The organism is Xanthomonas sp. F4, assembly GCF_011761895.1.
On record NZ_JAASQX010000001.1, the window covers coordinates 280,823 to 338,493 of the forward strand.

Genomic DNA, 57,671 nt, shown 5'->3' on the forward strand with positions numbered 1-57,671 from the left:
CCGCGCTGGGCTACTTCGCCTATGCGCCGGGCGCCTTCGCCAGCGCGCTGGGCGCGCAGTCCTGGGCCAGCGGCGCCAACAGCACCGCGGTCGGCTACTACAGCACCGCGCTGGCCGCCGACAGCGTGGCGCTGGGCGCCAACGCGGTGGCGCGCCGGGCCAATACGGTCTCGGTCGGTGATGCCGGCAGCGAGCGGCAGGTCGTCAACGTCGCCGCGGGCACGCAGTCCACCGATGCGGTCAACCTTGCGCAGCTGGATGCGGTGCGCGCCACCGCCGAAGACACCTCCAAGTTCTTCGCGCACGGCGGCGGCGCGGTCGGCGCCTATGCCGACGGCGAGGGCGCGCTGGCCGCCGGCGATGCGGCCAATGCCTACGGCAGCGGCGCGGCGGCGTTCGGTAGCGGCGCGGCAGCGATGGGCGACGACGCGGTGGCGCTGGGCAACGGCAGCAGCGCCAGTGGCACCGGCGGCACCGCGATCGGCGGCCGCGGCCAGGCCTACGACCAGTACAACCAGCCGATCGTCGATGCCGACGGCAAGCCGGTGCTGGTCGGCGCCAATGCGGGCGAGAACGCCACCGCACTCGGTGCGGGCGCGCAGGCCACCGGCAGCGTCGCCACCGCCACCGGCTACGGTGCGCAGGCCACCGGCGACCACAGTACCGCCGGCGGCTACAAGGCGCGCGCGACCGGCAACTACAGCCTGGCGCAGGGCGACAACGCCTGGGCCAGCGGCGAGGACGCCAGTGCGGTCGGCGCCTACGCCTGGGCCACTGCCGACGGCGCGTCGGCGTTCGGTGCCTCGGCCTGGGCCACCGGCGCCAATGCCTCGGCGTTCGGTACCGGTGCATGGGCCAGCGGCAGCGGCGCCACCTCGATCGGCTTCAACAGCTGGGCGCCGGGTCTGAGCGCCACCGCGGTCGGCCGCGGCGCCTTCGGTTACGGCAACTACAGCGTGGCGATGGGCTTCCAGGCGCTGGGCAATCAGGTCAACACCATCGCCATCGGCACCAACACCGTGGCCGATGCGGAAAGCGCGATCAGCCTCGGCGCCGGCAGCGAGGCCACCGCCGCCAATGCGGTGGCGCTGGGTGCCGGGGCGGTTGCCGACCGCGCCTACAGCGTGTCGGTGGGCAGTGCCGGGCAGGAACGGCAGATCACCAACGTCGCCGCTGGCACCGAAGCCACCGACGCGGTCAACGTCGCGCAGCTGGATGCGGTGAAGCAGGCGGCGGCGACGACCAGCAAGTACTTCCAGGCCAGCGGCAGCGCCGACAGCGATGCCGGTGCGCTGGTCGACGGCGACAACGCGCTGGCCGCCGGCGAGGCGGCCAACGCCACCGGCGACGGTGCCACCGCGCTCGGCGGCGGCGCCAATGCCGTGGCCGCCGGGGCGACCGCGATCGGCTTCAACGCCGTGTCCAGCGGCGTCGACGCGGTTGCGCTGGGCAACACCAGCCAGGCGTCGGGCGAGAACAGCATCGCCATCGGCAGCAACGCCCAGGCGAGTGAGATCGGCGCCACCGCCACCGGTGCCGGTGCGCAGGCCAGCGGCACCTACGCCACTGCCACCGGCAACGAAGCGGTGGCCTCGGACAACCAGGCCACGGCGACCGGCTTCCGCAGCACCGCCTCGGGCACCGGCGGCACCGCGCTGGGCGGCTACAGCGAGGCCACCGGCTACCTGTCCTCGGCACTGGGCTATGGCGCGCTGGCGTCCGGCAGCTACGGCACCGCGGTCGGCGTGTCCTCCACCGCCTCCGGCAGCGGCAGCGTGGCCGTGGGCGAGTACAGCGTGGCCTCCGGCGAGGAGAGCGTGGCGGTCGGCGGCACCTCGTTCTTCGGTCTGATCCCGGCCGAGGCCTCGGGCGCCAACAGCGCGGCGTTCGGCGCCGGCGCCGGCGCCACCGCGGACTTCAGCAGTGCGCTCGGCAGCCTCAGCTACGCCAGCGCCGACAGCGCCAGCGCGTTCGGCTACGGCGCGTACGCGTCCGGTGTCAACAGCGTGGCCCTGGGTGCGAACTCCGAGGCGGCGCGCGACAACACCGTCTCCGTTGGCAGCGCCGGCAAGGAGCGGCAGATCACCAGCGTCGCCGCCGGTACCGAGGCCACCGATGCGGTGAACGTCGCCCAGCTCGACGCGGTGAAGCAGTCCGCGGATGCCACCGGCAAGCAGTTCAAGGCCAGCGGCGGCAGCGATCCGGCCGACGATGTCGGCAGCTACGTGGAAGGCAATTACGCCACCGCCGCCGGCGAGGCCAGCAATGCCTACGGCACCGGCGCCTCGGCGTTCGGCAGCGGTGCGCTGGCCGGTGCCCGCTACGCCACCGCGTCCGGCTACAACGCCACGGCCACCGGCGAATCCAGCACCGCGATCGGCGGCTCGCTGTACTACACCGATGCGTCCGGCAACGTGCTGCTCGACGGCACCACCACCGCCAGCGCCGCCGGCGCCACCGCGCTGGGCGCGGGGGCGCAGGCCAGCGGCACGTTCAGCAGCGCCAGCGGCGCCGGTGCCATCGCCAGCGGACTGCAGGCCACCGCCGATGGCTACAAGGCTGCCGCCAGCAGCGACTACGGCACCGCGGTCGGTGCCTTCAGCGCCGCCAGCGGCACCCGCACCAGCGCGTTCGGCTACGGTGCGGCGGCGGCAGGCAACTACGCCTCGGCACTGGGGTGGGGCAGCACCGCGTCCGGTGCCTATGCGTCGGCGCTGGGCAATAGCGCCCGCGCCACCGGCGAAGATGCGACCGCGCTCGGTGCCTCGGCCTGGGCCACGGCGGCGCAGACCACCTCGGTCGGCCAGTTCGCCTGGGCCACGGCGCAAGGCGGCACCGCGATCGGCCAGAACGCCTTCGCCTTCGGCGGCACCAATGCCACGGCGCTTGGCATCAACGCGTCGGCCAGCGGCGCCGGCAGCGTCGCCCTGGGCTCGGGCGCGCGCACCAGCGAAGCCAACGTGGTGTCGGTGGGTGGCGGCAACGGGGTCAGCGCACCGGCGACGCGCCGCATCACCAATGTCGGTGCCGCGGTCAACGCCAACGATGCGGTGAACAAGGCGCAGCTGGACGCGGTGGCCACCGCCGCCGGCGACACCAGTGCGCGCTTCCAGAGTTCCGGCACCGCGGTGGCCAGCGCCAGTGGCGTGGACAGCACCGCGGCCGGTGCCGGCGCTATCGCCAGCGGCCTGCGCAGTTCCGCGCTGGGCGTGGGCAGCGTCGCCGCCGGCGCCGGTGCCACCGCCAACGGTGCCGGCAGCTCGGCGACCGGTGCGCGCAGCACCGCGATCGGCTTGCAGACCAATGCGATCGGCGAGAACGGCGTGGCGATGGGCTACAACAGCTTCGTCCGCAACAGCGGCAGCAACGGCGTCGCGCTCGGCGCCAATGCCGGCGTCTCGGCGGACAACGCAGTCGCGCTCGGCGCCGGCTCGCGCGTGTACGAGGCCGACACCGTGTCGCTGGGCAGCGGCAACGGCCGCGGCGGCCCGGCCACCCGGCGCATCGTCAACCTGACCGCCGGCAGCCTTGCCGCCGGCAGCACGGAGGCGATCAACGGCGGGCAGCTGTACCAGTCGCTGAGCAACATGGCCACGTTCCTGGGCGGCGGTGCCGGGCTCGGTGCGCAAGGCCTGTTCGTGGCGCCGACCTACGTGATCCAGGGTGCCAGCTACAACAACGTCGGCGCGGCGCTGGCAGCGCTGGATGGCAAGGTCAGCGAACTGGATGCGCGCAGCGGCGGCAGCGCCACCGCGGCACGCAGCGCACGCATGGTCGGTACCAGTGCGGTGGCCGTGCAGGCCGAGGCTGCGCCTGCGGCGTCGGCAGCGACGGCTGCCACTGCAGCAGCGGCGACGCCGGTGTCCGGAAGCATCGGCACCGCGCAGGTCGGCGAAAACGTGGCGGTGGCCTCCAGTGCCACGGCGGTGGGGACCGCCGCGCGCGCCAACGACGTCACCGGCACCGCCATCGGCGGCAGCGCCTACGCGCATGGTCCCAACGACACCGCGATCGGCAGCAATGCCAAGGTCAACGCCGACGGCAGCACCGCGGTGGGCGCCAACAGCCATATCGCGGCGGTGGCGACCAATGCGGTGGCGATGGGCGAGGGCGCCAGCGTCAGCGCGGCTTCGGGCACCGCCCTCGGCCAGGGCGCCAGCGCCACGGCGCAGGGTGCGGTCGCGTTGGGGCAGGGTTCGGTGGCCGATCGTGCGCAGACGGTCTCGATCGGCAGCGCCGGCAACGAGCGCCAGCTCGCCAACGTCGCCGCCGGCACCCAGGCTACCGATGCGGTCAACAAGAGCCAGCTCGACAACGGCGTGGCTACCGCCAAGTCGTACACCGATGCGCGCTTCGGCACCATGGCCGACAGCTTCGAGGTGCTGCGCGGCGACGTCGATGCGCGGTTGCGCGACCAGGACCGCCGCATCGACCGCCAGGGCGCGATGAGCGCGGCCATGCTCAACATGGCCACCAGCGCCGCCGGCATCCGCACCCAGAACCGGGTCGGCGCCGGCATCGGCTTCCAGAACGGCGAGTCGGCGCTGTCGGTGGGCTACCAGCGTGCCTTCAGTGATCGCGCCACCGTGACCATCGGCGGTGCGTTCAGCAGCGACGACAGCTCCATCGGCATCGGTGCCGGTTTCGGCTGGTGATCCATCGCGGACGGCGGCGCGTGCCGCCGTCCGCCACGCAATGGCCTGAGGGGGCAGACCACAGGACCTTGGCTGGGCCGGCCAACGGATTCGGTAGAGGGAGTTTTACGGCCGCAACTGTCGCCTGATCCACGAAACTTTGAAGAGGACGTCAACGTGATCGACAAGCAAAACCTTCGTATCAATGCCATCGCCGCCGCCATGCTGGCGATGTCACTGGGAGCCTCGAGCGCGATCGCGGCCAGCGCTTCGGCGCCGCTGCCGGTCAAGGAACCGGGCACGTCCGCGCCGGCCGATGCGGTGACCTCCAACCGCATCCTGGTGCGCTACAACGCCGGCACCGCCGCGGCCAGCGACCGCAGCGCCAAGCTGTCGACCGTGCAGTCGGCGGTGGGCCGCGCCAGCCTCGGCGGCGGCAACGGCATCTCGCGCGCGGCCGCGGCCAGCGTGCGCGCCGAGTACGTGCGCACCCTGGGCATCGGCGCGGACCTGATCCGCCTGACCGGCAAGCTGAGCAAGGCCGACCTGGACAAGGTGGTGGCGGAGATCGCCGCCGACCCGACGGTGAAGTACGCGCAGGTCGACGCCAAGCTGCGCCCGGTCGATGTGCTGCGGGCCGCCTCGCAGGTGCAGCCGCAGCTGGTGCCCAACGATCCGCTGTACGCGCAGTACCAGTGGCACTACAGCAACGCCACCGGTGGCATCAACCTGCCGGCCGCGTGGGATGTGTCCAAGGGCGACGGCGTGGTGGTCGCGGTGCTCGATACCGGCATCCTGCCGAACCACCCGGACGTGGCGGTGAACCTGCTGCAGGGCTACGACTTCATCTCCGACGCGGCGACCTCGCGGCGTCCGACCGACGCCCGCGTGCCGGGCGCGCTGGACTACGGCGACTGGGTGGAGAACGACAACGAGTGCTACGCCGGCTCGGTGGCCGAGGACAGCTCCTGGCACGGCAGCCACGTCGCCGGCACCGTCGCCGAAGCCACCAACAACGGCATCGGCATGGCCGGCGTGGCGCCCAACGCCACCGTGCTGCCGGTGCGCGTGCTCGGCAAGTGCGGCGGCTACACCTCCGACATCGCCGACGCCATCATCTGGGCCTCCGGCGGCACCGTGTCCGGCGTGCCGGCCAACCAGAACCCGGCCGAGGTCATCAACATGAGCCTGGGCGGCGGCGGCGCTTGCGACAGCGCCACCCAGGAGGCGATCAACGGTGCGGTGTCGCGCGGTACCACCGTGGTGGTGGCCGCCGGCAACAGCACCGCCAATGCCGCCAACTTCAGCCCGGCCAGCTGCGACAACGTGATCGCGGTCGGCGCCACCCGCATCACCGGCGGCATCACCTACTACTCCAACTACGGCGCCAAGGTGGACCTGTCCGGTCCGGGCGGCGGCGGCAGCGTCGACGGCAACCCGGGCGGCTACATCTGGCAGAACGGGTACAACGGTGCGACCACGCCCACCTCCGGCAGCTACACCTACATGGGCCTGGGCGGCACCTCGATGGCCTCGCCGCACGTGGCCGCGGTCGGTGCGCTGGTGCAGAGCGCGCTGATCGCCGCGGGCAAGGCACCGCTGACCCCGGCGGCGCTGGAGACCCTGCTCAAGCAGACCGCGCGTCCGTTCCCGGTGTCGATCCCGTCCAGCACCCCGATCGGCACCGGCATCGTCGACGCCAAGGCCGCCCTGGCCAAGGCGCTGGAAGAACCGTGCGATCCGGCCACCGAGCAGTGCGCGCCGCCGGCGACCGCGCTGACCAACAAGGTGGCGGTGGCGGGCCTCGCCGGTGCCGCGGGCAACGAGGTGCTGTACAGCTTCGAGGCCAAGGCCGGTGCGGTGCTGAGCTTCCTCACCTACGGCGGCAGCGGCAACGTGTCGCTGTATGTCAGCTTCGGCAAGGAGCCGGGTACCGGCAACGCCGACGCCAAGTCGACCCGTCCGGGCAACAACGAGACGGTGCGCTTCACTGCGCCGCAGGCCGGCACCTACTACATCAAGCTGGTCGGCGAGAGCGCCTACAACGGCGTGAGCCTGGTCGCGCGCCAGTAAGCGCACGCGGCGCAGGGAAGCGCCATGCGGTTCCAGGAAACCCGGCTGCGGCCGGGTTTCCTGCGTCTGGGGGGCAGCGCCGTGCGGCCTGCTCCGCGGTCGCCATGGTGCGCTACGCAATTTATCAGCATGTCCTGCCAGGATGTCAGGCCGATGACCGCGACGGGCCTGCCTGCACCCGCTTCCTGGCCGCCCGGTAGACAGCGGCAGGGGAGCGGGTCGGATTCGGCGTCGGGTCATGCCGAACTGCTAAAGTCGCACGGTCATCTGGGAGGGATCGCGTGAATGCGCTCGTGAAGGACACTGTCGTCGCCGTGGAGACGCCCGAAACCCGCATCATCGCGGCGTTGCTGGCCAAGGGCCGGCTCAAGGACGGCGACCTGGCGCGCGCGCGGCAGTTGCAGCGCGAATCCGGCGGCAGCCTGCTGGCGCTGCTGGCGCGCCTGGGCCTGGTCTCCGAGCGCGACCACGCCGAACTCAGCGCCGAGGTCCTGGGCCTGCCGCTGCTCGATGCCAAGCAATTGCCGGCCACCGCGCCGGAGAGCCTGCCCGAGGCGCAGCCGCTGTCGCTGCGCTTCCTCAAGCAGTTCCATGTGTGCCCGCTGGGCGAGCGCGACGGCGTGCTGGAACTGTGGATGGCCGATCCGCACGACGCCTATGCCGCCGACGCGGTGCGCCTGGCCACCGGCCTGCAGGTGCTGCCGCGGGTCGGCCTGCGCTCGGAGATCGACGACCTGATCGAGCGCTGGTTCGGCCAGGGCCGCAGCGCGATGGGCGCGATCGTGGAAACCGCCGACGGCGACAGCGTCGCCGCCGACGACATCGAACACCTGCGCGACCTGGCCTCCGAAGCGCCGGTGATCCGTCTGGTCAACCTGGTGATCCAGCGTGCGGTGGAACTGCGCGCCTCGGACATCCACATCGAACCGTTCGAGAGCCGGCTGAAGGTGCGCTACCGCGTCGACGGCGTGCTGATCGACGGCGAGAGCCCGCCGGCCAATCTGACCGCGGCGGTGATCAGCCGCGTCAAGATCATGGCCAAGCTCAACATCGCCGAGCGCCGCCTGCCGCAGGACGGCCGCATCATGCTGCGGGTGCAGGGCAAGGAACTGGACCTGCGCGTGAGCACCGTGCCCACTGCGCACGGCGAGAGTGTGGTGATGCGCCTGCTCGACCGCGAAACCGTGGTGTTCGACTTCCACCGGCTCGGCTTCACCGACGCGTTCCTGCCGCAGTTCCGCAAGGTGCTGGAGCAGCCGCACGGCATCCTGCTGGTCACCGGCCCCACCGGCTCGGGCAAGACCACCACGCTGTACACCGCGCTGAGCCAGCTCAACACCGCCGACGTCAAGATCATCACCGTCGAAGACCCGGTCGAATACCAGATCGAGGGCATCAACCAGATCCAGGCCAAGCCGCAGATCGGCCTGGATTTCTCGCATGCGCTGCGCAGCATCGTGCGCCAGGACCCGGACATCATCATGATCGGCGAAATGCGCGACCTGGAGACGGCGCGCATCGCCATCCAGTCCGCGCTGACCGGCCACCTGGTGCTGTCCACCCTGCACACCAACAACGCCGCCGGCGGCATCACCCGCCTGCTCGACATGGGCGTGGAGGACTACCTGCTGACCTCCACCATCAACGGCATCCTCGCCCAGCGCCTGGTGCGGCGGCTGGAGCCGACCCACGCCGAGCGCTACGCGGCCTCGCCGGAGGAGATCGAGAAGTTCGAACTGCGCCGGCTGCAGCCGGAAGGCGAGATCTTCCTGTACCGCCCGCGGCCCTCGGCGATCGCGCCGACCGGCTACGTCGGCCGCACCACGATCATGGAATTCCTGGTGATGAACGACGTGCTGCGGCGCGCGGTGATGCGTCACGCCGGCATGGGCGAGATCGAGCAGCTGGCGCGCGAGGCCGGCATGCGCACCATGTACGAGGACGGCCTGTCCAAGGCGCTCAGCGGCCAGACCACGATCGAGGAAGTGTTGCGCGTGACGGAGGAAACCTGATGTCGCTGCCGCGCAGGTCCGTCGCACCCGCATGCTCGTTCGGCGCGTCGCGTCGGCGCGCGCGCGATGCGGCATTGCTGTTTTCCGGGTCCCGGGTCCCGGGTCTCGGGTCCCGCGTCTGATGCCGCTCTATCGCTATAAGGCCCTGGACTCGCACGGCGAGGTCCTGGAAGGGCAGATGGAAGCCGCCAGCGAGGCGGAAGTGGCGCTGCGCCTGCAGGAGCAGGGGCACATGCCGATGCAGGCCCGGCTCGCCGCCGAGGGCGGCGGCACTTCGCTGCGCGGGCTGTTCCGGCCCAAGCCGTTCGACGGCGCGGCGCTGGTGCAGTTCACCCAGCAACTGGCGACCCTGCTCGGCGCCGGCCAGCCGCTGGACCGCGCGCTGTCGATCCTGCTCGAACTGCCCGAGGACGAACGTTCCAAGCGCACCGTCGGCGACATCCGCGACGCGGTGCGCGGCGGCGCGCCGCTGTCCACCGCGCTGGAGCGCCAGCACGGGCTGTTCTCGCGCCTGTACATCAACATGGTGCGCGCCGGCGAGGCCGGCGGCAGCCTGCACGACACCCTGCAGCGCCTGGCCGAGTACCTGGAGCGCAGCCGCGAACTGCGCGGACGGGTGATCAACGCGCTGATCTACCCGGCGATCCTGGTCAGCGTGGTCGGCTGCGCGCTGCTGTTCCTGCTCGGCTACGTGGTGCCGCAGTTCGCGCAGATGTACGAGAGCCTGGACGTGGCGCTGCCGTGGTTCACCCAGGCGGTGCTGAGCGTGGGCCTGTTCGTGCGCGACTGGTGGATCGTGCTGCTGGTGGTGCCCGGGGTGACCCTCCTGGCGGTGGACCGCAAGCGCCGCGACCCCGCATTCCGCGCCAGTTTCGACGCCTGGCTGCTGCGCCAGCGCTTCGTCGGCGTGCTGATTTCGCGACTGGAGACGGCGCGCCTGACCCGCACCCTCGGCACCCTGCTGCGCAACGGCGTGCCGCTGCTGGCGGCGCTTGGCATCTCCCGCAACGTGCTGTCGAACCTGGCGCTGACGGCGGATGTCGGCGCCGCCGCCGACGACGTCAAGAACGGCCACGGGCTGTCGGCGTCGCTGTCCAAGGGCAAGCGCTTCCCGCGCCTGGCGCTGCAGATGATCCAGGTCGGCGAGGAATCGGGCGCGCTCGACATCATGCTGCTGAAGACCGCCGATACCTTCGAGCAGGAGACCGCCCAGGCCATCGACCGCCTGCTGGCGGCGATGGTGCCGGCGATCACCCTGGTCCTGGCCTCGGTGGTCGGCCTGGTGATCATCTCCGTCCTCGTCCCCCTCTACGACCTCACCAATGCGATTGGGTGAGGCCATGCGCTTGCGAACCACCGGTTCGCGCATGGCCGAACGCCCGGCCATGGATGGCCGGGCCGGTCTATCCGGAGCCGGCAATGCGACGCCATGGACGGCAGCGGCCTTGCCTGGTGCGTCCGCGCGGCGCGCCATGGCGCATGTGGCGCCGAACGCCCGGCCAGGGATGGCCGGGCCGGTGGTTCCGGCGCCCGTGATGTTGCGCCATGGATGGCCGCGCGTGCGTCTGGCGCAGCGGCCGAATGAATCGAAGGAGGCCATGCGCTTGCGAACCACCGGTTCGCGCATGGCCGAACGCCCGGCCATGGATGGCCGGGCCGGTCTATCCGGAGCCGGCACTGCGACGCCATGGACGGCAGCGGCCTTGCCTGGTGCGTCCGCGCGGTGCGCCATGGTGCATGTGGCGCCGAACGCCCGGCCACGGCCGGGCCTCGGGCGGCCCTCGCGGACTGTGACGCCGCGCGTTTCCGGCCGGGAACCTTCCGCCGCCGTCCCTGTCCCATTGCCAGCGGCGCCGCGCATGCCGGCCGCGGTCGCGCGTGCGCGCGGCACGGATCCTCCGCCGCCAGGTGTGACGGCGTGCGTGACGCGCCGCTGTACCGCCGGCCGGCGCCGGCTGCCATCGTCACCGTGTTCGGCTACATAGGTCTTCCACCGCAAGGATCCATGCAATGCGCACTCTCCGCCGCTCCCTCACCCGTTCCCCGTCCGCCGCACGCCAGGCGGGCATGAGCCTGCTGGAAATCATCATCGTCATCGTGCTGATCGGCGCGGTGCTGACCCTGGTCGGCAGCCGCGTGCTCGGCGGTGCCGATCGCGGCAAGGCCAACCTGGCCAAGTCGCAGATCCAGACCATGGCCGGCAAGATCGACAACTACCAGCTCGATACCGGCAAGCTGCCGTCCAAGCTCGACGACCTGGTCACCGCGCCGGGCGGCGTCAGCGGCTGGCTCGGCCCGTACGCCAAGCCGGCGGAACTGAACGACCCCTGGGGCCACCCGATCGAGTACAAGGTGCCCGGCGAAGGCCGTCCGTTCGACCTGATCAGCCTGGGCAAGGACGGCCAGCCCGGCGGCAGCAGTTACGACGCCGACATCAAGTACGAGTGATCCGGCGCCGTGATCCGGGCCCCTGCCGGCGCGCTGCGCTTCGGCGCGCCGGCGTGCGCGCCGGCTGCGCGTGCGCGCATGCGCGGCGTGTCGCTGCTGGAGATGCTGCTGGTGGTGGGCCTGATCGCGATCGCCGCGCTGCTGGCGGCCTCGGTGCTGACCGGCGGCATCGACGGCATGCGCCTGCGCTCGGCGGCCAAGGAGATCGCCTCGCAACTGCGCTACACCCGCACCCAGGCGATCGCCAGCGGCCAGCCGCAGCGCTTCCTGATCGATCCGCAGGCGCACCGCTGGCAGGCGCCCAACGGCCGCCACGGCGAGATCCCGCCCTCGCTGACGATTCGCTTCACCGGTGCGCGCCAGGCGCAGCGCCGCGACGGCGAGGGCGCGATCCAGTTCTTCGAGGACGGCGCCTCCACCGGCGGGCGCATCGACCTGCAGGCGCGCCAGGCGCGCTGGCGCGTGGATGTGACCTGGCTGACCGGCGAGGTCACGGTCGGGCGTGCACCGGACCAGGCGGGCCCATGAACCGCCAGCGCGGCTACACCCTGATCGAGGTGATCGTGGCGTTCGCGCTGTTGGCGCTGGCGCTGACCCTGCTGTTGGGCTCGCTGTCCGGTGCCGCGCGCCAGGTGCAGCGCGCCGACCAACTGAGCCGCGCCACCCTGTATGCGCAATCGCTGCTGGCGGCGCAGGGCGTGGAGCAGCCGCTGCAGCCGGGGCGCAGCCAGGGCACGCTGGACGAGGGCCGCTACCGCTGGACCCTGGACGTGGCGCCCTACGCCGACCCGCGGCGGCCGCCCGATGCCGCGGTGACGCCCGGCGCGCCGACCTTGCTGCAATTGACCCTGCAGGTGCGCTGGGGCGATACGCCGGCGCAGGCACTGCAGTGGAGGACCCTGCGCCTGGTCGCCCCGCAAGGCAACGGGGTGCCGCAATGAACGCGCGCGCGCCGCACCGCGCCACTGCGCGCGGCTTCACCCTGATCGAAGTGCTGCTGGCCACGGTGCTGCTGGTCGGCGGCCTGACCCTGGCCTTCGCCACGCTGCGCTCGGCGATGGCGATCAGCGGCCGCGGCGAAGCGATCGCCGGGCGCAGCGAACGCATGCGCGCGGTCGAGGGTTTCCTGCGCCGGCGCCTGAGCGGCGCGCAGTCGCTGCCACTGGACATCGACACCCATACCCTGCAGCCGGTGCGCTTCGTCGGCGAACCGCAGCGCATGCAGTTCGTCGCCGATCTGCCCGAGTACCTCGGCCGCGGCGGTCCCTATCTGCACGACCTGCGGGTCAGCGGCGACGGCGATCATCGGCAACTGGCGATCGCGCTGGTGCAGGTGCAGGCCGGCAAGCAACTGGCCGAGACCCCGCCGCGTCCACCCGAGCCGCTGGCGCGCGACCTGCGCGAGGTGCGCTTCCGCTATCGCGGCCTGGACCCGGAGCGCGGCACCATCGGCCCCTGGCAGGAGCGCTGGGAGCGCACCGACACGCTGCCGCTGCTGGTCTCGATCGAACTGCGCAGCGGCGACGGCACGGCATGGCCGCCGCTGGTGGTGGCGCTGCGCCAGGCCGGCGGCGCGGAGATGCGGCAATGAGCGCGGCACGTCGCGACCGCGGCGCCGCCCTGGTGCTGGTGCTGTGGCTGATCGCGCTGCTGACCGCGTTGATCGGCGCCTTCGCGCTGACCGCGCGTACCGAGAACCTGCAAGGCAAGGTGCTCGGCGACGGCGCCGAGGCGCAGGAGCGCGCGCGCGCCGGCCTGGAATACGCGCTGACCCGGCTCGCTGGCACGCCCACCCAGCCGGGCTGGCGCGCCGACGGGCGGCGCTACCGCTGGCAGTACGAAGGCGCCACGGTCGACCTGCGGGTCACCGACGAGAGCGGCAAGGTCGATTTGAACATGGCCGATGCACAGCTGCTGGCGGCGCTGGTGCGCGCGGTCGGCGAGGATCCGCAGCGTGCCGAGCGCATCGCCGCGGCGATCGTGGACTGGCGCGACCCGGACAACCTGACCCAGCCCAACGGCGCCGAGGACCCGGACTATGCCGCGGCCGGCCTGCCCTACGGCGCCAAGGACGCGCCGTTCGAGAGCCTGGCCGAGCTGCAGTTGGTACTGGGGATGGACCCGGAGCTATACGCCAAGCTGCTGCCCAACCTGACCCTGTACGGTGGGGTGTCGCGGCCGACGCCGGACTTCGCGCCGGGGCCGGTGCTGACCGCGCTCGGCCTGGACGCGCAGCAGGTGCTGGCGCAGCGCGAACGCACCGACCAGACCCAGCTCGGCATGGTCGGCATGGGCGGTGGCGGCACCTACAGCATCGAAAGCCGGGCGCGGCTGGGCAATGGCCGCGAGGGCGTGCTGCGTGCGGTGGTGCGCCCAGGCTCGTCGGCGCTGCCGGGCTCCGCCTACACTGTGTTGCGTTGGGAAGAAGGAACGACGGTGCGATGACGGCGTGGCGCGACACGATGGACAAACTTGGCGTACGCATCGCCCCCGGTGCGGGCGGGCTGCTGGCCTGGTGGCAGCGCTCGCTGATGGCGTGGCTGCCGCCGCGCTGGCAGCTGCAACTGGGCTGGTCGCAGGCGCGGCTGCTGCTGTGGCGCGAGGGCGAGCAGCTGATGCTGGCGCGGCAGGTCGAGTCCGAACTGGGCGCGCCGCTGGCGCTGCCGTGGCCGCTGCTGCCCGACGAACTGGAGGCATTGCTGGGGCCGCGCCTGGCGGCGTTGCCGCGGGTGTGGCTGTTGCCGGCCGAGGCGGCGCTGCAGCGCCGGTTACGGCTGCCGGCGGCGGCCGCCGAGCACCTGCGCGAGGTGGTGAAGTTCGAGATCGACCGGCAGACCCCGTTCCAGGCCGACCAAGTGATCTACGACGTGCGCGCCGAGGGCCGCCGCGACGACGCCCAGCTCGACGCCGAACTGGTGGTGGCACCGCGCCGCGTGCTGGACGACCTGCAGGCCAGCGCTGGCGCGCTGCGCCCGACCCTGGCCGGCATCGACGTCGCCGGCAGCGATGGCGCGCCGCTGGGGGTGAACCTGCTGCCGCAGGAACAGCGCCACCGCCGCGCCGACCCGATGCGGCGCTGGAACGCGATCCTCGCCGTCACCGCGTTGCTGGCGCTGTGCGCGGCCGGCTGGCAACTGCTGGACAACCGCCGCGACGCGCTGGAGCACCTGCGCACGCAGGTGGACAACGGCGCGCAGCGTGCGCGCGCGGTCGCCGCGCAGCGCCAGCAACTGATCGACCTAGTCGAAGGTGCCGCATTCTTCGACCAGTTGCGCGCCGAGCGCCCGGCCTCGGTGGAGGTCTGGAACGAACTGAGCAAGCGCCTGCCGGAGGGCACCTATCTGGAGAAGTTCTCGATCGAGGGCAACCAGTTGCAGTTGATCGGCCTCAGCAGCGAAGCCTCGTCGCTGGTCGGGCGCCTGGAAGGCTCGCCGCTGTGGCGTACGCCGTCGCTGACCGGCGTACTGCAGGCCGACCCGGGCAGCCACCGCGACCGTTTCACCCTTACCGCCGAACTGGCCGGGACCAAGCGCAAGGAGGCCGCCGATGCCGGTGCAGGTCGATAAGCGCGACCGCTGGCTGGCGCTGGGGCTGCTGCTGGCGGCGCTGGCGCTGGGCTACCTGGTGCTAGTGCACCCGTGGTGGACCGTGCCGATGCGCGAGGTCGATACGCAGATCCAGGAACTGCGCCAGCGCGAACTGCGCGTGCGCATGCAGCTGCAGCAGGCGCCGCAGGTGGCGCAACGGCTGCAGCAGGCGCAGCGCGAACTGGCCACGCGCCCGGGCTTCCTGCGCGAGACCTCGGCCGAGCTGGCCTCGGCCGGCCTGGTGCAGCGCCTGGAAAGCGCGGTGGCCACGGCCAGCCCCGGCAACCGCAGCTGCGCGATCAGCAACCGCTCGCCGCTGGCCGCCGACAATCGCAGCGACCGCTTCACCCGCGTCGCGGTGCAGGTGCGCCTGCGCTGCGGCACGCCGGAACTGGCCGCCGTGCTGCATGCGCTGGAGAGCGGCACGCCGGCGCTGTTCGTCGACAACCTCAACGTGATGGCGCAGCGCTACCAGCTCTCGCCGGGCGAGAGCGGCAACGGCCTGGACGTGGCTTTCGAACTGGCCGGCTACCTGCGTCCCAACGCGATGCCGGCGCCGCCGGCGTCCGCCACGCCGGACCCGGCTGCAGCGGCGGCACCCGCCGCGGCCACGCCGGTGATGAACGCTGGCGGTTCCGCCGGTGCCGGGCCGAGCGAGCCGGCTGCCGCGCCAGCGCCGCAGGCCGCGCCCAGCGCGACCAACCTGCCGGGCACGCCTGGCGCCGCGAATGCCGCCCCGGCGGACCTGCCGCAACAGGTGGAGGGCCGCCATGCGAATTGAAGCGATGGGCCTGCGCACCGTGTGGCTGGGCACGCTGGCGCTGTGGGGTCTGTTGGTCTGGGCCTTGGGCCTGGGCGGGCTCGGCGAGCGCGTAGCGCCCCTGCCCGACGATCCGTCCATGCTGCAGCGGCTGCCGGGCCTGCCCGCGGCGAGCACGCAGCGCCTGGGCGATTTCTCCCAGTACGGGGAGATCGCCGCGCGCCCGGTGTTCGCCGAGGACCGCCGCCCGCATCCGTTCTTCCTCAGCGCCGACAGCGGCCAGTCCGCCGCGCCCAACGTGCGCCTGACCGGCGTGCTGCTCACCGACGGCTTCAAGATGGCGACGCTGACCACCGAGCAGGGCGAATCGCTGCGCTTGCAGGAAGGCGGCGCCGCGGTGCAGGGCTGGCGGCTGCTGTCGTTGGCGCCGCGCCAGGCCACGGTCAGCGGTAGCGGCGGCACCCAGACCCTGGAGTTGAAGGTGTTCGACGGCAAGGGCGGGCAACCGCCGACCGTGCTCGGCCAGGCCGGGCGCACGGCTGCCGGGCAAGGGCAGATGCCGCCGCCTGCGTCCGCGCCCAACGGCCAGTCCAGCGCCACCGCGCCGCGCCCGCCGACCCAGTCCGCCCCCAACCCGGTGCCGAACCAGGCACCGACCCCGAGCGCACCCGCGCCGTCGTCGCCGGCTCCCTCGTCGGAGCAGCTGCAGGCCATCCGCGAGCGGATCGAAGCGCGGCGCCGGCAATTGCAGCAACAGCGCCAGAACAACCCCTCAGGTCAGAACCCTTGAAGAGTGATCGCATGACGCCGCGTCTGTTTTCCCTGTTCCTCGCCATCGGCCTGGTGGCCGGCTGCGCCACCACGCCCTCGCCGGACGTCCGTCGCGGCGCCGCGATCAATCCCCAGGTCGGCGCGGCCGGCAGCACCCAGAACGACGGCGAGGGCGGCCCGGCCGATCCCAATGCCTTGCCCGAGCGCGCCACCCCGGTGATCCGCCGCGGCAGCGGCACCATGATCAATTCCGCGGCCGCCGCAGCGCCAGCACCGTCGCTGGGCAACGCCAGCAGCGGCAGCGCCACCTTCAACTTCGAGGGCGAATCGCTGCAGGCGGTGGTCAAGGCCATCCTCGGCGACATGCTCGGGCAGAACTACGTGATCGCGCCGGGCGTGCAGGGCACGGTGACCCTGGCCACGCCCAAGCCGGTGTCGCCGGCGCAGGCGCTGAACCTGCTGGAGATGGTGCTGGGTTGGAACAACGCGCGCATGGTCTACAGCGGCGGCCGCTACAACATCGTCCCCGCCGACCAGGCCCTGGCCGGTACGGTGGCGCCGAGCACCGCCTCGCCGGCCAACGCGCGCGGCTTCGAGGTGCGCGTGGTGCCGCTGAAATACATCTCCGCCAGCGAGATGAAGAAGGTGCTGGAGCCGTACGCGCGACCGAACGCCATCGTCGGCATCGACGGCTCGCGCAACGTCATCACCCTGGGCGGCACCCGCGCCGAACTGGAAAACTACCTGCGCACCGTGCAGATCTTCGACGTCGACTGGCTGTCGGGCATGTCGGTGGGCGTGTTCCCGATCCAGTCGGGCAAGGCCGAGCAGGTCGCGGCCGACCTGGAGAAGGTGTTCGGCGAGAACAGCAAGACCCCCAGCGCCGGCATGTTCCGCTTCATGCCGCTGGAGAACGCCAACGCGGTGCTGGTGATCACCCCGCAGGCGCGCTACCTGGACCAGATCCAGGAGTGGCTGGATCGCATCGACAGCGCCGGCGGCGGCGCGCGGCTGTTCTCCTACGAGCTCAAGTACATCAAAGCCAAGGACCTGGCCGACCGCCTGGCCGAAGTGTTCGGCGCCGGCGGCGGCAACCGCGGCGACTCCAACGCCTCGCTGATGCCGGGTTCGCAGATGAGCCAGTTGAACGGTGGCGGCCTAGGCGGCTTCAACGGCAGCGACAGCAGCGGCCTGGGCGGCGGCAGCTTGGGCGGGAGCCTGGGTGGCAGCAGCGACAGCCTGGGCGGCGGCAGCAGTTCTTCCGGCAGCAGCGGCGGCGGCCTCGGCAACGGCAGCCTGCAGCTGTCGCCGCGCACTGCCGGCAACGGCAGCGTGACCCTGGAAGTGCAGGGCGACAAGGTCGGCGTGTCGGCGGTGGAGGAAACCAACACCCTGCTGGTGCGCTCGACCCCGCAGGCCTGGCGCTCGATCCGCGACATAGTCGAGAAGCTCGACGTGATGCCGATGCAGGTGCACATCGAGGCGCAGGTGGCCGAGGTCAACCTGACCGGCAAGTTGCAGTATGGCGTCAACTGGTTCTTCGAGAATTCGGTCAACGCCTCTGCCGATTCCAACGTGGCCAACTCCACCGGTCTCGGACCGGGAGCAGGCTTGCCCAGTGCGCAGGGCCGCAAGATCTGGGGCGATATCGCCGGTAAGATCACCGGCAGTAGCGGCCTGGGCTGGACTTTCCTAGGCAGGAACGCCGCAGCGGTGATCACGGCGCTGGATCAGATCACCAACGTCAAGCTGCTGCAGACGCCATCGGTGTTCGTGCGCAACAACGCCGAGGCGACGCTCAATGTGGGTACGCGCATTCCGATCAATTCGGTCAGCGTCGACACCGGCCTGGGCACCGGCACTACCTACTCCTCGGTTAACTACATCGACACCGGCGTGATCCTGAAGGTGCGCCCGCGGGTGACCAAGGACGGCATGGTGTTCTTGGACATCGTGCAGGAGGTCAGCTCGCCCGGTGCGGCGCCGACAAATTGCGGCACCAGCGCTGGCACCAGCACCGCCTGCAACGTGCCGATCAACACCCGTCGGGTCAAGACCGAGGCCGCGGTGCAGAGCGGCGACACCATCATGCTCGCCGGCCTGATCAGCGACAGCACCACCGACGGCAGCAACGGTGTGCCCTACCTGAGCAAGCTGCCGGTGGTCGGTGCGCTGTTCGGACAGAAGACCCAGGACAAGAGCCGCAACGAAGTGATCGTACTGCTGACCCCGACGATCGTGCGCAACCCGCAGGAAGCGCGCAATCTCACCGACGAATACGGGCAGAAATTCGAGGCCATGAAGCCGCTGCCGGCACGCGGCAAGAAGTAAGCGGACACTCCTGTGTGCGGCTTGCTGAAACGCAGGCCGCGCACACGATCAAGTCGCTAACCGATCAAGTATCTTATGTGGATGCGGTCAGGCATGGTGGAGTGCGATCTTTGCTGTTGCGAGGCTCAATTTTGATCTGCCGCTAGGATTTAGCCTTTTCTGCCTTTCAACGGAGTCTGTGGATATCCAGTCTGATGTAATGTCCTGTTTCAGTGGCGAGCAAGATGAATTACAGGAGGTTTTATGCGTAAAGAATGCGCTCTTCTGCTTTTTGCTGTTTCCGGCGTGTTGCCTTTAAGTGCGCATGCTCAAGTAGTGAACGGAGCGTTCAATAGGCCTGGTCAGCCTTGGGTATGGGAAACCGCATTCGGCAAGTCCGGTGCTTTTTCGAGTTGCGCGAACGCGACTTACACTCAGGGCGGGGCGAGATTGGGTGGTGCCACAGAGAGTCCGGCCGATGGTTATGTGGCGGTCGTGTCGTTCGACTATAGAGGAGACGTGGGAGCGAATAATCTGTGTGGGCGCGTGTCCCAGACCTTCGTCGTTCCCGTTGCGGCGAAACTGAGCTTTGCCTACAAGATCGGGGATATCTTCCAGCCCGCATCGACTCCACGTACTTTTGAGACGGGATACCTGTACGTCACGATCAAGGATTTGGCCACAGGAGCGACGGAGTCCCTGGCTTCTTACAGCGGTAGAAACCAGGAGCAGCAAAGCTGTTCCGTGACACAGTCGTGTCCGAGGTTCAGGCAGGTGAGCAATATAGACATGTCGAAGTACGCCGGGAAGCAAGTGACGGTCACGATATCGGGCTACACATCGAACTATGTAACCAACTTGGGCGAAGTGCAGAATGTGCCTTCCATGGTGTATGTCGATAATTTTTTCGTGAATTGAGTGATGAGCAGAATATGCGTTTGATCCCGGGCTTGCAGGTGTCTGTATAGACCTGCCCATCGTGCTGCTGGCGGTCGGCGTCGACGACGTCGCGCTGGACGCCTGCCTGGGCGCGCTGGAGGCGAACACGCCGGCCGGCACCCGTGTGTGGCTGGCCGACGATGCGCAGGCCGGGCCGCGCGGCATGCGGGTGATCGAGGCCTGGCTGGCGCGTACGCGCCTGCAGGCCGACTACACGCGGCGGCCGCGCATGCTCGGCGAAGTCGCGCATGTAGACGAGATGCTGCGCGCCTGCGGCGACGCCGACGTGGCGGTGCTGGCTGCTGATGCGCAGCCCGGGCCGGGCTGGTTGCTGCAGTTGAGCGCCTGCCTGGCGCGCGATGCGGCCATCGCCAGCGCCACGCCATGGAGCAATGCCGGCGAAGCCTGCGCGTGGCCGCGGCTGGGCGAGATCAATCCGCTGCCCGAGGATCCCGAGCGCCTGGCACGGGCCTGCGCGGCCTTGCCACCGCTGCATCCGGAACTGCCGTCGGCGGTGTGCCATGCGGTGGTGCTGCGCGGGGTGGCGCGGCAACGCGCCGGCGGCCTGGACGCCAGCAGCTATGGCTCCTGGTATGCGGCGCTGACCGACCTGTCGCTGCGCATGGCTGGACTCGGCTGGCGCAACGTGCTGTGCGAGACCGCGCATGTCGCGAGCAGCGGCGAGGGCCGCGCCGCCGACGGCGACATGGACGCGCTGGCCACGCGCTGGCCGGCCTGGCACGCGCGCCTGGCCGGGTTCCTGATGCACGATCCGCTGCGCGCCTGCCGCGAGGAGTTGCAGCGCCTGTACGACACGCTGCCGCCACCGGATCCGCAACGCGCGCTGTTCGATGCGTAGCCTGGCGCCGCCCGACCTGCGGCGTGCGCATTGTTGGACGCAATCCGGCCGCATCTCGCTGTGGCGCTATCTCGAGAACGAGCGCAATTACCCCGGCTGGCATCTCAACGCAGATCCAGATGGATGCCAGTCCCTGCTGGCCCGCTTGATGCGTTGGTCACCGATGGCGGCGGTTCACGTGCTATCGCGATCACAGCACCCACTAAGGCCGAGCTTGTCGTTCCAAACAATCGGCGCGGCCGCGCTGCGTGGGTCGCTCCGGAGAAGCTGCGCCTCACCTTCTCGACAACCGATGATCTGTGGTCGTTTCCAGCGGATCTAGCGCCGGCCGCACTCGACATTGGCGCGGTCTGGCTTGCAGCCCTGCGAGACGGGATCGACGGTATCCCGAAGGGGCGGGGAGACTATTGCATCGGCAGGGGCGATCTTCGCCTGCGGTTCTGGTGGTGACGCGGGAGCGACCCAGATGGCCATACAAGCCACTCCCGGCAGCGCGCCTGCGCGGCGATATGCAGAGTCAGCCTCATTCCGGCGGCGCGTACACGTCCACCGACACTTCCAGCACGTCGTGGCGCCAGGACTCGATGTCGAATTCCACGGCGCGGCCGTCGGCGGCGTAGCTGACGCGTTGCAGGCGGAAGCAGGGCGTGCCGGCGGTGGACTGCAGCAACGCGGCCTGCTCGGCATCGAGCGTGGCCGGATACATCGACAGCCGGCTGCGCGCCTGCTGCAAGCCCAGGCGTTGGGTCAGTACCGCGCTCAGCGAGCCGGCCAGGTCGTGGTCGAGCAGGTGGGGTGCCCACGCAGCGAGAATCGCATTGGTCTCCAGCAGCACCGCGCGGCGCCCGATCCAGCGCCGGCGCCGCAGCACGAACACCTCGGCCGCGGGATCGTCCAGGTGCAGGTGCCGGGCGAGCGCCGGGCCGGCCGGCTGGCGCTGCGCGGCGAGCAGTTCGGTGCGCGGTACGCCGCCCTGTGCCGCCACGTACTGCATGAAGCCCGCGATGCTGTTGGGGTCGTGGCGCACCCGCGGCGCGCTGACGAACCAGCCGCGACGGTTCTCGCGGTAGATGTGCCCGTCCGATTCGAGTTGCTGCAGGGCCTCGCGCAAGGTGATGCGGGTGCAGCCGAACAGCGCGGCCAGTTCGCGCTCCACCGGCAGGCGTTGGTCGGCACGCCATTCGCCAGCGGCGATGCGCGCCAGCAGCGCATCGGCAATGCGCTGGGCGAAGCCGGCGGTGGTGGCGAAGCTCATGCGAAGTCCAGGGCGTGGTGAAGCGTGGCTGACAAGACTACGCCGCCGGCAAGCCCGCGGACGCTGCGTGAGCGTCTGATGGTCGTATGGTCGCTGCGCGCCGTTCGCCCCCCGACGACGGCGCGCGTCGCGCCGCTAGCCAGCGAAAAGGGAGCGGCGGGTCAGGCGAGGGATTGTGCACGGCGCAGATCCGCCTGCCACAGCCGCAAGCCGTACACCGCCAGCACCACGAACCCGGCGTATAGCGCGGCGGTGGGATACAGCCCCTTGTAAAGAAACACGCCGACGTAGACGCAGTCCAGCACGATCCACAGGCCCCAGTTGGCGATGCGCTTGCGCGCGGCCCAGACGCTGGCGACCACGCTGAACGCCGACAGCGCCGCATCCAGCCATGGCAGCGCGGCATCAGTGTGCCGGTGCATCCACCAACCCAACAGCGCCGCGCCGGCGGCGCCGGCCAGTACCGAACGCACGCCTTCGGCCCAGGGCAGCGAGCCGACCTGGACCTTGCCGTCGTCGCCGAGTCCCTTGCTCCAGCGCCACCAGCCGTAGCCCTGCAGCACCACGTACAGGCCCTGCAGCAGCATGTCCGAGTACAGCTTCCACCGATAGAACAGCCACGCGTAGAGCAGTACCGCGACCACGTTGACCGGCCAGCACCAGCGCACCCGCCGCGCGGTCAGCCATACGCCCAACACGTTGATCAGCACGGCGAGGAGTTCGAGGGGGGACATGGGTGGGAGGCCGGGATTGGGGAGTGGGGATTGGGGATTGGGGATTGGAGGGGTGCGCGAGCGCGCAGCATTGCGCTCGTTTTTGTAGGAGCGGCTTCAGCCGCGATAGGCGTTACCGGGAAAGCCCGTCGCGGCTGAAGCCGCTCCTACAACGGCCCTCAGCACAGTTGGCGTTCGAAGAGGGGATGGTGAATGACGTCATCGTGGATCAAGGCATCTGAATCAGGACATCTCGCAAACGCATGGGATCGTGGGTGTTGCACGAGCGGCTCCAGCCGCGACCGGTCAGCGGCAGCGCGTCGCGGCTGAAGCCGCTCCCACACCAGTAACGCATCCGCATCTAGCTTCGGCTTTTACCAATCCCCAATCCCGATTCCCCGATCCCGGCCCTTCAAAAATCGAACTGCAACGCCAGCCGCGCGGTCCGCGGCGCGCCGAGGAACAGATAGTCGTCGCCTTCGTAGGCGCCGACGTCGCGCCAGTAGCGCTTGTCGGTGAGGTTGTCCACGCTCAGCCGCAGCGTGGTCGGCACCGTGCCCAGTCGGGTGGCGTAGCGGGCGCCCAGGTTGTAGACGCTGTAGCCGCCGACGGCGACCTGGCCGCTGCGGTCGGCGTACTTGGCGCCGCTGTACTGCGCGCCGCCCAGCAGCGCCAGGCCGCGCACGCCGGACACGTCCCAGGTGGCCTGGGCGCTGGCGCGCAACCGCGGCACGTTCAGTGCCTGGTGGCCTTCGTCACTCGGTGTGCCGGTGCCCTCGGCGCGCGCGCGGATGCCGGCGACGCTGGCCTGCAGATGCAGCCCGGCGCCCAGCGTGCCGGCGGCGGACAGTTCGATGCCGCGGTTGTGCAGGCGGCCCTGCTGCACGAACAGGAAACTGCCGTCGGCCTGCGGCTGCGCGTACTGGTTGGCTTGGCGCATGTCGAACAGCGCCGCGCCCAGGGTCACGCCGTCGCGCTCGTACTTCATGCCGGCCTCGCGCTGGTAGGCGCTGGTGGGGGCGAGGATGCTGTCGGCGTTGCTGGCGAACCACGGCGCGGTGCCGCCCGGGGCCAGGCCCTTGGCGAAGCTGGCGTACAGCGACAGCGACGGTTGCACCTTGAACAGCAGCGCCGCCTGCGGCAGCAGCACCGAGCGGCGCGTTTGCCGGGTCAGGTTGCCGTCGCGGTCCCAGGCGCGTTCGTCGTAGCGCACCTGGCGCGCGCCCAGCAGCAGCTGCCAGGCATCGCCGATGCCGATGCGGTCGCTGGCCAGCAGGGCAGTCTGTTCGCTGTCCAGGCGCCGACGCTTGGGGCCGAGCACGGCGTCTGCCGGCGCCAGCAGCGGCGGATCGGCGTCGATGTTGCCGCTGCCGATCATTTCATTGATCGAGCCGTGGCGGTCGATGGTGCGATGCAGATAGTCGACCCCGACCTGGAACTGGTGCTGCAGCACGCCAGTGCTGGCGCTACCGCTGGCGATCGCCTGCAGTTCGTCGTTGCGGCGCCTGTCGGCCGGGCTGCGGTAGTCGTAGATGTCGTAGTCGCCTTCGCGGCTGAAGTAGTTGGGCACCGCGTCGCCGGCGCAGCTGGCCGCGCCGTAGCAGCCCCAGGCGAAGCTGGAGTAATCGTCGATCAGCGCGCGGCTATGCGATGCGGCGACGTGCACATTCCAGGCGTCGCTGAAGCGGTACTCGTAGCGCACCTGCGCATTCAGCGCCTCGATGCCGACCGGCTTGGACCACGGTTGGTAGGCGAGCAGGCGATGCACGGACACCCCGCTCGGCAACTGCGTGCCGCCGAGCAACTGGTAGCCCGGCACCGAGCGCTGCTGGCGGTCCTGGTATTCCACGTCCAGCTGCAGGGTCGATTGCGGATCGATGTTCCAGTCGGCGGCCAGCGACAGGAAGTTGCGGTGGCCGTCGGCGTGGTCGACATAGCTGCGCAGCGTCTCGTGCGCAGCGTTGACGCGCAGGCCGAACTGGCGCTCGCTGCCGAACCAGTCGCCCAGGTCCACCGCCGCGCCGCGGCTGCCGTCGTCGTCGCCGCTCAGCACCAGGCTGCGCACGTGCTGCGGGCGCTTGGTCTGGTAGTCGATCACCCCGGCCGGGGTGGTGATGCCGGACAGCACCCCGGACAGGCCCTTGAGCACCTGCACCTGCTCCTTGTTCTCCAGCGCCACGTTCTGTTCGCCGGCGATGGTCAGGCCGTTGATGCGGTAGCTGTTGGCCGCGTCGAGCGAATAGCCGCGGACCAGGAAGTTCTCGTAGTAGCCGATCGGCGCGTAGCTGTCGCCGACCGCGGCGTCGGCGCGCAGCACCTCGCTGAGCACGCGCACCTGGCGGTCGGACAGCTGGGTGCGGTCGATCGTGTCGATGGCCATCGGCGTATCCAGCAGCGGCGCATCGCCGTAGCCGCTCAGGCTGCTGCGGTTGTGCGGCTGGCGGCCCTGCACGTTGACGGCGTCCAGGTCGACCGGGGTTTGCGTCGCGGCGGATGCCGGCGCTGCGTCGGCGGCCAGGGCCGGCAGCGGCAGCGCGATGGCCAGCGCCAGCGTGAGAGCGTGCGGGGCGGGGAAGCGGCGGGTGGGAAGCATGCGGGACGACCTCGGGCAAACGAAACGAAAGAGGGAAGCGGCACGCCCGCGCAGTGCGCGGACGACAGGCGTGACGGTGTCGAGACGGCGGTTCATGGCGCGGCCGCGGCGCGCCGCTGCAGATGTCGCAGCAGGCGCTGGCCCTCGTCCTCGCCATACCAGGCGGCGTGGCCGAGCAGGTAGCGGCGGTAGGCGATCTCGGCGTGCGCATCCGAGCCGGTAATGCCGGCGAAGTACTCGATCTCGCTGAGTGCGAAATCGGCATGCACCAGCGGCAGCAGCGCAGTCAGCAAGCGCAGTTGCGCCGCGTCCAGCGGCAGCAGCGAGGCGTAACCCTGCAGCAGCGCGTCGAGCTGGTCGAGGTCGGCGACCGCGCTGCCGCCGTCGTCCAATTGCAGCCACGGGATCAGGTTGCGTTCGATCGCGGTGGCCAGGTCGAACAGGGCGAAGGTGCGGTCGGTCAGGCCGAAATCGAACACTGCGCTGACCGTGCTGGCCGGGCCATGGCCGCGCCACAGCAGGTTGGAGGCATGCCAGTCGCCGTGCGTCCACAGCGCCGGCGGCGGTGTCTGCAGCAGCGGCCAGGCCTGCGCGTGCCAGGGCAGCAGGTGCGCGCGCAGGTCGTCCTGCCAGTCGCGTTGCTGCAGCCACGCCGCCAGCGCCGGGCGCCGCGCCAGGTCGTGTTGCAGCGCCTGCAACGGCTGCGGCTGGACGAACAGGCGCAGGTTGGCGACCAGCACAGTGGTGGTGCGCGGCGGCGCCGCGTAACTGGCGGCGGCGCGGTGCAGCGCGGCCAGCGCGCGGCCGGCGGCGGCGGCATGGGCGGTGTCGGCGAACGGCGTCCACGACATCGCCTCGCGGTAGCGGTCCTCGCCCTCGCCGGCGCGCAGCACTTCGTAGGTCCAGTGGCCGCGCCGCACCGCGCTGGCGCCGTCGCGGTCGCGCAGCACCTCCGGCACCGGCATGCCGCGCGCGCGCAGGTGGGCGATGAAGGCGTGCTCTTCGCCGAGCGCGTGCAGGTCGCGCACGCGGCGATGGTGGCGCTTGACGAACAGCGTGCCCGCGGTGGTCTCGACCTCCGCCGCCGCCGAGAACGGACGCGGACTGTGCCAGCGCAGGGCGCGCAGGCGACCGGGCACGGGGTACTGCTGCAGCAGCGCCTCCACCTCGCCGTCGGACAGCGGCGGCCAGTCGGCCACGACGGTCTGCGTGCCCATGCCGTGCATCTGGTGGCGGGCGCTCATGCGCGCGCCTCGTGGCGTCGGCGCGACCCAGTGCGCCACGTTGGCGGCTGCATGCCGGGCATGCAATGCGCTGCGGCGCGGCTTTCGCGGATGGTTGGTCTAGACCAGGAGCGGGGAGGCCTGGCGGAGGGCCCGGTCGCGCGATCGGGAGCGGGGACGGTGGCGCCGCCGGCATCTCGGCATGCGCGCGGGCTCAGGTGGCGCGCGCGGTGTGCGGGGTGGGGCGGCAGCCTGGGACAGGAAACAACGCTGACCGGCATCTGCACTGGGCGAAGGAGAGGGCACGGATCGCTCCGTCTCCCGCACGCGCGGGGCCGCAGGCGGCCGCGCAGCGCACGGGGCGCAGAGTATGCGCGGCAATCGCCGCCGCCGCCATGCCCGCCGCGCGCGTGGCGGGCGGCGCATGCGGGAGACATGCGGGATAATTGGCGGATGAGCGAACAGCAGATAGCCGTGGTGGTGGTGACCTACGAGAGCGGCAGCACCATCGATGCCTGTCTGCAGCGGTTGCGCGCGGCGGCCGAAGTGGCGCAGATCCGGGTGATCGACAACGCCTCGCGCGACGACACCCTGGCGGTGGTGCAACGGCATGCGCTGGACGATGCGCGGGTGCGCTTCATCGCCAATCCCGACAACCCCGGCTTCGCCACCGCCTGCAACCAGGGCGCCGCGGCCAGCGACGCGCCGTGGCTGGCCTTCGTCAATCCCGACCTGATGGTCGAGCCCGACACCCTGGCCCAACTGCGCGCGCAGGCCGCCGCGCTCGGCGAGGCGCTGCTGGGCGTGGAGCAGGTCGACGAGCACGGCCGCGCCGACGCCGCGGTGCGGCGACGCGATCCGGACTTCGCGGCGATGCTGCGGCATCCGCTGGCCGGCTCGCGGCTGGCGCTGGCGGCCGACCCGGCGCAGCCGCTGCAGCCGGTACCGGCATTGTCCGGTGCGCTGATGCTGTTGCCGCGTGCGCTGTTCGCGCGCATCGGCGGTTGGGACGCCGGCTACCGGCTGCATGCCGAGGACCTGGACCTGTGCCGCCGCGCGCGCCAGGCCGGGGCCACGGTGGCGGTGCTGAACACCCTGCGCGTGCTGCACGTACGCGGCGTGTCCAGCCGCAAGCGGCCGTGGTTCGTCGAGTGGCACAAGCACCGCGGCCTGTGGCGCTACTTCCGCAAGTTCGAGGCACCGACCCGGGCCTGGCCGCTGCGGGTGGCAGTGTGGGCGGTGATCTGGCTGCATGCCTGGGTCACCTTCGCCCGGCTGTGCTGGCGCCGCCCAGGCTGAACGAAATCGGCCGCGTTGCGCGCGCGTGCGGCATAGCAACATAAATTCGCTATATTGGGAAGTGCGTCACTTAACAAATGGCGTGTTCCGCCGATTTCCTCCCTGGGCCGCGTCTGCTTTTCCGGTTCGGGGACCCCCACCAGGAACTCAACCATGCATGATTTCGATGGCGTGCGTCCGCGCACCCGCGCGCGCGCTTGCGCGCCCGCTATGCCCATGCCTGCTGCCGGCAGCGCCACGCCTGCGCGCCGCGCGCGGCTGGCGCTGGCGCTGCTCGCGCTGGCCGCCGGTCCCTGCTACGCCAGTGCCTGGGTCGACGAGGCCGGCCACGGGCTGGTGATCCTCAAAGCCAGCCACACCGATGGCGGCGCGGTGTTCAACAGCCACGGCCAGTCCGGCAACTTCCCCGATGCCGGGCGCAGCCGCCAGGACCAGCTCAATCTCTACGGCGAATACGCGCTGACTTCGGACCTGACCCTGGTCGGCAACTTCTATTTCAGCAAGGTCGGCTACCGCAACGACAGCGGCTATGGCGATCGCCACAGCAGCGGCTGGTCGGATCAGGAAATCGGCCTGCGCTACCGGCTCGACCCGGACGGCCGCGACGGTCCCTGGCAGGGCGCGCTGCAGGTGCTGGCACTGGTCCCCGGCTACGCGCGCCAGCGCGACGGTGAGCGGCCGGCGCTGGGCCAGGGCGACTACGGCGCCGAGCTGCGCTACAGCGTCGGCCGCGGCTACCGGCTGGGCGAGCACGACGGTTATGTCGATCTGGGCACGGCGGTGCGCCTGCGCGGCGGCGATGCCTCCGACGAGGCACGGCTGGACCTGTCCAGCGGCGTGGCACTGGCGCCGCGCTGGATGCTGATCGGCGAGTTCAACGTGATCCAGAGCCTGGGCAACGGCAAGGGGCCGAACCGGATCTACGCGCCCGGCGACAACACGCCGATCCGCGGCAACAACTTCGATTTCAGCAAGCTGCAGGCCTCGGTGCTGTACACGCTGCCCGGCGGCACGCAGCTGCAGCTCGGCTACCAGCAGCCGGTGGCTGGGCGCAACACCGGCGGCGCGGGCGGCCCGTTCGTCGCCGCCTGGTGGCGGTTCTAACCGTGTCCGGCGAACACGACAGCGCCGCCGCCGAGGCGAGCGTGCCCGGCCGGCTCGGGCGGCTGGCGACCGAGGGCGGCCTGCAGGTGCCGATCGGCGAGGCCTTGGTCGCCGCGGGGGTGATCGACCCGCCGCTGCTACAGAACGCGCTGGCCCTGCAGGCGCGCTGGCGCTCGCGCCTGGGCGACGTGGTGCTGGCCCAGCGCGGGGTCGCGCCGCTGCGCTTCTACACCGTGCTGGCGCAGCATTTCGGGCTGAACTTCGTCAATCTGCTCAAGCAGCCGATCGACCCGGCGCTGTTCCAGCCGGAGCGGCTGGCCGACTACGCGCAGCGCCTGGTGCTGCCGTGGCGTGAGGAGGACGGCCAACTCGTGCTGGCGGTGGCTGATCCCGGCCCGGAGATCTTCGCCTGGGCGCGCGCCACCTACGGCGAGCAGGTGCGCTTCGTCGGCACCTCCAAGTTCGACATCGTCTGGAGCCTGCAGCAGCACGCCGACGCGCAGCTCACCCACGACGCGCTGAACCTGCTGGCCGAACACGCGCCGGAGCATTCGGCGCGGCAGGTGATCACCCGCGCGCAGTCCGCCTTCCTGGTGGCGCTGACCGTGGTGCTGGCCGCGGCGCTGGCGCTGTGGCCGCTGGTCACGCTGATCGCGCTCAACACGCTGATCGCGGTGGCGTTCCTGGCCACCTTCGGGCTGAAGCTGGTGCTGGCCTGGCGCGGCGCGCGGCGCCGCATCGACATCAAGGTCAGCGACGAGGAAGTGGCCGCGCTCGGCGACGAGGACCTGCCGGTCTACACGGTGCTGGTGCCGATGTACAAGGAACCGGACGTGCTGCCGATCCTGGCCAATGCGCTGCGCCGGCTCGACTATCCCACCTCCAAGCTGGACGTGAAGCTGGTGCTGGAGGCCGACGATACCGAGACCATCGAGGCGGCCAAGGCGCTGGGCCTGGAGGCGTTCTTCGAGATCATCCGGGTGCCGCCGTCGCAGCCCAAGACCAAGCCCAAGGCCTGCAACTACGCGCTGCGCTTCGCCCGCGGGCAGATGCTCACCATCTACGACGCCGAGGACAAGCCGGAGCCGGACCAGCTCAAGCGCGTGGTCGCCGCGTTCCGCAAGTCGCCGGCCGACGTGGCCTGCATCCAGGCGCGGCTGAACTACTACAACGCCGACGAGAACTGGCTCACGCGCATGTTCACGCTGGAATACACGTTGTGGTTCGACTTCTACCTGCCGGCGCTGGAGACCCTGCGCATCCCGATCCCGCTCGGCGGCACCTCCAACCACTTCCGCCTGGACATCCTGCGCAAGGTCCACGCCTGGGACCCGTACAACGTCACCGAGGACGCCGACCTGGGCGTGCGCCTGACCCAGCAGGGCTACCGCGTCAGCGTGGTCAACTCGACCACGTTCGAGGAAGCCAACGTCAGCATCCCCAACTGGATTCGGCAGCGCTCGCGCTGGCTCAAGGGCTACATGCAGACGTGGCTGGTGCACATGCGCAACCCGCTGCAGTTGTACCGCTCCACCGGCGCGCGCGGGTTCTGGGGCTTCCAGCTGTTCGTCGGCGGCACCTTCTTCACCGCGCTGGCCGCGCCGCTGATGTGGCTGAGCTACGGGCTGTGGCTGGCGGTCGGGTCGAAGTTCTTCGATCCGTTCTTCCCGCCGGCGCTGCTGTACCTGAGCCTGCTCAACCTGCTGCTCGGCAACGGCTTCCTGATCTACATGACCCTGGTGGCGGCGTTCAAGCGCGACTACTTCCGCCTGGCGCCCTACGCGCTGACCGTGCCGCTGTACTGGCTGCTGCAGTCCATCGCCGCCTACAAGGGCCTGTGGCAGCTCATCCGCAACCCGTTCTACTGGGAAAAGACCACCCATGGCATCAGCAAGCACATGGCCGAAGAGCGCCGCGCCGCGCTCGACGACTGACGCGCCGCGCCGCGCGCGCGGCACCGCGGTGTTCGTGTGCACCGCGGCGCTGCTGGCGCTGCTGTGCCACCGGCTGCTCGCGCACGGCTACATGAGCGACGACGCGATGGCGCAGTACGCCAAGCTGTTGCTGTTGCGCGACGCGGCCGGCTTCCGCATCGAGTACCTGGGCTTCCTGTACGCGCAGGCCTCGCTGTACCTGGGCGTGCTGATCGGCGGCCTGCCGGGGCTGTCCACGCCGCTGCTGCCGTACCTGGTCGACGTGCTGGCCGGGGCGACTCTGGTGACCCTGCTGTGGCGCGACATCGCCGCCGGGCTGGGCCGCGGCTGGGCCTGGGCGCTGAGCGCCGGGCTGGTGGTCCAGCCGTTCTTCCTGTGGCCGACCCTGTCCGGCAACAACCAGGGCCTGGGCCTGCTGGTGTTCTACGTGGCCGCGCGCGCGCTGCGCCACTTCCGCGACGATCCGGAAGCCTTCGCCTACCTGCGCCTGGCCGCGAGCCTGTGCCTGCTGTTCTTCGTCGACGAGCGCGCCTGCTTCCTGGCGGTGGGGCTGGCGCCGTGGCTGTTCCTGATCGCGCCGCCGCGCCTGATGCGGCAGGCGCCGCTGGCCTTCTACCTGGTGTGCTACCTGCCGTTCCTGTTCGCGGTGGCGGCCTGGATGTACCTCAACTACATGTTCTTCGGCGACCCGCTGCTGTTCGTGCGCGACGCCAATTCCGCCTTCCGCGGCATCTATGCGCAGGCGGCGCTGCAGCCGTGGCTGCAGCAGGCCGCGGCGCAGCCGTGGTGGCCGCCGCTGTGGCTGCTGCTGGCCGGGATGGTCAGCGCGCCGCTGTTGCTGCTGCTGCGCCACACCCGCACCGGCGACACCTGGCGCAGCGTGCTGGCCGCCACCGCCACGGTGATCGGCGCCGGCACGCTGGCCACCTGGGCGCGCTTCACTGCGCAGCCGCTGGACTTCCTGGCCCTGCTGCTGGTGCCGGTGGCGCTGGTGCTGGGCGACCTGCGCCGCGACGTGCGCTGGCTGGGCCTGGCGTTGCTGCTGGCCGGCGCGGTGTCCAGCGGCTGGGTGATCGCCCGCACCGCCACTTCCACCACCCGCGACTGGATCGCCGCGCTGCAGGCGCCGGCAGCGCCGCGCCATGCCGACGCCGCGCAGTTGGGGGCGTGGCTGGCCGAGGCGCGGTTGCCGACCCTGCTCGACGATCGCGCCAGCTATCCGGTGATCGTTGCCCGCGGTGACGCCAAGCAACTTGTCCTGCCGTTCGATCCGCGCTTCAAGCAGGCGCTGGTCGATCCGCGGCAGATGCCGGCGCAGGTGGTGGTGAGCGACCCGGCCAGCCAGACCGGCGCCCTGGACAGCCTCAACCGGCGCTTCCCGCAGCTATGGCAACAGGGCCTGCCGGGCTACAGTCTGGTCTACCATCAGGGCATCTACCGGGTATGGCGCCGATCGCCGTGAGATTGCTGGCCGCCTTGCTGCTGGCGCTGAGCGCCGGCGGTTGCAGTGCGGCGCCCGCACCGCCGTGGATGGGTGCCAACGTCAAGGTGTCGCCCAGCGCGCCGTGGGGCAGCAACGCGGCACAGCAGTCGCTGCAGCAGCTGGCCGATGCCGGCGCCTCGCGCGCGTTGCTGGTCGCCTTCGTCTGGCAGGCATCGCCGCAGTCCTCGGCGCCGGTGTTGGGCAGCGACAGCAGTCCTGCGCTGATCCGCGCCGGATTGCGGCAGATGCGTGCGGCCGGCCTGCAGCCGGTGCTGAAGGTGCATCTGTGGATTCCCGGGCACTGGGCCGGCGAGGCAGCGCCGGCCGATCGCGACGCCTGGTTCGCCGCCTACCGGCGCGCGCTGCTGCAACTGGCTCAGGTCGCCGCCGAGGAGCGCGCCAGCGCGCTGATCGTCGGCACCGAACTGCGCCAGTTGCAGGATGCGCCGCAGTGGCCGGCGCTGCTGGCGGCGGTGCGCCAGGTCTATCGCGGCCCGATCGGCTACGTCGCCGACGGCCTGGAGCAGGCCGAGCGCTTCGGCTATTGGGACCGTTTCGATTTCGTCGGTACCAGCCTGTATCCGGCGCTGGCCGCGGCGCCGGCGCAGCGGCGCGCGCAGATGCATGCGGCGGCGGCGCGGGTGCAGGCGCTGGGCGAGCGCAGCGGCCGCCCGGTGTGGGTGGCCGAACTCGGCTTGCGCTCGGCGCGCGGCAGCCTCGCCGCGCCGTGGGAAAGCCCGGAGCAGCGCAGCGCCGAAGTCGACACCGCGCTGCAGGCGCAGGTGCTGCGCGAGTGGCGCGATGTACTCGACGCGCAGCCGCGCATCGCCGGCATCGCGCTGTGGTGCTGGTACACCGATCCGGGCGCCGGCGGCGCCCGCGACAGCGATTTCACCGTGCAGCACAAGCCGGCGCAGGCGGTGCTCAAGCGTTGAGGTGTGCGGCCGCATTGCGACGCGCGCAACCGGCGACAACGGACTGGCAACGCAGCGGGCGCATAATCGCGCGATGATCATCGACTCGTTGCTGGACACCGACCTCTACAAATTCACCATGATGCAGGCGGTGCTGCATCAGCACCCCGGCGCGCAGGTGGAGTACCGCTTCAAGTGCCGCACCCCGGGCATCGACCTGGCGCAGTACCTGCCGCAGATCTCGGCGGAGATCGACGCGCTGTGTGCGCTGCGCTTCCGCGCCGACGAGCTGGACTACCTGCGCGCGATGCGTTTCATCAAGCCGGACTTCGTCGATTTCCTGGCGCTGTTCCACCTGGATCGCAAGTACCTGCAGTTGCAGGCCTCGACCAGCGTGCCCGGCGAGATCGAGCTGCGCATCCGCGGGCCGTGGCTGCACACCATCCTGTTCGAGGTGCCGCTGCTGGCGATCGTCAACGAGGTGTGGTTCCGCAACGCCGGCGGCGCCGACCATGCCGAAGGCCTGCGCCGCCTGCAGGCCAAGATCGCGCTGCTGCGCGACACCCCGGGCTACGACGGCTGCGCCATCGCCGACTACGGCACCCGGCGTCGCTATTCGCGCGCCTGGCACGGCGAACTGCTGCCGGTGCTGCAGCAGACCCTGGGCCAGCAGTTCGTCGGCACCAGCAATGTGTACTTCGCCCGCCGCTACGGCCTGACGCCGCTGGGCACGATGGCGCACGAGTATCTGCAGGCGTTCCAGGCGCTGGGACCGCGCTTGCGCGACTCGCAGGCGGCGGCGCTGGAATCGTGGGCGCGCGAGTACCGCGGCGATCTCGGCATCGCGTTGTCGGACGTGGTCGGCCTGGACGCGTTCCTGCGCGATTTCGATCTGTATTTCTGCAAGCTGTTCGACGGCATGCGCCACGATTCCGGCGATCCGTTCGAGTGGGGCGAGCGCGTGCTGGCGCACCTGCAGCAGCATCGGGTGGACCCGCGCAGCAAGATCCTGGTGTTCAGCGACGGCCTGGACATCGACAAAGTGATGCGGCTGTACGCGCATTTCCGCGAGCGCTGCATGCTCGCGTTCGGCGTCGGCACGCACCTGACCAACGACCTGGGCCTGGTGCCGTTGCAGATCGTGATCAAGATGGTTCGCTGCAACGGCCAGCCGGTGGCCAAGCTCAGCGACTCGCCCGGCAAGACCCTGTGCGACGACCCGGCCTATCTGGCCTACCTGCGGCAGGTGTTTCAGGTGCCGGCCGAGGACCAGCCCTGAGCCTGCAATGACCCTGACGGTGCCGATGCGGCACCGGTCGCCGGGGCGGCCGGGCAGGAGTCGCCGTTCGGTGCAACAGGGCTTTGCGGTGAAGAAAGAGTGAGATACACTGCACGGGAAAGTGAGAACTGTGTCGCAATAGTGACGGTCAGGATGGGCCGCCCAGGCGCTACAGCCGCTACGCCGTTGTCGTTCCGTCCCTGGCCAGAGACTTCCCGATGAGCGCTCACGCGTTGCCGACCCATTACCGCACCCAGGCCTGTTCGCGGCAGTGGCGGGGCTTCCTGCGCGCGTTGGCGGAGGAGTTCGCCGCGGAGTTGGGCCCCGAGGATCTGGCGCTGCTGATGGCGCGCATCGGCCGTCGCTTCGCCGCCGAACATCCGGTCGGTGCCTGCGCCACCCTGCAGGAGCTGGAAGACGCGGCCAATCGCGTCTGGGACCGGTTGGAATGGGGCTATGCGCGGTTCGAGGAACATGCCGACCGCGTCGACCTGCTGCACGCCGGTTCGCCGCTGCATATCGGCCTGGCCGGGCAGGCCGCCGGCGCCGACGGCTTCCTGGAAGGGGTGTACCAGGCCTGGTTCGTGCAGGTCGGCATGTCGGCCGGATTGGGCGTGCGTGCGTTGTCGACCCCGAACGAAGACTTGCGCCGCCTGGTGCTGGCCCGGGTCGGCTGAGCGCGGCGCGACGCACCGAACTTTTTTGATCGTCATGAGGGGAGTCATGTCCAAAAAGTCCAAGCAGACGGGTGCCGAAACCGGCGACGACGTCTCCAGCCTGTTCGCCAAGCTCGGCAGTAGCGGCGCCACCGCCTACCAGGATTTTTCCGCCGACCGGCTCAGCGCCGCCGAGCCGGCTGCCGCCACGCCGCCACCGGCGCCCGCCGCACCGGCGCCGATGCTGTCGGTGGTACGCGCCGCGATCGAGGCCAGGCCGGCCGCGCTGTCCCCGGCCGCACCGTTGCCGCTCACGCCTGCCGCACCTGCACCGGCCGCTGCCGCCGGCGCCGCCACCGGCACGCCGCTGCAGCAGCTGTTCCAGCGCCTGCTCGAGGCCGGCCGCGAGGCCGCCGTGCCGGCGCCGGGCGGTCCGCTCAAGCGCTTTTTGAATCGTTGATGTCGCGCGGCGCCTGCGGGCGCCGTACCTGTTTGCCGTCGCCGCGTGGTGGGGAAGACCACGCGCCGGCCTCCTCCCCCTTTTAGGAACCGCCGATGAGCGCTGCCTCCGCGTCGCATGCCGCGCGCCCGCTGCATGTCCTGGCCAATTGGTCGCTGTGGCTGCTGGGCGCCGTGTTGCTGGTCTTCGTCGTCGCCATCCCGATGGATGTGCCGCAGCAACTGCTGTTCTCGCTGGTGGTGTTCGCCGCGGCCATGCTGCTGCGGCGCAGTGGCAGCCGCCTGGCGATCCTGGTGATGATGGCGCTGTCGCTGGCGGTGTCCTCGCGCTACATCTGGTGGCGCCTGACCCAGACCGTGGGCATGAGCAGCCCGGTCGACCTGAGCCTGGGCCTGGGCCTGCTGCTGGCCGAGCTGTACGCATTCGTGATCCTGACGCTGGGCTACTTCCAGGTGCTGTGGCCGCTGAACCGGCGGCCGCTGCCGCTGCCGGCCGACCAGCGCGAATGGCCCAGCGTCGATCTGTTCATCCCCACCTACAACGAACCGCTGTCGGTGGTGCGCTCGACCATCCTCGCCGCCAGCGTGATGGACTGGCCGGCCGACAAGCTCAACATCTACCTGCTCGACGACGGCCGCCGCGAGGAGTTCCGCGCGTTCTGCGCGCAGGCCGGCATCCACTACGTCACCCGCACCAACAACCTCCACGCCAAGGCCGGCAACATCAACGCCGCGCTGAAGAAGTCCAGCGGCGAGTATGTGGCGATCTTCGACTGCGACCACATCCCCACGCGCTCGTTCCTGCAGGTGGCGATGGGTTGGTTCCTGCGCGACGCCAAGCTGGCGGTGGTGCAGATGCCGCACTACTTCTTCTCGGCCGATCCGTTCGAGCGCAATCTCGGCAACCACGGCAAGGTGCCCAACGAAGGCGAACTGTTCTACGGCCTGCTGCAGGACGGCAACGACCAGTGGGACGCCACCTTCTTCTGCGGTTCGTGCACGGTGATCAAGCGCAAGCCGCTGGAAGAAGTGGGTGGGGTGGCGGTGGAGACCGTCACCGAGGATGCGCACACCGCGCTGAAGCTGCACCGCCGCGGCTACCGCAGCGCCTACATCGCGGTGCCGCAGGCCGCCGGCCTGGCGACCGAAAGCCTGTCCGGCCACGTCGCCCAGCGCATCCGCTGGGCGCGCGGCATGGCGCAGATCGCGCGGCTGGACAATCCGCTGCTGGGCAAGGGCCTGCGCCTGTCGCAGCGGCTGTGCTACGCCAACGCGATGCTGCACTTCTTCTACGGGCTGCCGCGCATCGTCTACCTCACCGCGCCGCTGGCCTTCCTGTTCTTCGGCGCGCACGTGATCCACGCCTCGGCGCTGATGATCCTGGCCTACGCCCTGCCGCACATCCTGCAGGCCAACCTGACCAACCTGCGCACCCAGGGCAAGTTCCGCCACCTGCTGTGGAACGAGGTCTACGAGACCACCCTGGCCTGGTACATCCTGCGCCCGACGCTGGTGGCGCTGTTCAATCCCAAGCTCGGCAAGTTCAACGTCACCCCCAAGGGCGGTCTGGTGCCGCGCAGCTACTTCGACGGGCAGATCGCCAAGCCCTACCTGTTCCTGCTGGTGCTCAACCTGGCCGGCGTGGTCGCCGGGGTGATGCGCCTGCTCAGCGTGCAGGCCGGCGGCGAGGCGCAGACCATCTGGTTCAACCTGGCCTGGACCGCCTACAACGTGCTGCTGCTCGGCGCCACCATCGCCACCGCCAGCGAGATGCGCCAGGTGCGCCGTTCGCACCGCGTGCCGCTGGACATCCCGGCCACGCTGCATCTGGCCGATGGCCGCGAACTGGCCTGCCGCACCGTCAACTTCTCCACCGGCGGCATGGCGTTGCGCCTGCTCGAGCCGGTGCCGGTGGAGCCGGACCTGCCGGTGGAGATCGCGCTGCCGCAGCGCGGCAGTTCCAAGCGCCTGCCGGCGATGGTGCGCCACGACCGCGACGGCGAGATCAGCATCCAGTTCCGGCCGATGTCGATCGAACAGGAGCGCTGGCTGGTGGCCTGCACCTTCGCCCGCGCCGACATCTGGGTGTCGCAGTGGGGCCGCCACGACCGCGATCGCTTCTGGGTGTCGCTGGGGCGCGTGTTCGCTGCCAGCGTGCGCGGTTTCCGGCGTCTCGGCCAGCACGTCGCCAGCAGCGCGCGCAGCGGCTGGCGCGGCCGTACCGCCGGCGAGGAGGCTGCGCCGTGAGTCGTCGTCCCGCTGTGCCGCGTTCCTTCCTCTCTTCCCTTTCTTTCCGGTCGCCGTCGATGCGTCTACCCGCCCTGGCTGCATGTTGTCTCACGGTCCTGTCCGGCCTGGCGCTGGCCCAGGAGCCGACCCTTCCTGCCACCGCGCCGGCCGCCGCCGCGACCGCCACGTCGCTGCCAGCGCCGGCCGAACGCGAGCGCTCGGCCACGCTCAAGCAGCTCGGCATCGACTACGAGATGACCCTGCGCGGCATCCAGGGCAGCGCCGGCATTCCCTTCAGCACGCGCACCGACGAAGTGGTGCAGGCGGCGAACCTGCATCTGGTGTACAGCTACTCGCCGGCGCTGCTGCCGGACCTGTCGCACCTGAAGGTCAGCGTCAACGGCGTCACCGTGGCGGCCCTGCCGGTCAGTCGCGAGAACGCCGGCAAGTTGCAGCAGAGCGACGTGCCGATCGATCCGCGCCTGATCAGCGACTACAACCGGCTCAACCTGCAGCTGATCGGCCACTACACCCGCGACTGCGAGGATCCGGACCACACCAGCCTGTGGGCCAACATCGATCCGTCCACGCGGCTGTCGCTGACCGCCACCCCGCTGGTGCTGCGCAACGATCTGGCGCTGCTGCCGGTGCCGTTCTACGACAAGCGCGATACGCGCCGCCTGGAACTGCCGTTCGTGTTCCCGCAGCGCCCGGACCTGGCCACGCTGCGCAGCGCCGGCATCGTCGCCTCCTGGTTCGGCGCGCAGGCCGGCTACCGCGGCGCCTCGTTCGGCGTGGCCATCGGCGACGTGCCGGCCACCGGCAACGCGGTGCTGTTCGCCACCGCCGCGACCCTGCCGGCGGAACTGGCCGCGACCCAGGCCGGCTTGAGCGAGATCGCCGGCCCGACCCTGGCGATGATCACCAATCCGCGCGATGCCACCGGCAAGCTGCTGCTGGTGCTGGGCCGCGACGACGACGACCTGCAGCAGGCCGCCACCGCGCTGAGCCTGGGCACGCCGCTCAACGGCCCGGTGGCGCGCATCGGCGAACTCAAGCAGGCGCAGCCGCGCAAGCCCTACGACGCGCCCAACTGGATCTCCGGCGACAAGCCGGTGCGCTTCGGCGACCTGGTTGCGCAGACCGCGCAGTTGAACGTCAGCGGCTACCACCCCGACCTGATCCGGGTCGGCCTGCAGCTGCCGCCGGACCTGTTCGTGTGGCAGCGCGACGGCATCCCGGTCAATCTGCGCTACCGCTACACGGTGCCGGAGACGCAGAACAAGTCGGCGCTCAACGTCAGCATCAACGACGCCTTCGTCACCACGCTGCCGCTCAACGGCCACGCCTATGCCGAGTCGTTGCCGCTGCGCTGGTGGCACGCGCTCTCGCCGAAGGGCGCGATGCCGGTGGAGCAGAAGCTGCTGCTGCCGACCGGGCCGTTCTCGGCCAACAGCCAGCTGCGCTTCCACTTCTTCTTCGATCGCCCGCAGGCGGAGGCGTGCAAGAACACCTTCCCCGACGTGTCCGGCGCGATCGACGCCGACTCCAGCGTGGACCTGCGTTCGTTCCATCACTACATGGCGATGCCGAATCTGGCCGCGTTCGGCAATGCCGGCTTCCCGTTCACGCGCCTGGCCGACCTGTCCGAGTCCACCGTGGTGGTGCCGGACGAGATCGGCGACCAGGACATGGCCAACCTGCTGACCCTGCTCGGCCGGCTCGGCGCGTCCACCGGCTACCCGGCGCTGCGGGTGACCCTGATCCACGCCGCCGAGGTCGACAAGCACGCCGACAGCGACCTGCTGGTGTTCGGCAGCCTGCGCTCGCAGCCGCTGTTCCAGCGCTGGAGCGCGGCCCTGCCGATCGGCGACGGCGCCAGCGGGCGACGCTTTTCGATGAGCGACTGGGTGCTGGACAAGCTGCCCGGCTTCCTCTCGTTCGATGCGCGCCGCACCGACCTGCCGACCACCGCGGAGGTGGCCGTGAAGCCGGCGCCCGGCGACGTGGTGTTGATGGGCTTCCAGTCGCCGCTGAAGGCCGGGCGCAGCGTGGTCGCGCTGCTGGCCGAGGATCCGGCCAGCGTCGAGGACTTCTTCGACGCCTGGTTGGAGCCGGCCACGCTGAAGGACTTCCAGGGCAGCGTGGTGCTGCTGCAGAAGGGCAAGGTGCGCAGCCTGGCCGGCAACCAGACCTACTACGTCGGCCATCTGCCGCTGCCGACCTGGGCGCGCTGGTACTTCTCGCAGCACCCGTTGCTGCTGGGCCTGGTGGTGGTGGTGCTGAGCGTGCTGCTGGCGCTGGCCGCGCGCGTGGTGCTGCGCCGGCATTCGGCGGCACGGCTGCAGGAAGGGCGGTGAACGGACACACCGGCCAACGCCGGCGCCTGCTCGGCGGCCTGCTCGCCGCCGGCGCGGCGACGCTGCTGCCGCCGGCGCGCGCCGCGCTCACGGTGGCGCCGGCCTGCGCGCCGTGGCGCGAGTGGACCGCGTTCGTCGCCAAGCACCTCGATGCCAGCGGACGGGTGATCGATTTCCAGCACGCCGACCAGCGCAGCACCTCCGAGGGCCAGTCCTATGCGCTGTTCTTCGCGCTGGTGGCCAACGACCAGGTGCTGTTCGAGCGCGTGCTCGGCTGGACCCGGCACAACCTGTGCGGCGGCCGCCCGCAGCAGGTGCTGCCGGCCTGGCTGTGGGGCCGCGCCAGCGATGGCAGTTGGCGCGTGATCGACGGCAACAGCGCCAGCGACGCCGACCTGTGGATCGCCTACGTGCTGCTCGAGGCCGGCCGCCTGTGGCAGCGGCCCGGCTACACCCAGGCCGGCCTGCAGATGCTGGCGCTGGTGCGGCGCACCGAGCTGGTCGAACTGCCCGGGTTCGGCAGCATGCTGTTGCCGGCGGCCAAGGGCTTCGCCACGCCGCAGCGCTGGACTCTCAATCCCAGCTACCTGCCGCTGCAATTGCTGCGGCGTTTCGCCGCGGTCGATCCGAAGGGGCCGTGGGCCGGTCTGGCCACGCGCAGCGCGCGCCTGCTGCGCGACAGCGCGCCGGTCGGCTTCGCGCCGGACTGGATCGCCTGGGACGGCCGCGCCTTCGGCGTCGATCCGGACAAGGGCGCGATCGGCAGCTACGACGCGATCCGCGTGTACCTGTGGGCCGGCATGCTCGATGCCGCCGATCCGCTGCGCAAGGCGCTGCTCGACGATCTGTCCGGCCCACTGCAGCAACTGCGCGCGCAGGGCCGCCTCGACGAGAAGATCGATACCCGCCAGGGCGTCGGCAGCGGCCAGGCCCCGCCCGGCTTCGCCGCAGCGCTGCTGCCGTACCTGAGCGCGCTGCGCGAACCGGCGCTGCTCAAGGCGCAGGCGCAACGCATTCCCGCGCCCGGCGACGCCGCCGCGGCCCGGCTTCCCTACTACGACCGGGTGCTGATCCTGTTCGGACGCGCCTGGCTCGACAACCGCTACCGCTTTTCCGCAGACGGCGCGCTGCAGCCCGCCTGGAGAACCCAATGCTCCGCATGAACCTCAAACCCCTGTACCTGGCCGGCATGATCGACCTGTGCCTGCTCGCCGGCAGCGCCCACGCGCAGAACGCCGACGCCACCCAGCAACTGGTCAGCCAGGGCAACTACTGGCACGACCAGGGCCGCGACGACCTCGCCGCCGACGCCTGGCGCAAGTTGCTGCGGGTCGACCCGAACCAGCCCGACGCGCTGCTCGGCCTGGCCCAGATCGATCTGGCGCAAGGCCGCCAGACCGACGCGCGCAAGCGCTTGGCGCAATTGCAGAAGGCGCATCCGCAGGCACCGCAGACCCAGCGCCTGGCCATGTCGATCGGCGGCACCGGCGACAACGTCGACCTGCGCAACGCGCGCCGCGCCGCCGCCGCCGGCCGCTACGTGGACGCGGTGCGCGCCTACCAGGCGCTGTTCGACGGCAAGGGCCCGCCGGACGCGCTGGCGCTGGAGTACTACCAGGCGCTGGCCGGCACCCCCCAGGGCTGGGAAGGCGCGCGCGACGGCCTGCGCCGCCTGGCCGCCGCGCAGCCGGACAACACCGCCGCGGCGCTGGCGCTGGCGCAGGTGCAGACCTACCGCGAACCGTCCCGGCGCGAGGGCATCGCCCAGCTCGCCGCGCTGAGCAAGCGCACCGATGTCGCCGGCCCGGCGCGCGCCGCCTGGCGTCAGGCCCTGCTGTGGCTCAATGCCGGCCCTGCCGATGCGCCGCTGTACCAGGCGTTCCTGGCCGCCAATCCGAACGATGCGGAGATCGCCAGGAAGGCCGCGCAACTGCAGGAGCGGCGCGCGCAAGGCGGTGGCGATCCGGCCGGCGAACAGCTGGGCGAAGGCTTCAAGGCGCTCAACGCCGGCAACCTGGCGCTGGCCGAACAGCGCTTCGCGCAGGTGCTGCGCGCGCGTCCGCGCGACGCCGAGGCGCTCGGCGGCCTGGGCTCGGTGCGGCTGCGCCAGCAGCGCTTCGGCGAAGCGCAGGAACTGCTGCGCCCGGCCGCGGCGGCCAACGGCAAGTGGCGCAGCGCGCTGGACAGCGCGCGCTACTGGCTGCAGTTGCAGCAGGCACAGGCCGCGCGTGCGCGCGGCGACAACGACGCGGCGCTGCGCCTGGCCCAGCAGGCGGTCAAGCTCAAGCCCGAGGAGGCCGCCGGCTATGCGCTGCTGGGCGACCTGCAGTCGGCCAGCGATGCCGCCGCGGCCGAAAAGAGCTACCGCGAGGCGCTGCGCCTGCATGCCGACGATGCCGGCGCGCTGCATGGCCTGATCGCCCTGTACAGCCGCCAGGGTCGCGCCAACGAGGCCAATGCGCTGTTCGCCAGGCTCAGCCCGGCGCAGCGCCAGCAGGCCGGCGGCGAGACCGCACTGAAAGCCAACCTGCAGCGCGCCCGCGCGCAGCAGGCGCTGGAGGCCGGCGACACCGTCACCGCGCAGAGCGAGCTGGAGACGGCGATGGTCGACAACCCCGGCGATCCCTGGGTGCGCCTGGATCTGGCGCGCCTGTACCAGCAGGCCGGGCGTCCGGACCAGGCGCGCAGCGTCATGGACGGCCTGCTCGCGGTGCATGGCGACATGCCCGAGGCGCTGTATGCCAACGCGCTGCTGGCGCAGGAACGCGGCGACTGGGCCAGCGCCTACGCCAGCCTGGAGCGCATCCCGGCCACTGCGCGCACCGCCGAGATGAGCGCGCTGCGCAACACCGCCTGGGTCGAACAACAGGCGGCCAAGGCGCGCCTGCTGCAACAACAGGGCCGCGGCGGCGAAGCGCAGTTGTTGCTGGGCCGCACCGAGGCCGCGCTGGGCGACGCGCTGGAGCAGCCGGCATTGCTGGCGGCGATGGCCGGCGCCTATGCCGACATCGGCAGCAACACGCGCGCGCTGACCCTGGCGCAGCGCCTGGTCGCACAGAATCCCTCCACCGAGGCGCGCCTGCAGTACGCCGGCGTGCTGCTGCGCGCGCATCAGGACGCGGAACTGGCGGCGACCCTGCGCCAATTGCGCGACACCGACATGAGCGCCGAGCAGCAGCGCCGCTACCAGGCGCTGCGCAGCGGCTACGTGCTGCGCCAGGTCGATGCCCTGCGCGAGCTCGGCAATCTCGAAGCCGCCTACGACGCGCTGGCGCCGCTGCTGGCGCAGCAGAACCAGGACCCGCAGGCGGTGGCCGCGCTGGCGCGGCTGTACGCCGCCGCCGGCGACCAGCGCCAGGCGTTGGTGCTGTACCAGCAGCAACTGCAGCAGTCGCCCAACGACCTGGACACGCTGATCGCCGCGGCCAACACCGCCGCCGCACTGCGCGACCTGCACAGCGCCGAGGACTACCTGCAGCGCGCGCTGGCGCAGGCGCCGGATTCGCCGCAGGTGCTCGCCGCGGCCGGTCGCGTGTATCGCAGCGCCGGCAAGAACCGCAAGGCCGAGAGCTATTTCCGCGCCGCGCTGGCGGCGCAGGCGCACGAATCGGGTCAGTACGACAACGGCCTGCCGGTCGCCAACGGTCCGGCGTCGTACGCCGCGGCTGGGCGCCCGCTCAATCCGTTCGCCGGCATGAACGGGCGCATGCCGCGCAGCGCCGCCGTGGTGTCCGACAGCCTCGGCGGCGGCGTGCCGGCCCCGGCCTACGCGGCCTCCGCGTTGCCGGCGTCCGCACCGGCCGTGACCGGTGACGACCTGCCGCCGCCGGCCAGCGCCAGCGCCGTGGGCGTGGCCCTGGCCGCGCTGCCGGTGCCGGGCCAGCGCAGCACCACAGCCCGCACCGCGCCGCTCGCGCTGCCCGATGATGGATTGCTGGCCGACACGCCGCGTGCGTCTCTGCGCCAGCCGGCGGCACCGGCCACCTCCGCGGGCGGTTCCAGCGTGCTCGACGAACTGCGCGAAGTGCAGGCCGAAAACAGCGACAGCGTCGCCACCGGCGCCAGCTACCGCGCCCGCGACGGCGAAGCCGGCCTGGGCCGCTTGCGCGATCTGGAAGTGCCGCTGCACGGCGAGTTCGCGGTGGGCGAGGGCAAGCTGCAGGTCGACGTCACCCCGACCCTGCTCGATGCCGGCACGCTTGGCACCGGCTACGCCACCGCCAGCCGCTTCGGTGCCGGCCCCGCTGCGGCGATGGGCGATGCCCTGGCCGCCGACCGCACCCCGATCGACAGCCTGGTCGGCAGCGACCTGTACCAACTGCTGCTCACCGAGGGCAACAGCAACGCCACCCGCAACGCGCTGCGCACCTACGCGGTCAACACCGGGCTGTACAACAAGCTGTTCAACGACACCGACCCGACGCTGACCAACGCGCAGCGCGAGGCGGCGGCGCTGCAGGCGCTGTACGCCGAGCCGCTGTCGGCGTTCCTGCTCGGCAATACCGCCGCCGACACCGCGATCGGCACGCTGGCCAGCGCCATCCTCGGCGACGCCTCGCGCAGCGCCGACCTCAGCGCCGCCGACATCGCCCGCTTCCGCAACCTGGCGGCCAACCCCACCGCCGCGACGCTGACCCCGGCCGGCTTCAGCCAGGCGCTGTACACCATGGCCGCCAACGGCAACGGCGCGCGGCGCATGGACCAGGACGCGCGCGGCGTCGGCATGGCGGTGACCTACAAGAACGGCGGCTTCAGCGCCGACCTCGGCAGCACCCCGGTCGGCTTCCCCGAGCGGCGCATCGTCGGCGGCGTCGGCTATCGCGGCCAGGCCGGCGACACCCTGACCTATTCGGGCGAGGTGTTCCGGCGTGCGGTCAGCGACAGCCTGCTGTCCTTCGGCGGCGTCGACGACGGCCGCGCCGGGCTCGGCTGGGGCGGCGTGACCAGCAACGGCCTGCGCCTGTCGGCCACGCTCGACAACGGCCTGCTCGGTGGCTACGCCAGCGTCGGCGCCGACCGCCTGGTCGGCCGCAACGTCGCCAGCAACGACCACCGCCAGGTCGACCTGGGCGTGTACGTGCACGCGCTGGACACCGAGAACCAGTCGCTGACCGCCGGCCTCAACCTGACCGCGATGCAGTACGACAAGAACCTGGGCGGCTACACGTATGGCCAGGGCGGCTACTTCAGCCCGCAGGACTACGTGGACCTGGGCTTCCCGGTGCACTGGAGCGGGCGCACGGCCGGGCGCACGGTCAACTGGAGCGTGGACGCCAGCGTCGGCGTGCAGCACTTCCGCAGCGACGACAGCCCGTACTTCCCGACCAGCGCGCAGATGCAGCAGGCCGCCTACGACGCCGCCTCGCTGGCCGCACTGCTGGGCTTGACCGACCGCTACGTCGCGCCGGTCTACGCCGGGCAGAGCAAGACCGGCATGTCCTACAACATCGCCGGCGCGGCCGAATGGCAGATCGCCCCGCAACTGTTCCTGGGCGGCCGCCTGCTGTTCAACAATGCCCGCGACTACACCCAGTTCAGCACCAACCTCTACGTGCGCTTCGTGCTCGACCGGCTCGGCGCCGGCCTCGGCCGTCGCCCGCAGGTGCTGGCCTCGCCATACGTGCCGGAGTAGGGCGAGGCAGGCGCACTGCTCCCGTCGTAGGAGCGGCTTCAGCCGCGACAGGCGTTCCCATGAAACCTGTCGCGGCTGAAGCCGCTCCTACGACGTTGCGTCGGCGCTTTGCTGGAATGCAGATATGCACCGCTGCAGACCGTAGCTGGGGCCACGGTACATCGTAGCCCCGCTGCACGCGTCGCCGCCACGGCGGATAATCGCGGGCATCCCCGTCCAGGAGTCCGCACATGATCCGCGACATCATCCGCATGGGCGACCCGCGTCTGCTGCGCCAGGCGCCACCGGTCACCGACTTCGACAGCGCGCAGCTGCACACGCTGGTGGCCGACATGTTCGAGACCATGGACGCCGCGCGCGGCGTCGGCCTGGCCGCGCCGCAGATCGCGGTGGATCTGCAACTGATGGTGTTCGGTTTCGAGCGCAGCGCGCGCTATCCGGAGGCGCCGCCGGTGCCGCGCACCGCCCTGGCCAACGTCGAGATCGAACCGCTGTCCGACGAACTGGAGGATGGCTGGGAGGGCTGCCTGTCCATTCCCGGGCTGCGCGCGGTGATCCCGCGCTACCGGCACATCCGCTACCGCGGCGTGCTGCCGGACGGCACGCCGCTGCAGCGCGAGGCCGAGGGCTTCCACGCCCGCGTGGTGCAGCACGAGCACGACCACCTGATCGGCCGGCTGTATCCCTCGCGCATCCGCGACTTCGACAAGTTCGGCTTCGAGGACGTGCTGTCTTACGAGCTGTAGCGCAGGACCGACGTGCTTTTCGTAGGAGCGGCTTCAGCCGCGACCGAGGCGCTACCGGTAACGCCCGGTCGCGGCTGAAGCCGCTCCTACGAGCGTCCCTGCAAACGTCATCGTGGACACAACCGCAAAACGCACACGGCCCGCGCGAGGCGGGCCGTGGCGGGTGCTGCACGAACGCGCTGCAGCTTACTTCAGCGCCTTGAAACGCAGGCGCTTGGGGCCGGCATCGTCGCCCAGGCGGCGCTTCTTGTCTTCCTCGTACTCGCGGTAGTTGCCCTGGAAGAACTCCACGTGCGAGTCGCCCTCGAAGGCGAGGATGTGGGTGGCGATGCGGTCGAGGAACCAGCGATCGTGCGAGATCACGAAGGTGTTGCCCGGGAACTCCAGCAGCGCGTCTTCCAGCGCGCGCAGGGTTTCGATGTCCAGGTCGTTGGACGGTTCGTCGAGCAGCAGCACGTTGCCGCCCTGCAGCAGGGTCTTGGCCATGTGCAGGCGGCCGCGCTCACCACCTGACAGCGAACCGACCATCTTCTGCTGGTCCTGGCCCTTGAAGTTGAAGCGGCCGATGTAGGCGCGCGACTGGATCTCGATGCCGTTGATGTTGAGGATGTCCAGGCCGCCGGCGATTTCCTGGAAGACGTTGTGGTTGCCTTCCAGCTTGTCGCGGCTCTGGTCCACGTACGACAGCTGCACGGTCGGGCCGACCACGATCTCGCCCGAATCCGGCTTCTCCTGCCCGGTGATCATCTTGAACAGGGTCGACTTGCCGGCACCGTTGGGGCCGATGATGCCGACGATGGCGCCCGGCGGAATGATCATCGACAGGTTGTCGATCAGCAGGCGGTCGCCGAACTTCTTGGAGACGTTCTTGAACTCCATCACCGAGTTGCCCAGGCGCTCGCCCGGCGGGATGAAGATTTCGTTGGTCTCGTTGCGCTTCTGGTAATCCACCGACTGCAGTTCGTCCAGGCGCGCCAGACGCGCCTTGCCCTTGGAGCGGCCGCCCTTGGCGTTCTGCCGGGCCCACTCCAGTTCCTTCTGGATCGCCTTCTGCCGCGCCTTCTCCTGGTTCTCTTCCTGCTTCAGGCGCTCGTCCTTCTGCATCAGCCACTCGGTGTAGTTGCCCTTCCACGGAATGCCGCGGCCGCGGTCCAGTTCCAGGATCCACTCGGCGGCGTTGTCGAGGAAGTAGCGATCGTGGGTGACCGCGACCACGGTGCCGCTGTAGCGCGCCAGGAACTGCTCCAGCCATTCGACGGACTCGGCGTCGAGGTGGTTGGTCGGTTCGTCGAGCAGCAGCATGTCCGGCTTCTGCAGCAGCAGCCGGCACAGCGCCACGCGGCGCTTCTCGCCGCCGGACAGGTTGGCGATCTTGGCGTCCCACGGCGGCAGCCGCAGTGCGTCGGCGGCCACGTCGAGCTGGTTCTCCAGGGTGTGCGCATCGCCGGCGGCGAGGATCGCCTCCAGGCGCTCCTGTTCCTTGGCCAGCGCGTCGAAATCGGCGCCTTCCTCGGCATAGGCGGCGTACACCGCTTCCAGCGCGGCCTGCGCCTGCAGCACTTCGCCCACGCCTTCCTCGACCGACTCGCGCACGGTCTTGTTCGGGTCCAGCTCCGGCTCCTGCGCCAGGTAGCCGACCTTGGTGCCGGGCTGCGGGCGCGCCTCGCCTTCGAAATCGGTGTCCACGCCGGCCATGATCTTCAGCACGGTGGACTTGCCGGCGCCGTTGAGGCCGAGCAGGCCGATCTTGGCACCGGGGAAGAACGACAGCGAGATGTCCTTGATGATCTGGCGCTTGGGCGGCACGGTCTTGCTGACCCGGTTCATGGTGTAGATGTATTGCGACATGGCGGCTCCAAAGGCGCAGGGCGCCCGCCGGCCGGCGGCCGGAGGGCGTCGAAAGGGATGACGGATTATAGCCGGACGGCCGGCTGCATTCTTTGCCGCGCGGTTGCGGCACCAGACGCGCGGGCGTTGCCGTGCGGCCTACTCGGCGATCGGCGGCAGCGCCGCGCTCGGTGCCGTTGCCGATGTGCCGGCACGACGTTGCCGGCGCAGATAGAACAGTGCGCAGATCACCAGCAACAGCATCGCCAGCCACTCGCTGTGCAGCGCCCCCTGCATCGCGGCCAGGCTGCCGCCGCCGCGGGCGTGGGCGTAGATCGCGCCCAGTGCCGCTGGCCCCAGGCCCATGGCCGCCTGCAGGATGGTGGAAAGCATGGCGCTGCCGGCGCCGGCATGGTCGGTGGGCACCTGCGACAGGCCGATGCGGTAGAAGCTGGCCACGATCCAGGCCTGGCCGGCGCCGATCAGCGCCGTTGCCGGAGCCAGGTTGAGTGCGCCCGGATGCGGCCACACCGCGTGCAGCGTCCAGCCCAGCGCCAGCAGGCCCAGCATCTGCACCAGGCAGCCGAGCAGCAGCGTCGGCACCGGGCCGCAGCGCGCCGCCACGCGGGCGCTGACCAGCGCGGAGGCGAAGTAGGCCGCGCCCAGCACGATGAAGGCGTTGCCCGACTGCAGCGGCGAGAGTCCGGCGCCGGTCTGCAGCGTCAGCGCCAGCACGAACATGAAGCCGCTCCAGCAGGTGAAGAACACCCCGCCCACCAGCAGCGCGAAGCGCACGCTGGGCAGCCGCAGCAAGGCCGGTGGCAGCAGCGGCGTCCGCCCGCGGCGTTCCTGCCACAGTTCGACCCGGGTCAGTGCCGCCAGCAGCGGCAGGCAGGCGGCCAGCACCGCCAGGCATGCCGGTGGCCAGTGCAGCGCCGGGCCCAGCGCCAACGGCAGCAGCAGGCAGGCCAGGAACAGCCCCAGCAGCGCGGCGCCGGCCAGGTCGGGCGGCATCCGCCGCGCCGCGCGCGTCTCCGGCACGGCGCGCAGGCAGGCCAGCGCCAGCAGGCAGAACGGCAGGTTGATCAGGAACACGCTGCGCCAGCCGGAGCCGGCGATGTTCGCGCTGACCAGCGATCCGCCCAGCACCTGGCCGATGACGAAGGCGATGCCGCCCAGCGAGCCGTACAGCGCCAGCGCCCGGGCGTGCGCCTTGCCGCGCAGGCTGACGTGGATGGTGGCGAGGATCTGCGGCACCGCCAGTGCCGCGCCCAGCCCTTGCAGCGTGCGCCCGGCCAGCAGCGCCGTCACCGAGCCGGCCACGCCGCACAGCAACGAGGCCAGGCCGAACAGCAGCACGCCGGCACCGAACACGCGGCGCCGGCCGAGGTTGTCGCCGAGCCGGCCGCCTGCTGCCAGGCCCACCGCGAAGGCTACGCCGTAGACGGCCACGATCAGCTCCAGTTGCATCGCCGACGCATGCAGCGTGCGCGCGATCGAGCCGAGCGCGACATTGAGGATGGAGAAGTCGATCAACGGCAGCATCTGCCCGATCAGCAGGATGCCGAGGCCGCGGCGGCTCAGGGTGGGGGCGGTGGCGGGCATGGCGGAGACGGGGGGGAGCGTGGTCATGGCGCGCAGTATGGAGAGCCTCTAAACTGGTACAAGGACTCATTTATCTTGGTACTGGTAGTGCCTCCCTGGGATCTCGGACGGTTGCTCTGGGTGCGACGTCCCAGGCGGCATGACCGGAAATGGCGGCGCAGCGAGCGCTGTGTGTCGCACGGGATCGTGGCACTGGCGGACAACGAAGCGGAGAAGACGATGCAACTGGACCTCGCCCATTCCACCTCCAGGCCGGAGCGGGCCGCCGCGTCTGCCACGCCTGCCGCGTCGTCGGGCCCGGCCCTGGCCAGCGAGCGTGCCCGCGCGCTGGGCGCCTTCCTGCGCGCCCGCCGCGAGAGCCTGGATCCGGCGCGCCTGGCGCTGCCGCGCGGCGGACGGCGACGCACCCCCGGCCTGCGCCGCGAGGAGGTCGCCTTGCTCGCCGATGTCGGCGTGACCTGGTACACGTGGCTTGAACAGGGGCGCCCGGTGCGCGCTTCGGCGCGCGTGCTGACCGCCATCGCCCGCGCCCTGCAGTGTTCGGAGGTCGAAACCGCGCACGTGCTGGCGCTGGCCGGCGTGGGCGGCACGACCGCCCTGGCGGCGCCGCCGTGCGAACGCCTGACCGGCACCGCGCGCATGCTGCTCGATCAGCTCGGGCCGTGGCCGGCGATGCTGCAGACCCCGCGCTTCGACATCCTCGGCGCCAACCCGGCCTTCGAGCGGCTGATGGGCGTGACCCTGGCCGACCTGCCCGACACCGATCGCAACTGCGTCTATCAGGCCTTCACCAATCCGCGCTGGCGCGACGCATTGCTCGATCGGCAGGACGTGCTGCAGCACATGGTGGCGTTGCTGCGCGCGGCGATGGCCGAGCACCTGGGCGAGCCGGAATGGGAAGCCTTGCTGGCGCGCTACCGTGCCGCCTCGCCCGAGTTCGATGCGCTGTGGCGGCAGCGGCGCGAGGTGCGCGGCGTGGAGAACCAGCTCAAGCGCTTCCGCCACCCGCAGGAAGGCGAGCTGCGCCTGCACCAGGTCAACTGGTGGTCGGCGCCGCGCAACGGCAACCGCCTGGTGGTCTATTTGCCAGCCGATGACACAGCGCAGGCGGCGCTGTTGCGTCTGCACGCACAGGCCGCAAACCCTGATGGATGAACGCTTTCTTAGTCCGATCGGGAAAGCTGAATACGTAACCGATTCCAGAAGGAGGCGGTTCAGATGGCAAGGGCCTAAATGCAATCGCCACACCACGTGACGGAGTTGCCATGAACATGAAACGCCTTGCCACAATTGCCCTCTCGTCCGCGCTGGCGCTGGGTTTCATGGCGCCACCCGCATTCGCCTGGGGTCCGGGCGGCCCGGGCCCGGGCCCGGGCTGGGGCCCGCCGGGTCCTCCGGGGCCGCCGCCTCCGCCGCCGGGACCGGGTCCGCGCGACCATGGCTGGTACGACCGCGGCTACCGCGACGCCGATCGCGAGCGTTACTGGCGCGACCGTGAGCGCGACCGCCGCGACGCCCGCCGTGCCTACGACCGCGGCTACCGCGACGGCTATCGCACCGGGCCGGACGTCGTCTACTACCGCCCGGGTCCGCCGCGCTGGGCGCGCGGCCAGCGCTACTACGGCCCGAACTACGTGGTCTACGACTACGACCGCTACCAGGTCCGGCGTCCGCCTCACGGCTATCGCTGGGTGCGCGACGACACCGGCAACCTGCTGTTGGTCGCCATCGCCACCGGCATCATCGCCGACCTGGTGCTCAGCGGTCGCTGAGCCTTGCTGCGGCACCAGCAGACGGCCTCCTTCGGGAGGCCGTCTGCGTTTTGGTTCGCCCTGGGCCCTGCGCGGGGCTTAAACTAGCGGTCTGCCTTCTGTCCATGCCCCTGGAGACCCGATGTTCCCGCGCGACGCCCGCATCGAAACCTACGATCCCGACCTGGCCCGCGCCATCGCCGCCGAAGCCGGCCGCCAGGAAGACCACGTCGAGCTGATCGCCAGCGAGAACTACTGCAGCCCGCTGGTCATGGAAGCGCAGGGCAGCCAGCTCACCAACAAGTACGCCGAAGGCTACCCGGGCAAGCGCTATTACGGCGGCTGCGAATTCGTCGACGTCGCCGAGCAACTGGCCCTCGATCGGGTCAAGCAACTGTTCGCTGCCGACTACGCCAACGTGCAGCCGCACAGTGGCTCGCAGGCCAATCAGGCGGTGTACTTCGCGCTGCTGCAGCCGGGCGACACCATCCTCGGCATGTCGCTGGCGCATGGCGGCCATCTGACCCACGGCGCCAAGGTCAACGCCTCCGGCAAGCTGTTCAACGCCGTGCAGTACGGCGTCAACGACCAGGGCCTGATCGACTACGACGAGGTCGAGCGCCTGGCCGTGGAGCACAAGCCGAAGATGGTGGTGGCCGGCTTCTCCGCCTACTCGCAGGTGATCGACTGGGCGCGCTTCCGCGCCATCGCCGACAAGGTCGGCGCGTATTTCTTCGTCGACATGGCGCACGTGGCCGGCCTGGTCGCCGCCGGCGTCTATCCGACTCCGCTGCCGCATGCGCACGTGGTCACCTCCACCACCCACAAGACCCTGCGTGGCCCGCGTGGCGGCATCATCCTCGCCAGTGCCGCCGGCGCCGGCGACAAGCTCGAAGACCTGTCCAAGAAGCTGCAGTCGATCGTCTTCCCCGGCATCCAGGGCGGCCCGCTGATGCACGTGATCGCGGCCAAGGCGGTGGCGTTCAAGGAAGCGCTGGAGCCGGAGTTCACCACCTATCAGCAGCAGGTGGTGAAGAACGCGCAGGCCATGGCCAAGACCCTGATCGCGCGCGGCTACAAGATCGTTTCCGGCGGCACCGAGAACCACCTGATGCTGGTCGACATGATCGGCCGCGACGTCTCCGGCAAGGACGCGGAAGCGGCGCTGGGGAAGGCCCACATCACCGTCAACAAGAACTCGGTCCCCAACGACCCGCGCTCGCCGTTCGTGACCTCGGGCCTGCGCCTGGGCACCCCGGCGATCACCACCCGCGGCTACCAGGAACAGGATTGCGTCGACCTGGCCAACTGGATCGCCGACGTGCTCGACGCCCCGGCCGATGACACCGTGCTGGCGCGCGTGCGCGACGCGGTGACCGCGCAGTGCCGCAAGTATCCGGTGTATGGCTGAGCGGCGGGGATTGGAGATTGGGGATTCGGGATGGAGCGTAAGCTCCGGTCCTGAGACGCCCGCTTTTTCCAATCCCCAATCCCCAACCCCCAATCCCGGCCCCTGATGCACTGTCCTTTCTGCCAGCACACCGATACCCGGGTGATCGATTCGCGCGTGTCCGAGGACGGCGCGACGATCCGCCGTCGTCGCGAGTGCGAGGCCTGCGGTGAGCGCTTCAGTACGCTGGAGACGATCGAACTCAAGCTGCCGACGGTGATCAAGAGCGACGGCGGCCGCGAGGCGTTCGATGCGCGCAAGCTGCGCACCAGCTTCGACCGCGCGCTGCAGAAGCGGCCGGTGGCCGAGGAGCAGATCGAGGCGGCGGTGCGCGCGGTGGTGCACCAGTTGCGCATGTCCGGCGAGCGCGAACTGCCCTCGATCCGGGTCGGCGAGTACGTGATGGCCGAGCTGCGCAAGCTCGACCACGTCGGCTACGTGCGCTTCGCCTCGGTGTACCGCAGCTTCCAGGACGTGGCCGATTTCCGCGAGGAGATCGAGAAGCTCGAGCGCGAATTGCCGGTGGGCAGCGAGCAGTTGCCGCTGCTGGACCTGGTGCGCGCGGCCAAGCCGGGCGACAAGACCGGCAAGCGCTGAGCGCATGCGCATCGTCTGTCTGGCCGAGGCGGCGCAGCACATCCCGGCGCTGGCGCAGGAGCATCTGCAGGCGTTCGGCCCGCTGTTGCCGGAATGGAACGTGGTGGAGGCCGAGGCCGACCTGCGCAGCCATCGCGACGATCGCCGCATTCCCACCACCTGGATCGCGCTGGATGGCGAGGACTGGCTGGGATCGGTGAGCCTGCTGCAGAACGACGACGCGCGCATCCGCCAGTTTTCGCCATGGCTGGCCACGCTGTACGTGCGGCCGCAGGCACGCGGTGCCGGCGTCGGCGCCGCCCTGGTCGCGCACTGCGTGCAGGCCGCCGCGCGCTTCGGCGTGCAGTGGCTGTACCTGTACTGCGAGCCGGTGCTGGTGCCGTTCTACGAGCGCCTGGGCTGGCGGCGCCACGCCGACCTGCCGCTGGGGCCGCTACAGATCGTGGTGATGCGCCGCGACGCCGGCGCTGCCGCCGCATCCGCATGAGTGCCGACCTCGTCCCCGGCTTCTCCGCCGACGACCATCGCTGGATGGCGCAGGCCCTGCGCCTGGCCGAGCGCGGCGCCTACACCACGCGCCCGAACCCGATGGTCGGTTGTGTGATCGTGCGCGACGGCGTGGTGGTTGGCGAGGGTTTCCACCAGCGCGCCGGCGGGCCGCACGCGGAGGTGTTCGCGCTGCGCGCCGCCGGCGAACGCGCCCGCGGCGCCACCGCCTACGTGACCCTGGAGCCGTGCGCGCACTACGGCCGCACTCCGCCGTGCGCGCTGGCGCTGATCGAGGCCGGGGTGACGCGGGTGGTGGCGGCGATGGCCGATCCGTTCCCGCAGGTCAACGGCGGCGGCTTCGCGCTGCTGCGCGCCGCCGGCATCGCGGTGCAGACCCGCCTGATGGAGGCGCAGGCGCGTGCGCTCAATCGCGGTTTCCTGTCGCGGGTGGAGCGCGGCCGGCCATGGCTGCGGATCAAGCTCGGCGCCAGCCTGGACGGACGCACCGCGCTGGCCAGCGGCGAATCGAAATGGATCACCGGCGCGGCGGCGCGGCAGGATGTGCAGCACTGGCGCGCCCGCGCCGGCGCCATCCTCACCGGCGCCGGGACCGTGCTGGCCGATGATCCGGCACTGACCGTGCGCCTGGATGCCGCGATCGAAGTGGCGCCGCCGCTGCGCGTGGTGCTGGATGCGCAACTGCGCAGCCTGGCGCAGACCAAGGTCCGCGACGGCAGCGCGCCGACCCTGTATCTGCACGCGCCGGACTGCGTGCCGCCGACGCTGGAGCATGCCGCCTTCGCCGCGGTGCCGCTGCACGACGGCCGCTGCGACCTGCACGCGGCGCTGCACCTGCTCGGCGAGCGCGGCATCAACGAGGTCCAGGTCGAGGCCGGAGCGACGCTGAGCGGCGCACTGCTGCGCGCCGGCGTGGTCGACGAAGTGCTGGTGTACATGGCGCCGCTGCTGCTGGGCGATACCGCCCGCCCGCTATTGGCTGGGCTCGGCATCGACACGATGGCGCAGCGCGTGCCGCTGCAGCTTGCCGACGTGGTGCAACTGGGGCAGGACCTGCGCTTGCGCTATCTCCCGTTGGTGGGCTGAGTCCATCAACGTGAGGCATAAACGCAAAGGGCACGCCGGCGGTGTATGCCGGCGTGCCCTTTGTGCGCGCAAAACGCCGCGCTTTTGATCAGAAGCTTGCGCGCACGCCGACCTTGTACTGGCTGGCGTCATCGATGTATTCGATTTCGCCGACCATGCCCCAGGTGCGCGTGAAGTTGATCTGGCCGCCGAGGGTGCCGACGAACTTGCCTTCGTCGGCATCGCTGCCGTCGATGTAGCCGGCCTTGATCCAGGCTTCGGTCCGCGGCGAGGGCTTGCCGCGCAAGCCGAGATTGACGGCACCCAGGGTGCTGGAATCGGATCCGCGGCCAAGACGCACGCCGTCCTCGCGCAGGTCGGCTTCGGCCTTGATCCGCAACACGCTGGCGTCTGCGATGAAATCGACGCGCTCGGTCATTTCCTGGCGGTAGCCGATGCCCAGGTTGGCCTGCTGCACGGTCACCTTGCCGCTGTACACCTCGGACAGGGCGAAGTCTTCGCTGGCGCGCTGGTAGCCGGCGAACACATACGCCGGCTCGGCGATCTGCCAGGAACCGCGCAGGTAACCGCCGTTGACGTTCTCGGAGGACGCATTGACGTTGATGTCGGTGCGGTTCCAGCCGCCTTCGACATAGTTGTAGCTCAGGCCTTCGGCCGACGCGGCAAAAGGTGCGGCCGCCAACAGGGCAGCCAGTATCAGGGTGTTGCGCATGGGTGGTGCTCTCCGGATGAATGGCAGTGTCATCGCCCCAATGCAGGGCGGCACACAGGCGACGTCTCCTGTCGCAAACAGGATCTTAACGTATATTTCACATTCCTGTCTTCGCGGCGAGCTGCGTGATGCAGCGTCCCGCCGCGATGGGTAATGCAGGCCGGGCCCGTATGCCGCGCCTGCTAGAATGCGCGGGCCGGTTCGCCGGCGACCACAAACGTCTTCAGGGCGGGGTGCGATTCCCCACCGGCGGTAGGTGCGTTCGCGCACGAGCCCGCGAGCGCTTCCCGGCGCAGGCGCGACGCGTCGAAATCGGGAAGGTCAGCAGATCCGGTGCGATGCCGGAGCCGACGGTATAGTCCGGATGAAAGAAGACGGCCTTCGCGCAGCCTTGCGGCTGTGCGCGTGCCTGTTTGCCTTGTGGCGTTTTTCGCTCACCCCATTGCGAGAAACGTAGCTATGTTCACCGGAATCATCGAAGGCGTCGGCCATCTCGCCGCACGCCAGCCGCAGGGCGGCGATATCCGCTTCACCTTCGCTACCGGCAGCCTGCCGTTCGCCGACGTGCGTCTGGGCGAGAGCATCGCGGTCAACGGTGTGTGCCTGACCGTGATCGCGTTCGACGCCGCCTCGTTCCAGGCCGACGCCTCCACCGAGACCCTGACGCTGACCACGCTCGGCCGCCTGGCTGAGGGCGCGGCGCTGAACCTGGAGCGGGCGATGCGCCCCAGCGACCGCCTCGGCGGGCACCTGGTCAGCGGCCATGTCGACGGGCTCGGCCAGGTGCTGTCGATCCACGACGACGCGCGCGCGCAGCGCTGGCGCTTCGCCGCGCCGGCGGCGCTGTTGCGCTACATCGCCAAGAAGGGTTCGATCTGCGTGGACGGGGTCAGCCTCACCGTCAATGCGGTCGATGCGGAAGGCTTCGAAGTCGCGCTGATCCCGCACACCGTGGCGCACACCGCGTTCGCGCAGACCGCCGTCGGCGCGGCGGTGAACCTGGAGATCGACCTGGTCGCGCGCTACGTCGAACGCCTGCTGCAGGGCCGCCAGGACTGATCCTGGCCGCATCCGTTTCGCCTTTTCGTCGCGCCACGCCGCTGCCTGCGGCGCGCGCGGCACCCTCCGTCTTTCCGCGAGTCCCCGCATGTCGCCTTCCGTTACCCCGAGCCTGAATTTCGCCTCCGTCCCCGAGCTGCTGGAAGAACTCCGCGCCGGCCGCATGGTGGTCATCGTCGACGACGAGGACCGCGAGAACGAGGGCGACCTGATCATGGCCGCCGAGCTGGTCAAGCCCTCGGACATCAACTTCATGGTCACCCACGCGCGCGGCCTGGTGTGCCTGTCGCTGACCCGCGAGCGCTGCGCGCAGCTGGGCCTGGCGCCGATGGTCCAGCGCAACACCGCGCAGTTCCATACCAACTTCACCGTCAGCATCGAGGCCGCCGAAGGCGTGACCACCGGCATCTCCGCCTACGACCGCGCCCACACCGTGCGCACCGCGGTCAAGCCCGATGCCAAGCCGCACGACCTCAGCCAGCCCGGCCACATCTTTCCGCTGATCGCCCAGCCCGGCGGTGTGCTGACCCGCGCCGGCCACACCGAGGCGGCCAGCGACCTGCCGATGCTGGCGGGGCTGGAGCCGGCCGGCGTGCTGGTGGAGGTGCTCAATCCCGACGGCAGCATGGCGCGGCGTCCGCAGTTGGAGGAGTTCGCCCGCACCCATGGCCTGAAGATGGGCTCGATCGCCGACCTGATCGCCTACCGCCTGGCGACCGAGCACACCGTCGAGCGCATCGACGAGCGGCCCATCGACACCGAGTTCGGCGGCTTCACCCTGGTCACCTACCGCGACCGCATCGCC

General features: G+C 70.6%; 42 protein-coding genes, 1 pseudogene and 1 riboswitch (2 of these 44 running past the window's edge). Of the genes and pseudogenes, 36 read left to right on the forward strand and 7 right to left on the reverse strand.

Going from position 1 to position 57,671, the window contains the following annotated elements; translation table 11 throughout:
- The 15 genes and pseudogenes from FHR66_RS01270 to FHR66_RS01340 form a co-directional block, all read left to right on the forward strand.
- Positions 1-4,655, forward strand: the 3' portion of a protein-coding gene (locus tag FHR66_RS01270; protein WP_167087278.1) for an ESPR-type extended signal peptide-containing protein. Its footprint begins 2,332 nt before the window's first position; the window shows 4,655 of its 6,987 coding nt (coding positions 2,333-6,987); the start codon falls outside the window, past its left edge; the stop codon is at positions 4,653-4,655.
- Positions 4,656-4,811: 156 nt separating this feature from the next.
- A complete protein-coding gene (locus FHR66_RS01275; RefSeq protein ID WP_160970270.1) occupies positions 4,812-6,707 on the forward strand; it encodes a S8 family peptidase in 1,896 nt (631 codons plus the stop codon).
- Between the two features lie 281 nt (positions 6,708-6,988).
- Positions 6,989-8,719 carry a type II secretion system ATPase GspE gene (gene gspE, locus FHR66_RS01280; protein ID WP_160970272.1) on the forward strand — a complete coding sequence of 577 codons (1,731 nt, stop codon included), beginning with the start codon at positions 6,989-6,991 and terminating at the stop codon, positions 8,717-8,719.
- A 121-nt stretch (positions 8,720-8,840) separates the two neighbouring features.
- On the forward strand, positions 8,841-10,055 hold the full coding sequence (gene xpsF / locus FHR66_RS01285) for a type II secretion system protein XpsF (protein WP_160970274.1): 1,215 nt from the start codon (positions 8,841-8,843) through the stop codon (positions 10,053-10,055).
- A 674-nt stretch (positions 10,056-10,729) separates the two neighbouring features.
- Positions 10,730-11,167 (forward strand): type II secretion system major pseudopilin GspG, encoded by a 438-nt coding sequence (gene gspG / locus FHR66_RS01290; RefSeq protein ID WP_048492274.1) that lies wholly within the window; start codon positions 10,730-10,732, stop codon positions 11,165-11,167.
- A 78-nt stretch (positions 11,168-11,245) separates the two neighbouring features.
- Entirely contained in the window at positions 11,246-11,695 is a 450-nt protein-coding gene (xpsH, locus tag FHR66_RS01295) for a type II secretion system protein XpsH (protein ID WP_039726527.1), read from the forward strand.
- Entirely contained in the window at positions 11,692-12,108 is a 417-nt protein-coding gene (gene xpsI, locus FHR66_RS01300; RefSeq protein WP_160970278.1) for a type II secretion system protein XpsI, read from the forward strand. Before xpsH ends, xpsI begins: the two co-directional genes overlap by 4 nt.
- Entirely contained in the window at positions 12,105-12,758 is a 654-nt protein-coding gene (locus FHR66_RS01305; protein ID WP_160970280.1) for a type II secretion system protein J, read from the forward strand. The genes xpsI and FHR66_RS01305 overlap by 4 nt, the downstream gene beginning before the upstream one ends.
- Positions 12,755-13,612 (forward strand): type II secretion system minor pseudopilin, encoded by an 858-nt coding sequence (locus tag FHR66_RS01310; RefSeq protein ID WP_160970282.1) that lies wholly within the window; start codon positions 12,755-12,757, stop codon positions 13,610-13,612. Before FHR66_RS01305 ends, FHR66_RS01310 begins: the two co-directional genes overlap by 4 nt.
- Positions 13,609-14,733, forward strand: coding sequence for a PilN domain-containing protein (locus FHR66_RS01315; RefSeq protein WP_160970284.1), 1,125 nt, complete (start codon positions 13,609-13,611; stop codon positions 14,731-14,733). Before FHR66_RS01310 ends, FHR66_RS01315 begins: the two co-directional genes overlap by 4 nt.
- Positions 14,714-15,349: pseudogene (gspM, locus tag FHR66_RS01320) on the forward strand (type II secretion system protein GspM); the annotation flags it as partial. The gene FHR66_RS01315 and the pseudogene gspM, both read left to right, overlap by 20 nt.
- A 175-nt stretch (positions 15,350-15,524) precedes the next feature.
- The gene (gene xpsN, locus FHR66_RS01325; RefSeq protein ID WP_167087280.1) at positions 15,525-16,304 is read left to right on the forward strand and encodes a type II secretion system protein XpsN; all 780 of its coding nucleotides are present in this window, start codon (positions 15,525-15,527) and stop codon (positions 16,302-16,304) included.
- A gap of 11 nt (positions 16,305-16,315) precedes the next feature.
- Positions 16,316-18,616 (forward strand): type II secretion system secretin GspD, encoded by a 2,301-nt coding sequence (gene gspD / locus FHR66_RS01330; RefSeq protein ID WP_160970288.1) that lies wholly within the window; start codon positions 16,316-16,318, stop codon positions 18,614-18,616.
- 243 nt (positions 18,617-18,859) lie between these two features.
- Positions 18,860-19,513 carry a hypothetical protein gene (locus FHR66_RS01335; protein WP_160970290.1) on the forward strand — a complete coding sequence of 218 codons (654 nt, stop codon included), beginning with the start codon at positions 18,860-18,862 and terminating at the stop codon, positions 19,511-19,513.
- A 46-nt stretch (positions 19,514-19,559) separates the two neighbouring features.
- Positions 19,560-20,393, forward strand: coding sequence for a glycosyltransferase (locus FHR66_RS01340; protein WP_160970302.1), 834 nt, complete (start codon positions 19,560-19,562; stop codon positions 20,391-20,393).
- 523 nt (positions 20,394-20,916) lie between these two features.
- Here the strand turns inward: FHR66_RS01340 and FHR66_RS01345 are convergent.
- The 4 genes from FHR66_RS01345 to FHR66_RS01360 form a co-directional block, all read right to left on the reverse strand.
- Entirely contained in the window at positions 20,917-21,648 is a 732-nt protein-coding gene (locus FHR66_RS01345) for a UTRA domain-containing protein (protein WP_160970292.1), read from the reverse strand.
- Positions 21,649-21,809: 161 nt separating this feature from the next.
- Positions 21,810-22,382 carry a nicotinamide riboside transporter PnuC gene (gene pnuC / locus FHR66_RS01350; protein ID WP_160970294.1) on the reverse strand — a complete coding sequence of 191 codons (573 nt, stop codon included), beginning with the start codon at positions 22,380-22,382 and terminating at the stop codon, positions 21,810-21,812.
- 391 nt (positions 22,383-22,773) lie between these two features.
- The gene (locus FHR66_RS01355; protein WP_160970702.1) at positions 22,774-24,954 is read right to left on the reverse strand and encodes a TonB-dependent siderophore receptor; all 2,181 of its coding nucleotides are present in this window, start codon (positions 24,952-24,954) and stop codon (positions 22,774-22,776) included.
- A 92-nt stretch (positions 24,955-25,046) separates the two neighbouring features.
- On the reverse strand, positions 25,047-26,198 hold the full coding sequence (locus tag FHR66_RS01360) for a phosphotransferase enzyme family protein (protein ID WP_160970677.1): 1,152 nt from the start codon (positions 26,196-26,198) through the stop codon (positions 25,047-25,049).
- 432 nt (positions 26,199-26,630) lie between these two features.
- Between FHR66_RS01360 and FHR66_RS01365 the strand changes: the two genes are divergently transcribed.
- The 13 genes from FHR66_RS01365 to FHR66_RS01425 all read left to right on the forward strand — a co-directional run bounded on the left by FHR66_RS01365 (position 26,631) and on the right by FHR66_RS01425 (position 46,272).
- Positions 26,631-27,476, forward strand: a complete 846-nt coding sequence (locus FHR66_RS01365) for a glycosyltransferase family 2 protein (RefSeq protein WP_160970675.1) — start codon at positions 26,631-26,633, stop codon at positions 27,474-27,476.
- A gap of 153 nt (positions 27,477-27,629) precedes the next feature.
- The gene (locus FHR66_RS01370) at positions 27,630-28,580 is read left to right on the forward strand and encodes a hypothetical protein (RefSeq protein ID WP_160970673.1); all 951 of its coding nucleotides are present in this window, start codon (positions 27,630-27,632) and stop codon (positions 28,578-28,580) included.
- Between the two features lie 2 nt (positions 28,581-28,582).
- Positions 28,583-30,514, forward strand: coding sequence for a glycosyltransferase family 2 protein (locus FHR66_RS01375; RefSeq protein ID WP_160970671.1), 1,932 nt, complete (start codon positions 28,583-28,585; stop codon positions 30,512-30,514).
- Positions 30,462-31,976 carry a hypothetical protein gene (locus FHR66_RS01380; protein WP_160970669.1) on the forward strand — a complete coding sequence of 505 codons (1,515 nt, stop codon included), beginning with the start codon at positions 30,462-30,464 and terminating at the stop codon, positions 31,974-31,976. The genes FHR66_RS01375 and FHR66_RS01380 overlap by 53 nt, the downstream gene beginning before the upstream one ends.
- The gene (locus FHR66_RS01385; RefSeq protein WP_202394989.1) at positions 31,958-32,932 is read left to right on the forward strand and encodes a glycoside hydrolase family 113; all 975 of its coding nucleotides are present in this window, start codon (positions 31,958-31,960) and stop codon (positions 32,930-32,932) included. Before FHR66_RS01380 ends, FHR66_RS01385 begins: the two co-directional genes overlap by 19 nt.
- 73 nt (positions 32,933-33,005) lie before the next feature.
- A complete protein-coding gene (gene pncB, locus FHR66_RS01390; RefSeq protein WP_160970667.1) occupies positions 33,006-34,190 on the forward strand; it encodes a nicotinate phosphoribosyltransferase in 1,185 nt (394 codons plus the stop codon).
- 218 nt (positions 34,191-34,408) lie between these two features.
- Entirely contained in the window at positions 34,409-34,867 is a 459-nt protein-coding gene (gene bcsD / locus FHR66_RS01395) for a cellulose biosynthesis protein BcsD (RefSeq protein ID WP_202394988.1), read from the forward strand.
- A gap of 46 nt (positions 34,868-34,913) precedes the next feature.
- The gene (locus FHR66_RS01400; RefSeq protein WP_160970665.1) at positions 34,914-35,306 is read left to right on the forward strand and encodes a hypothetical protein; all 393 of its coding nucleotides are present in this window, start codon (positions 34,914-34,916) and stop codon (positions 35,304-35,306) included.
- Positions 35,307-35,401: 95 nt separating this feature from the next.
- Positions 35,402-37,552, forward strand: coding sequence for a UDP-forming cellulose synthase catalytic subunit (bcsA, locus tag FHR66_RS01405; protein WP_160970663.1), 2,151 nt, complete (start codon positions 35,402-35,404; stop codon positions 37,550-37,552).
- Between the two features lie 59 nt (positions 37,553-37,611).
- Positions 37,612-39,894, forward strand: coding sequence for a cellulose biosynthesis cyclic di-GMP-binding regulatory protein BcsB (gene bcsB / locus FHR66_RS01410; protein WP_160970661.1), 2,283 nt, complete (start codon positions 37,612-37,614; stop codon positions 39,892-39,894).
- Complete coding sequence (gene bcsZ / locus FHR66_RS01415) at positions 39,891-41,057, forward strand: cellulose synthase complex periplasmic endoglucanase BcsZ (protein WP_160970659.1); 1,167 nt, start codon at positions 39,891-39,893, stop codon at positions 41,055-41,057. The genes bcsB and bcsZ overlap by 4 nt, the downstream gene beginning before the upstream one ends.
- Positions 41,045-45,526, forward strand: a complete 4,482-nt coding sequence (locus tag FHR66_RS01420; protein WP_167087282.1) for a cellulose synthase subunit BcsC-related outer membrane protein — start codon at positions 41,045-41,047, stop codon at positions 45,524-45,526. The genes bcsZ and FHR66_RS01420 overlap by 13 nt, the downstream gene beginning before the upstream one ends.
- 230 nt (positions 45,527-45,756) lie before the next feature.
- Complete coding sequence (locus FHR66_RS01425) at positions 45,757-46,272, forward strand: peptide deformylase (RefSeq protein WP_160970655.1); 516 nt, start codon at positions 45,757-45,759, stop codon at positions 46,270-46,272.
- 186 nt (positions 46,273-46,458) lie between these two features.
- On the opposite strand, the gene ettA is transcribed toward FHR66_RS01425, so the two are convergent.
- Positions 46,459-48,120, reverse strand: coding sequence for an energy-dependent translational throttle protein EttA (gene ettA / locus FHR66_RS01430; protein WP_160970653.1), 1,662 nt, complete (start codon positions 48,118-48,120; stop codon positions 46,459-46,461).
- 138 nt (positions 48,121-48,258) lie between these two features.
- Positions 48,259-49,704, reverse strand: a complete 1,446-nt coding sequence (locus FHR66_RS01435; protein WP_167087649.1) for an MFS transporter — start codon at positions 49,702-49,704, stop codon at positions 48,259-48,261.
- Between the two features lie 219 nt (positions 49,705-49,923).
- Between FHR66_RS01435 and FHR66_RS01440 the strand changes: the two genes are divergently transcribed.
- From FHR66_RS01440 to ribD, 6 genes are all read left to right on the forward strand, one after another.
- On the forward strand, positions 49,924-50,859 hold the full coding sequence (locus tag FHR66_RS01440) for a helix-turn-helix transcriptional regulator (protein WP_160971101.1): 936 nt from the start codon (positions 49,924-49,926) through the stop codon (positions 50,857-50,859).
- A gap of 110 nt (positions 50,860-50,969) precedes the next feature.
- Positions 50,970-51,476 (forward strand): RcnB family protein, encoded by a 507-nt coding sequence (locus FHR66_RS01445; RefSeq protein ID WP_160971103.1) that lies wholly within the window; start codon positions 50,970-50,972, stop codon positions 51,474-51,476.
- 121 nt (positions 51,477-51,597) lie between these two features.
- A complete protein-coding gene (glyA, locus tag FHR66_RS01450; RefSeq protein ID WP_160971105.1) occupies positions 51,598-52,866 on the forward strand; it encodes a serine hydroxymethyltransferase in 1,269 nt (422 codons plus the stop codon).
- A 105-nt stretch (positions 52,867-52,971) separates the two neighbouring features.
- Positions 52,972-53,502, forward strand: a complete 531-nt coding sequence (nrdR, locus tag FHR66_RS01455) for a transcriptional regulator NrdR (RefSeq protein ID WP_010340907.1) — start codon at positions 52,972-52,974, stop codon at positions 53,500-53,502.
- A 4-nt stretch (positions 53,503-53,506) separates the two neighbouring features.
- Positions 53,507-53,989 (forward strand): GNAT family N-acetyltransferase, encoded by a 483-nt coding sequence (locus FHR66_RS01460; RefSeq protein ID WP_160966571.1) that lies wholly within the window; start codon positions 53,507-53,509, stop codon positions 53,987-53,989.
- Entirely contained in the window at positions 53,986-55,095 is a 1,110-nt protein-coding gene (gene ribD / locus FHR66_RS01465; protein WP_160966573.1) for a bifunctional diaminohydroxyphosphoribosylaminopyrimidine deaminase/5-amino-6-(5-phosphoribosylamino)uracil reductase RibD, read from the forward strand. The genes FHR66_RS01460 and ribD overlap by 4 nt, the downstream gene beginning before the upstream one ends.
- A gap of 88 nt (positions 55,096-55,183) precedes the next feature.
- Here the strand turns inward: ribD and FHR66_RS01470 are convergent, their stop codons facing one another.
- A complete protein-coding gene (locus FHR66_RS01470) occupies positions 55,184-55,807 on the reverse strand; it encodes an outer membrane beta-barrel protein (protein WP_160966575.1) in 624 nt (207 codons plus the stop codon).
- A 215-nt stretch (positions 55,808-56,022) separates the two neighbouring features.
- Positions 56,023-56,187: riboswitch (FMN riboswitch) on the forward strand.
- Positions 56,188-56,266: 79 nt separating this feature from the next.
- Between FHR66_RS01470 and FHR66_RS01475 the strand changes: the two genes are divergently transcribed.
- Both FHR66_RS01475 and ribB read left to right on the forward strand, forming a co-directional pair.
- Positions 56,267-56,866, forward strand: coding sequence for a riboflavin synthase (locus FHR66_RS01475; RefSeq protein ID WP_160966577.1), 600 nt, complete (start codon positions 56,267-56,269; stop codon positions 56,864-56,866).
- A gap of 112 nt (positions 56,867-56,978) precedes the next feature.
- Positions 56,979-57,671, forward strand: partial view of a 3,4-dihydroxy-2-butanone-4-phosphate synthase gene (gene ribB / locus FHR66_RS01480; RefSeq protein WP_160966721.1) — the 5' portion only. Its footprint extends 435 nt past the window's final position; only the first 693 of its 1,128 coding nucleotides appear in the window; the start codon lies at positions 56,979-56,981; the stop codon falls past the right edge of the window.

Coding starts and splice junctions, on each gene's coding strand:
- FHR66_RS01310 (WP_160970282.1), top strand. CDS start 12,755: ATGAGCGCGGCACGTCGCGACCGCGGCGCCGCCCTGGTGCTGGTGCTG.
- glyA (WP_160971105.1), top strand. CDS start 51,598: ATGTTCCCGCGCGACGCCCGCATCGAAACCTACGATCCCGACCTGGCC.
- FHR66_RS01370 (WP_160970673.1), top strand. CDS start 27,630: ATGCATGATTTCGATGGCGTGCGTCCGCGCACCCGCGCGCGCGCTTGC.
- nrdR (WP_010340907.1), top strand. CDS start 52,972: ATGCACTGTCCTTTCTGCCAGCACACCGATACCCGGGTGATCGATTCG.
- gspG (WP_048492274.1), top strand. CDS start 10,730: ATGCGCACTCTCCGCCGCTCCCTCACCCGTTCCCCGTCCGCCGCACGC.
- FHR66_RS01355 (WP_160970702.1), bottom strand. CDS start 24,954: ATGCTTCCCACCCGCCGCTTCCCCGCCCCGCACGCTCTCACGCTGGCG.
- FHR66_RS01475 (WP_160966577.1), top strand. CDS start 56,267: ATGTTCACCGGAATCATCGAAGGCGTCGGCCATCTCGCCGCACGCCAG.
- FHR66_RS01425 (WP_160970655.1), top strand. CDS start 45,757: ATGATCCGCGACATCATCCGCATGGGCGACCCGCGTCTGCTGCGCCAG.
- FHR66_RS01315 (WP_160970284.1), top strand. CDS start 13,609: ATGACGGCGTGGCGCGACACGATGGACAAACTTGGCGTACGCATCGCC.
- xpsI (WP_160970278.1), top strand. CDS start 11,692: ATGAACCGCCAGCGCGGCTACACCCTGATCGAGGTGATCGTGGCGTTC.
- FHR66_RS01365 (WP_160970675.1), top strand. CDS start 26,631: ATGAGCGAACAGCAGATAGCCGTGGTGGTGGTGACCTACGAGAGCGGC.
- ettA (WP_160970653.1), bottom strand. CDS start 48,120: ATGTCGCAATACATCTACACCATGAACCGGGTCAGCAAGACCGTGCCG.
- xpsF (WP_160970274.1), top strand. CDS start 8,841: ATGCCGCTCTATCGCTATAAGGCCCTGGACTCGCACGGCGAGGTCCTG.
- bcsD (WP_202394988.1), top strand. CDS start 34,409: ATGAGCGCTCACGCGTTGCCGACCCATTACCGCACCCAGGCCTGTTCG.
- FHR66_RS01335 (WP_160970290.1), top strand. CDS start 18,860: ATGCGTAAAGAATGCGCTCTTCTGCTTTTTGCTGTTTCCGGCGTGTTG.
- xpsH (WP_039726527.1), top strand. CDS start 11,246: ATGCGCGGCGTGTCGCTGCTGGAGATGCTGCTGGTGGTGGGCCTGATC.
- bcsA (WP_160970663.1), top strand. CDS start 35,402: ATGAGCGCTGCCTCCGCGTCGCATGCCGCGCGCCCGCTGCATGTCCTG.
- ribD (WP_160966573.1), top strand. CDS start 53,986: ATGAGTGCCGACCTCGTCCCCGGCTTCTCCGCCGACGACCATCGCTGG.
- gspD (WP_160970288.1), top strand. CDS start 16,316: ATGACGCCGCGTCTGTTTTCCCTGTTCCTCGCCATCGGCCTGGTGGCC.
- pncB (WP_160970667.1), top strand. CDS start 33,006: ATGATCATCGACTCGTTGCTGGACACCGACCTCTACAAATTCACCATG.
- pnuC (WP_160970294.1), bottom strand. CDS start 22,382: ATGTCCCCCCTCGAACTCCTCGCCGTGCTGATCAACGTGTTGGGCGTA.
- FHR66_RS01385 (WP_202394989.1), top strand. CDS start 31,958: ATGGCGCCGATCGCCGTGAGATTGCTGGCCGCCTTGCTGCTGGCGCTG.
- FHR66_RS01440 (WP_160971101.1), top strand. CDS start 49,924: ATGCAACTGGACCTCGCCCATTCCACCTCCAGGCCGGAGCGGGCCGCC.
- FHR66_RS01305 (WP_160970280.1), top strand. CDS start 12,105: ATGAACGCGCGCGCGCCGCACCGCGCCACTGCGCGCGGCTTCACCCTG.
- FHR66_RS01400 (WP_160970665.1), top strand. CDS start 34,914: ATGTCCAAAAAGTCCAAGCAGACGGGTGCCGAAACCGGCGACGACGTC.
- FHR66_RS01470 (WP_160966575.1), bottom strand. CDS start 55,807: ATGCGCAACACCCTGATACTGGCTGCCCTGTTGGCGGCCGCACCTTTT.
- FHR66_RS01460 (WP_160966571.1), top strand. CDS start 53,507: ATGCGCATCGTCTGTCTGGCCGAGGCGGCGCAGCACATCCCGGCGCTG.
- FHR66_RS01445 (WP_160971103.1), top strand. CDS start 50,970: ATGAACATGAAACGCCTTGCCACAATTGCCCTCTCGTCCGCGCTGGCG.
- bcsB (WP_160970661.1), top strand. CDS start 37,612: ATGCGTCTACCCGCCCTGGCTGCATGTTGTCTCACGGTCCTGTCCGGC.
- FHR66_RS01435 (WP_167087649.1), bottom strand. CDS start 49,704: ATGCCCGCCACCGCCCCCACCCTGAGCCGCCGCGGCCTCGGCATCCTG.
- xpsN (WP_167087280.1), top strand. CDS start 15,525: ATGCGAATTGAAGCGATGGGCCTGCGCACCGTGTGGCTGGGCACGCTG.
- FHR66_RS01360 (WP_160970677.1), bottom strand. CDS start 26,198: ATGAGCGCCCGCCACCAGATGCACGGCATGGGCACGCAGACCGTCGTG.
- FHR66_RS01345 (WP_160970292.1), bottom strand. CDS start 21,648: ATGAGCTTCGCCACCACCGCCGGCTTCGCCCAGCGCATTGCCGATGCG.
- FHR66_RS01420 (WP_167087282.1), top strand. CDS start 41,045: ATGCTCCGCATGAACCTCAAACCCCTGTACCTGGCCGGCATGATCGAC.
- FHR66_RS01380 (WP_160970669.1), top strand. CDS start 30,462: ATGGCATCAGCAAGCACATGGCCGAAGAGCGCCGCGCCGCGCTCGACG.